The organism is Undibacterium sp. Ji83W (genome assembly GCF_049340385.1).
Lineage (GTDB): Bacteria > Pseudomonadota > Gammaproteobacteria > Burkholderiales > Burkholderiaceae_D > Undibacterium.
On record NZ_JBMPOZ010000001.1, the window covers coordinates 173,015 to 230,685 of the forward strand.

Annotated in this window: 55 protein-coding genes, 2 tRNA genes and 2 pseudogenes (2 of these 59 running past the window's edge); 8 read left to right on the forward strand and 51 right to left on the reverse strand. The window is 50.6% G+C overall.

The window, feature by feature from the left end:
• The 13 genes from ACO0LD_RS00770 to ACO0LD_RS00830 all read right to left on the reverse strand — a co-directional run.
• On the reverse strand, positions 1–30 hold the beginning of the coding sequence (locus ACO0LD_RS00770; protein WP_423002801.1) for an acyltransferase. The gene continues 936 nt to the left of window position 1, outside the view; only the first 30 of its 966 coding nucleotides appear in the window; it begins with the start codon at positions 28–30; the stop codon falls past the left edge of the window.
• Positions 27–785: a glycosyltransferase family 2 protein gene (locus ACO0LD_RS00775; protein ID WP_423002803.1), complete on the reverse strand. Its 759-nt coding sequence runs from the start codon at positions 783–785 to the stop codon at positions 27–29. Before ACO0LD_RS00775 ends, ACO0LD_RS00770 begins: the two co-directional genes overlap by 4 nt.
• 1 nt (position 786) lies before the next feature.
• A complete protein-coding gene (locus ACO0LD_RS00780; protein ID WP_423002805.1) occupies positions 787–1,866 on the reverse strand; it encodes a class I SAM-dependent methyltransferase in 1,080 nt (359 codons plus the stop codon).
• Positions 1,860–3,593, reverse strand: coding sequence for an AMP-binding protein (locus ACO0LD_RS00785; RefSeq protein WP_423002807.1), 1,734 nt, complete (start codon positions 3,591–3,593; stop codon positions 1,860–1,862). Before ACO0LD_RS00785 ends, ACO0LD_RS00780 begins: the two co-directional genes overlap by 7 nt.
• Positions 3,586–4,098, reverse strand: a complete 513-nt coding sequence (locus ACO0LD_RS00790) for a hypothetical protein (RefSeq protein ID WP_423002809.1) — start codon at positions 4,096–4,098, stop codon at positions 3,586–3,588. The genes ACO0LD_RS00785 and ACO0LD_RS00790 overlap by 8 nt, the downstream gene beginning before the upstream one ends.
• Before the next feature lie 38 nt (positions 4,099–4,136).
• The gene (locus ACO0LD_RS00795; protein WP_423002811.1) at positions 4,137–4,391 is read right to left on the reverse strand and encodes an acyl carrier protein; all 255 of its coding nucleotides are present in this window, start codon (positions 4,389–4,391) and stop codon (positions 4,137–4,139) included.
• A 28-nt stretch (positions 4,392–4,419) separates the two neighbouring features.
• Positions 4,420–4,674 carry a phosphopantetheine-binding protein gene (locus ACO0LD_RS00800; protein ID WP_423002813.1) on the reverse strand — a complete coding sequence of 85 codons (255 nt, stop codon included), beginning with the start codon at positions 4,672–4,674 and terminating at the stop codon, positions 4,420–4,422.
• The gene (locus ACO0LD_RS00805; protein WP_423002815.1) at positions 4,667–5,440 is read right to left on the reverse strand and encodes a lysophospholipid acyltransferase family protein; all 774 of its coding nucleotides are present in this window, start codon (positions 5,438–5,440) and stop codon (positions 4,667–4,669) included. Before ACO0LD_RS00805 ends, ACO0LD_RS00800 begins: the two co-directional genes overlap by 8 nt.
• Positions 5,433–6,104, reverse strand: a complete 672-nt coding sequence (locus ACO0LD_RS00810) for a beta-ketoacyl synthase chain length factor (protein ID WP_423002817.1) — start codon at positions 6,102–6,104, stop codon at positions 5,433–5,435. The genes ACO0LD_RS00805 and ACO0LD_RS00810 overlap by 8 nt, the downstream gene beginning before the upstream one ends.
• 409 nt (positions 6,105–6,513) lie before the next feature.
• Complete coding sequence (locus ACO0LD_RS00815; RefSeq protein WP_423002819.1) at positions 6,514–9,672, reverse strand: efflux RND transporter permease subunit; 3,159 nt, start codon at positions 9,670–9,672, stop codon at positions 6,514–6,516.
• Positions 9,673–9,681: 9 nt separating this feature from the next.
• Positions 9,682–10,920, reverse strand: a complete 1,239-nt coding sequence (locus ACO0LD_RS00820; protein WP_423002821.1) for an efflux RND transporter periplasmic adaptor subunit — start codon at positions 10,918–10,920, stop codon at positions 9,682–9,684.
• A gap of 31 nt (positions 10,921–10,951) precedes the next feature.
• A complete protein-coding gene (locus ACO0LD_RS00825) occupies positions 10,952–12,388 on the reverse strand; it encodes an efflux transporter outer membrane subunit (protein ID WP_423002823.1) in 1,437 nt (478 codons plus the stop codon).
• Positions 12,389–12,395: 7 nt separating this feature from the next.
• Positions 12,396–13,133 (reverse strand): CerR family C-terminal domain-containing protein, encoded by a 738-nt coding sequence (locus tag ACO0LD_RS00830; RefSeq protein ID WP_423002825.1) that lies wholly within the window; start codon positions 13,131–13,133, stop codon positions 12,396–12,398.
• A 200-nt stretch (positions 13,134–13,333) separates the two neighbouring features.
• Here ACO0LD_RS00830 and ACO0LD_RS00835 point away from each other — a divergent pair, with 200 nt between their 5' ends.
• On the forward strand, positions 13,334–15,322 hold the full coding sequence (locus ACO0LD_RS00835; protein WP_423002827.1) for a methyl-accepting chemotaxis protein: 1,989 nt from the start codon (positions 13,334–13,336) through the stop codon (positions 15,320–15,322).
• 124 nt (positions 15,323–15,446) lie between these two features.
• On the opposite strand, the gene ACO0LD_RS00840 is transcribed toward ACO0LD_RS00835, so the two are convergent.
• From ACO0LD_RS00840 to ACO0LD_RS00880, 9 genes are all read right to left on the reverse strand, one after another.
• On the reverse strand, positions 15,447–15,821 hold the full coding sequence (locus ACO0LD_RS00840; protein ID WP_423002829.1) for a MerR family transcriptional regulator: 375 nt from the start codon (positions 15,819–15,821) through the stop codon (positions 15,447–15,449).
• Positions 15,822–15,829: 8 nt separating this feature from the next.
• Complete coding sequence (locus ACO0LD_RS00845; RefSeq protein ID WP_110253938.1) at positions 15,830–16,243, reverse strand: integration host factor subunit alpha; 414 nt, start codon at positions 16,241–16,243, stop codon at positions 15,830–15,832.
• Between the two features lie 42 nt (positions 16,244–16,285).
• Complete coding sequence (pheT, locus tag ACO0LD_RS00850; protein WP_423002831.1) at positions 16,286–18,712, reverse strand: phenylalanine--tRNA ligase subunit beta; 2,427 nt, start codon at positions 18,710–18,712, stop codon at positions 16,286–16,288.
• A gap of 74 nt (positions 18,713–18,786) precedes the next feature.
• Complete coding sequence (gene pheS / locus ACO0LD_RS00855) at positions 18,787–19,803, reverse strand: phenylalanine--tRNA ligase subunit alpha (protein ID WP_423002833.1); 1,017 nt, start codon at positions 19,801–19,803, stop codon at positions 18,787–18,789.
• Positions 19,804–19,943: 140 nt separating this feature from the next.
• Positions 19,944–20,303 (reverse strand): 50S ribosomal protein L20, encoded by a 360-nt coding sequence (gene rplT, locus ACO0LD_RS00860; RefSeq protein WP_110253941.1) that lies wholly within the window; start codon positions 20,301–20,303, stop codon positions 19,944–19,946.
• A gap of 28 nt (positions 20,304–20,331) precedes the next feature.
• Positions 20,332–20,529, reverse strand: a complete 198-nt coding sequence (gene rpmI / locus ACO0LD_RS00865) for a 50S ribosomal protein L35 (protein ID WP_110253942.1) — start codon at positions 20,527–20,529, stop codon at positions 20,332–20,334.
• 202 nt (positions 20,530–20,731) lie between these two features.
• Entirely contained in the window at positions 20,732–21,253 is a 522-nt protein-coding gene (infC, locus tag ACO0LD_RS00870; RefSeq protein ID WP_423004046.1) for a translation initiation factor IF-3, read from the reverse strand.
• A 70-nt stretch (positions 21,254–21,323) separates the two neighbouring features.
• Positions 21,324–23,231, reverse strand: coding sequence for a threonine--tRNA ligase (gene thrS / locus ACO0LD_RS00875; RefSeq protein ID WP_423002835.1), 1,908 nt, complete (start codon positions 23,229–23,231; stop codon positions 21,324–21,326).
• A 237-nt stretch (positions 23,232–23,468) separates the two neighbouring features.
• A tRNA-Val gene (locus ACO0LD_RS00880) sits at positions 23,469–23,545 on the reverse strand.
• A gap of 191 nt (positions 23,546–23,736) precedes the next feature.
• Here ACO0LD_RS00880 and ACO0LD_RS00885 point away from each other — a divergent pair.
• Entirely contained in the window at positions 23,737–24,663 is a 927-nt protein-coding gene (locus tag ACO0LD_RS00885) for a cation diffusion facilitator family transporter (RefSeq protein ID WP_423002837.1), read from the forward strand.
• A gap of 20 nt (positions 24,664–24,683) precedes the next feature.
• On the opposite strand, the gene ACO0LD_RS00890 is transcribed toward ACO0LD_RS00885, so the two are convergent.
• Together ACO0LD_RS00890 and ACO0LD_RS00895 are read right to left on the reverse strand one after the other, a co-directional pair.
• Positions 24,684–25,538: an ADP-ribosylglycohydrolase family protein gene (locus ACO0LD_RS00890; protein ID WP_423002839.1), complete on the reverse strand. Its 855-nt coding sequence runs from the start codon at positions 25,536–25,538 to the stop codon at positions 24,684–24,686.
• A gap of 238 nt (positions 25,539–25,776) precedes the next feature.
• Positions 25,777–27,246: an aminotransferase class V-fold PLP-dependent enzyme gene (locus ACO0LD_RS00895; RefSeq protein ID WP_423002841.1), complete on the reverse strand. Its 1,470-nt coding sequence runs from the start codon at positions 27,244–27,246 to the stop codon at positions 25,777–25,779.
• A gap of 330 nt (positions 27,247–27,576) precedes the next feature.
• Here ACO0LD_RS00895 and ACO0LD_RS00900 point away from each other — a divergent pair, with 330 nt between their 5' ends.
• Both ACO0LD_RS00900 and ACO0LD_RS00905 read left to right on the forward strand, forming a co-directional pair.
• Positions 27,577–28,200, forward strand: coding sequence for a response regulator (locus tag ACO0LD_RS00900; protein ID WP_423002843.1), 624 nt, complete (start codon positions 27,577–27,579; stop codon positions 28,198–28,200).
• A 10-nt stretch (positions 28,201–28,210) separates the two neighbouring features.
• Positions 28,211–30,019 (forward strand): hybrid sensor histidine kinase/response regulator, encoded by a 1,809-nt coding sequence (locus ACO0LD_RS00905; RefSeq protein ID WP_423002845.1) that lies wholly within the window; start codon positions 28,211–28,213, stop codon positions 30,017–30,019.
• A gap of 94 nt (positions 30,020–30,113) precedes the next feature.
• On the opposite strand, the gene ACO0LD_RS00910 is transcribed toward ACO0LD_RS00905, so the two are convergent.
• The 3 genes from ACO0LD_RS00910 to ACO0LD_RS00920 are packed head-to-tail and all read right to left on the reverse strand — an operon-like array spanning position 30,114 to position 33,598.
• Positions 30,114–32,351, reverse strand: coding sequence for a RelA/SpoT family protein (locus tag ACO0LD_RS00910; protein ID WP_423002847.1), 2,238 nt, complete (start codon positions 32,349–32,351; stop codon positions 30,114–30,116).
• 5 nt (positions 32,352–32,356) lie between these two features.
• Positions 32,357–32,707, reverse strand: a complete 351-nt coding sequence (locus ACO0LD_RS00915) for a RidA family protein (protein WP_423002849.1) — start codon at positions 32,705–32,707, stop codon at positions 32,357–32,359.
• Between the two features lie 21 nt (positions 32,708–32,728).
• On the reverse strand, positions 32,729–33,598 hold the full coding sequence (locus ACO0LD_RS00920) for an alpha/beta fold hydrolase (RefSeq protein WP_423002851.1): 870 nt from the start codon (positions 33,596–33,598) through the stop codon (positions 32,729–32,731).
• A 173-nt stretch (positions 33,599–33,771) separates the two neighbouring features.
• Between ACO0LD_RS00920 and ACO0LD_RS00925 the strand changes: the two genes are divergently transcribed.
• Both ACO0LD_RS00925 and ACO0LD_RS00930 read left to right on the forward strand, forming a co-directional pair.
• On the forward strand, positions 33,772–34,566 hold the full coding sequence (locus ACO0LD_RS00925) for a 3-hydroxybutyrate dehydrogenase (protein ID WP_423002853.1): 795 nt from the start codon (positions 33,772–33,774) through the stop codon (positions 34,564–34,566).
• 102 nt (positions 34,567–34,668) lie between these two features.
• Positions 34,669–35,193 (forward strand): DUF3617 domain-containing protein, encoded by a 525-nt coding sequence (locus ACO0LD_RS00930; protein WP_423002855.1) that lies wholly within the window; start codon positions 34,669–34,671, stop codon positions 35,191–35,193.
• A gap of 85 nt (positions 35,194–35,278) precedes the next feature.
• Here ACO0LD_RS00930 and ACO0LD_RS00935 read toward each other — a convergent pair whose 3' ends face one another.
• Positions 35,279–35,920, reverse strand: a complete 642-nt coding sequence (locus ACO0LD_RS00935; RefSeq protein ID WP_423002857.1) for a CoA transferase subunit B — start codon at positions 35,918–35,920, stop codon at positions 35,279–35,281.
• Positions 35,921–35,938: 18 nt separating this feature from the next.
• Entirely contained in the window at positions 35,939–36,640 is a 702-nt protein-coding gene (locus ACO0LD_RS00940) for a CoA transferase subunit A (protein ID WP_423002859.1), read from the reverse strand.
• 169 nt (positions 36,641–36,809) lie between these two features.
• Between ACO0LD_RS00940 and ACO0LD_RS00945 the strand changes: the two genes are divergently transcribed.
• Positions 36,810–37,370, forward strand: a complete 561-nt coding sequence (locus ACO0LD_RS00945; protein WP_423002861.1) for a LuxR C-terminal-related transcriptional regulator — start codon at positions 36,810–36,812, stop codon at positions 37,368–37,370.
• Positions 37,371–37,478: 108 nt separating this feature from the next.
• Here ACO0LD_RS00945 and ACO0LD_RS00950 read toward each other — a convergent pair whose 3' ends face one another.
• Both ACO0LD_RS00950 and ACO0LD_RS00955 read right to left on the reverse strand, forming a co-directional pair.
• Positions 37,479–37,940: an acyl-CoA thioesterase gene (locus tag ACO0LD_RS00950; RefSeq protein ID WP_423002863.1), complete on the reverse strand. Its 462-nt coding sequence runs from the start codon at positions 37,938–37,940 to the stop codon at positions 37,479–37,481.
• Positions 37,937–38,713 (reverse strand): SDR family oxidoreductase, encoded by a 777-nt coding sequence (locus ACO0LD_RS00955; protein WP_186949053.1) that lies wholly within the window; start codon positions 38,711–38,713, stop codon positions 37,937–37,939. Before ACO0LD_RS00955 ends, ACO0LD_RS00950 begins: the two co-directional genes overlap by 4 nt.
• 343 nt (positions 38,714–39,056) lie before the next feature.
• On the opposite strand from ACO0LD_RS00955, the gene ACO0LD_RS00960 reads away from it, so the two are divergent.
• Entirely contained in the window at positions 39,057–40,679 is a 1,623-nt protein-coding gene (locus tag ACO0LD_RS00960; protein WP_423004048.1) for an electron transfer flavoprotein-ubiquinone oxidoreductase, read from the forward strand.
• A 213-nt stretch (positions 40,680–40,892) separates the two neighbouring features.
• Here ACO0LD_RS00960 and ACO0LD_RS00965 read toward each other — a convergent pair whose 3' ends face one another.
• The 20 genes and pseudogenes from ACO0LD_RS00965 to tpiA form a co-directional block, all read right to left on the reverse strand.
• The gene (locus ACO0LD_RS00965; RefSeq protein ID WP_423002866.1) at positions 40,893–41,459 is read right to left on the reverse strand and encodes an NUDIX domain-containing protein; all 567 of its coding nucleotides are present in this window, start codon (positions 41,457–41,459) and stop codon (positions 40,893–40,895) included.
• A pseudogene (locus ACO0LD_RS00970) lies at positions 41,452–41,646 on the reverse strand (DUF2818 family protein); the annotation flags it as partial. The gene ACO0LD_RS00965 and the pseudogene ACO0LD_RS00970, both read right to left, overlap by 8 nt.
• Positions 41,647–41,841: 195 nt before the next feature.
• Positions 41,842–41,934: pseudogene (locus tag ACO0LD_RS00975) on the reverse strand (DUF2818 family protein); the annotation flags it as partial.
• 11 nt (positions 41,935–41,945) lie between these two features.
• Positions 41,946–43,421, reverse strand: a complete 1,476-nt coding sequence (gene nuoN / locus ACO0LD_RS00980) for an NADH-quinone oxidoreductase subunit NuoN (RefSeq protein ID WP_423002868.1) — start codon at positions 43,419–43,421, stop codon at positions 41,946–41,948.
• An 83-nt stretch (positions 43,422–43,504) separates the two neighbouring features.
• Positions 43,505–44,998, reverse strand: a complete 1,494-nt coding sequence (locus ACO0LD_RS00985) for an NADH-quinone oxidoreductase subunit M (RefSeq protein WP_423004050.1) — start codon at positions 44,996–44,998, stop codon at positions 43,505–43,507.
• A gap of 26 nt (positions 44,999–45,024) precedes the next feature.
• Positions 45,025–47,100 (reverse strand): NADH-quinone oxidoreductase subunit L, encoded by a 2,076-nt coding sequence (gene nuoL, locus ACO0LD_RS00990; RefSeq protein ID WP_423002870.1) that lies wholly within the window; start codon positions 47,098–47,100, stop codon positions 45,025–45,027.
• A gap of 97 nt (positions 47,101–47,197) precedes the next feature.
• A complete protein-coding gene (gene nuoK, locus ACO0LD_RS00995) occupies positions 47,198–47,512 on the reverse strand; it encodes an NADH-quinone oxidoreductase subunit NuoK (protein ID WP_162041807.1) in 315 nt (104 codons plus the stop codon).
• Positions 47,513–48,160: an NADH-quinone oxidoreductase subunit J gene (locus ACO0LD_RS01000; protein ID WP_422970446.1), complete on the reverse strand. Its 648-nt coding sequence runs from the start codon at positions 48,158–48,160 to the stop codon at positions 47,513–47,515.
• A gap of 16 nt (positions 48,161–48,176) precedes the next feature.
• Entirely contained in the window at positions 48,177–48,665 is a 489-nt protein-coding gene (nuoI, locus tag ACO0LD_RS01005) for an NADH-quinone oxidoreductase subunit NuoI (protein ID WP_186951817.1), read from the reverse strand.
• 12 nt (positions 48,666–48,677) lie between these two features.
• Positions 48,678–49,742: an NADH-quinone oxidoreductase subunit NuoH gene (nuoH, locus tag ACO0LD_RS01010; protein ID WP_423002872.1), complete on the reverse strand. Its 1,065-nt coding sequence runs from the start codon at positions 49,740–49,742 to the stop codon at positions 48,678–48,680.
• Positions 49,742–52,048 carry an NADH-quinone oxidoreductase subunit NuoG gene (gene nuoG / locus ACO0LD_RS01015; protein ID WP_423002874.1) on the reverse strand — a complete coding sequence of 769 codons (2,307 nt, stop codon included), beginning with the start codon at positions 52,046–52,048 and terminating at the stop codon, positions 49,742–49,744. Before nuoG ends, nuoH begins: the two co-directional genes overlap by 1 nt.
• A 32-nt stretch (positions 52,049–52,080) precedes the next feature.
• Positions 52,081–53,376 (reverse strand): NADH-quinone oxidoreductase subunit NuoF, encoded by a 1,296-nt coding sequence (gene nuoF / locus ACO0LD_RS01020; protein WP_423002876.1) that lies wholly within the window; start codon positions 53,374–53,376, stop codon positions 52,081–52,083.
• Positions 53,376–53,861: an NADH-quinone oxidoreductase subunit NuoE gene (nuoE, locus tag ACO0LD_RS01025; protein ID WP_422950386.1), complete on the reverse strand. Its 486-nt coding sequence runs from the start codon at positions 53,859–53,861 to the stop codon at positions 53,376–53,378. Before nuoE ends, nuoF begins: the two co-directional genes overlap by 1 nt.
• 37 nt (positions 53,862–53,898) lie before the next feature.
• Entirely contained in the window at positions 53,899–55,152 is a 1,254-nt protein-coding gene (locus ACO0LD_RS01030; protein ID WP_162059349.1) for an NADH-quinone oxidoreductase subunit D, read from the reverse strand.
• The gene (locus ACO0LD_RS01035; protein ID WP_423002878.1) at positions 55,152–55,748 is read right to left on the reverse strand and encodes an NADH-quinone oxidoreductase subunit C; all 597 of its coding nucleotides are present in this window, start codon (positions 55,746–55,748) and stop codon (positions 55,152–55,154) included. The genes ACO0LD_RS01030 and ACO0LD_RS01035 overlap by 1 nt, the downstream gene beginning before the upstream one ends.
• Positions 55,749–55,777: 29 nt before the next feature.
• Positions 55,778–56,254: a NuoB/complex I 20 kDa subunit family protein gene (locus ACO0LD_RS01040; RefSeq protein WP_110253970.1), complete on the reverse strand. Its 477-nt coding sequence runs from the start codon at positions 56,252–56,254 to the stop codon at positions 55,778–55,780.
• Positions 56,255–56,260: 6 nt separating this feature from the next.
• Complete coding sequence (locus tag ACO0LD_RS01045; protein ID WP_110253971.1) at positions 56,261–56,620, reverse strand: NADH-quinone oxidoreductase subunit A; 360 nt, start codon at positions 56,618–56,620, stop codon at positions 56,261–56,263.
• Positions 56,621–56,734: 114 nt separating this feature from the next.
• A tRNA-Leu gene (locus tag ACO0LD_RS01050) sits at positions 56,735–56,819 on the reverse strand.
• Between the two features lie 85 nt (positions 56,820–56,904).
• Positions 56,905–57,297, reverse strand: a complete 393-nt coding sequence (gene secG, locus ACO0LD_RS01055; RefSeq protein ID WP_423002881.1) for a preprotein translocase subunit SecG — start codon at positions 57,295–57,297, stop codon at positions 56,905–56,907.
• A 41-nt stretch (positions 57,298–57,338) separates the two neighbouring features.
• Positions 57,339–57,671 carry the final stretch of a triose-phosphate isomerase gene (tpiA, locus tag ACO0LD_RS01060; RefSeq protein WP_423002883.1) on the reverse strand. Its footprint extends 411 nt past the window's final position, so the window shows 333 of its 744 coding nt (coding positions 412–744); its start codon lies beyond the right edge, outside the window — the gene reads right to left on this strand; its stop codon occupies positions 57,339–57,341.

The window sequence follows — 57,671 nt, forward strand, 5'->3', positions numbered from 1 at the left end:
AGAGCCTGTATTTTGAGTGCTCTGTTTCATTTTCCCGCCTCAGGCTGGCTGCGCCAGTGACGTGCCAGCAGAGATGGAATGCGTAACAACATGCCAAAGAATAACTTGGTATGCATGACGGTAATCAATACATTGTCACGCCAGACGCGAAAATGAGAAACACTATCCGTGGGATAAGCAACGCGGGTAGGCAGGTTGATGACTGCCGCACCATCCCAATACAACCTGACCAGGATATCGGTATCAAAATTCATGCGCCTGCCTATGTCCTGCCTGGCCATCAGCGCTATCACTGCATCCACAGGATAGACGCGGAAACCGCACATGGAGTCGCGTATGGCCAGCGACAGGGTATTAATCCAGACCCAGACATGGGTCAGATAACGCGCATACAAACGTAAGGCAGGCACAGATTCATCATAGACAGGGTAACCGGCAATCACCGCCTGCGGATGCGCCTTTGCCTGCGCCAGGAATTGCGGCACATCGGCCACACAATGCTGGCCATCTGCATCAATCTGCAAGAGATGGGTGTAAGACGCTTGCGCTGCATAGCGAAAACCCGTCAGTACGGCAGCGCCCTTGCCCTGATTGTTATCGTGACGCAGCAAAGTCACACGATCTGGTGTAGCGGCCTGCAAACCCTGCAACACCTGTGCGCATTCAGCCGAACTGCCATCATCCACCAGCACACAGTCCACCTCATGCGTCAGCACAGCCTGCACTACAGCAGCGATTGCATGTTCATGGTTATAGACGGGAATGAGGACGCAGGGCTTGAACACTTTACTTCTCCACCCTCGCAAAACGCAACAGGGAATGGCAATAGCCGATATCGTCACGGGTAGTGATCAATTGCAAGCCAGCGGCTTCCGCCAGACGCACATAGTCACCGCTCTCATAAATCTTGCTGTTACCACTGGCCATGGCCGTGAAATACGGCGAAGTATTGATCAGGCAAAATGCGGCGATATCATAACGCTGCCTGTCCCAGAAAGTATCCATGATCAGCAATTGCCCGTTAGGGGCCAGTGCTTTGGCGGCGCGTTGCAGGATACTGGCAATAGCAGGCTCTGAAAAACAACTGAGGAACTGGCTCATCCAGATCATGTCCATGCCAGCAGGCAAGGCAGCGTCATTGTCCAGCAAATCGATGGAATGGAAATGGGCGCGCTCATGCACGCCAGCACTTTTTAAATTTTCTTCAGCGACTGACAATTGACGTGGCAAATCCACCAGATGCATTTCTACAGCAGGATTGTAGGCCAACGCAGCACAACTGAATTTGCCGGTATTGGCACCAATATCCATGAGCTTGCGGGGCGCTGTTGCAAATACGTCAGGCAAGATGCTCGGGAAAGAGGTATCAGAATAATGGTGGTCAAAAGCAAACCAGCTGGTTTTTGCTGGCTCTGGCAATTGCGACAAACCTTGGTACAGCGTAGGCCAGTTACCCAAAGCACTCAGGCCCAAGGGCTTTTCGTTATCCAGGGACTCATCAAGCTTGAACAAGCCTTCGTAACAGACATCATGATTGAAATCGAGATTGACCTGGGTGATGGAGTCAGTCAATACGCAATAGCCAGCCTTGTCCAGCACATAAGAACCAGCACTCAGATACACCACGCCAGATGAAAGGCAGGTTTCCAGTACAACCTTCAATGCATATTCAGTCCACTTGCCTGTGGCTGCCATGTCTGCAATCGTCAGTCCTGCGCCACCGGCATCGGCAAGTGTCTGCAACATGCCGCGCTTCCAGGCATAACGTACGCATTGGAAAACGACGGGACCAAAGGCAATTTTTTGCGCCTCAAAACGGGCAGCAAAAGCGGATTGGCGTTCAGGAGAAAATTTCTTATCTAGCATGCGGGCTTTTCATTAGCGAAAATAATACGACCACCGGCATGTTGCCCGGCCTCAGAAAAATAACGGAATTGCAAACTGTCTTTTACTACATCATGTACCAACTCCAGCATGACTGGTACTTCTGGATGGATCACATGCTGGAACTTCAGCGCATGAACAGACTTGAATATGGGCGGCAATACAAAATATTCACGGGCATATTTGATGACCCAATCGAGTTGCACTACCCCAGGCAGTACGGGTGCGACCGAAAAATGTCCATCAAAATAAAACAGTGTTGCCGGCACGATCAGCTCAAACAATACTTTTTCTGGTGCTTGTTCCAGCAGCCGTATTTGTGGCAAACGTGGGCGCGGATCACCCGCTTCATCCAGCAAGGCATGCAATTGTGCAAGCGTAGTCTTGCCCTGCGCATTCACTGGCATTTGATCCAGATAACGCCAGCGACGTGGCAAGGCAATCGTCTCCACCAGCTCGCTCAATATTGCACGCATGCGCAGGTTGAATGCCCTCTTTCCTTCAAGTGCCAGTTGTTGACGGCCTTGTTCAGTTGCCACAATAAAGGCGGACAGTTTTTGTCTTTGCCCTGGCACTTCATGATCAGCGATCACTCTGGCTTCACTGACCAGATCAGAGGCCAACAAAGCCTGTTCAATGGCATCGAGTGAAATACGTTTTTCTTCGATTTTGACGATACGGTCACTACGACCCTGTAACAACAAACGACCATTGTCTGTCAGTTGTGCCTTATCTGCCAGGAGTAGCCAGTCTGTTTGGCCCAGGTGTGGCGAACGCACTTCCAGCAAATCTTCTTCTGCTATGCGCAAATCGACTTTGGGCAAAGCCTCCCAGCTTTCGATTGCACCCGGTTGGCGCTGGCGCCAGGCGATGCCACCGGTTTCAGAACTGCCATAAACTTCAAAGGGGACATGCCCCAGCATATCGCCGACAACATAAGCTGTCTCTGCTGCCAGTGGGCCGCCTGATGAAAAGATGGCGCGCAATCTTTGCTTGCCAGCTTGCCAGTCCAGATGTTCTGGCAGTCGCTTCAGGTGAGCTGGACTGGCAATCAGGGCGCAGTCACGCTGCGCCAATATTTGCGCCAGTTGCTCAGGGAAATTCACACTCAAGGCATGAATGGCACGACCTGCGGACAAAGGCCACAAGACCTTGAACAGCAAGCCATAAATATGCTGATGCGATACGGTGGCGACTATCTCGGCATTACCGAGACACTGGCCAAATACTTGCTCCAGGCTGCCGACTTCGCTCATCAGTTGTGAGAGTTTTTTGGGTATCGCCTGCGGCTGTCCGGTACTGCCTGAAGTGTGCACGACCAGGCCAATAAAATCGGGGTCCAGTGCTTTCAAAGTTATAGGTGCGGCAGTGACTGCCGCTTTTACCGGATGATATTCTTCAGGAAACTCACCCAGAAATGCATCTACAGATTTGGACAACGCAAGGCATGTAGCAGGCAAGGTATCAGCCGTCAGCCATACCGTTTTATTCTCCATCCAGGCAGCCAGCAAGGCGGCGGAAAATTCCAGGCTGTCTTCCACGTACAAGGCCAGTTGTGTTCCTGGCGCATTACGGATTGCAGCGCTCCATGCACCTATACGTTGCAAGAAATCGCTATGCGATACTGCACCGTGCGCATTCCATCCCATGATGGCATGACCAGGACGAGCTGCCAGCGCAAGGCAAGGATCGGGAGAAAAATCAGACATGATGAATTCGTTTAAAGCGCAAGCGCACCAGGTATTCGATGGCGAATAACAGACCCATGAGGATATAGGCGATGACGCCGGTATACAGCGACCAGATAGCTGGCGAAGCCCACATGGCCGTGGCAAAAGCGATGCTCCCGTTGATGACGAAAAACACGCACCATACTTGCGTCACGCGGCGTGTGTAGGCAATCGCGACATCAGGCAACTCAGGCTCGCGCAGGCGTGCAAATCGCTCCACCATGGACGGCGGCACTGCCAGGCTGTAAGAAAAAACAGCCAGCAATACGCCATTCACCAATACCGGATACAATTTAAGGGGTAATAATGCGTTCGCGCATACAGCACAGCCAGCCAGCAGCAAGGCGCAGAACATGGACCAGCGCGCTACCCGGCTGACCTTGAATGTTGGCAATCTGGTTGCCGCTGCCAATAGCAATAAGACTGCCAACCAGCGTGGCTCTACCTGCCCCTGGCCAAACCAGATGACGAGTGGATAAAGCACCGTAAGTATGACCGCAACAACGGTCAGGATTGCGCGAACTATGTTGACTGCTCCGCCTGCAGATTGAGCAGGGCATCAATCACGTCACCAATGGTGCGTATCTTTTTAAATACTTCGGGTTGCAAGCGCATGCCTGTCATTTGTTTGAGTTTGACTGCCAGATCGACCGCATCAATGCTGTCAATATCCAGATCTGCGTACAGGTTGGATTCCATTGTCAACGCCGATTTATCCAGCTCAAACATTTCGGCCAGCAGGTCCACCACCCAAACATAGAGCTCGTCTCTGCTCATTTCACTTACCACTACCATTACAGACTCCTTACTTCTTTCTATTTGCAGCAATTAATGCAGCCAATGCGTTCACCGATGCAAAATGGCGACGCGTATCTTCGGAATCAGCTGACAAAGAAATACCATAGCGCTTTTGCAAGGCCACACCCAGTTCAAGTGCATCGATAGAATCCAGACCCAGGCCTTCAACAAACAAGGGCGCATCGCTATCAATGTCAGCAGCGGTGATATCTTCCAGCTGCAACACTTCAATGATCAGTTCTTTTACTTCTTGCTCAAGCATGACGTTGATTTTCCTCGGTAAAATAATGCTGCAGATGATCCGTCAAATGACGGGCTGCCATGACATCCGACTGACCAGCACCAATAAAATGCTGAATCGGAATATCTTCTTTAACTTCTATTCTGAACTGCGCAAAACGTTCTGGCACATGCCACCACTTTTCACCCTTGCCCAAGGTTGGCGGGTCGCAACGTATTACCACCGGTGTTACTGCGCAGACACCGCGTACAGCAATATTGGCCGCACCGCGCTTCATGCAAATGATGCCATCAGCAGGAGTACGCGTCCCTTCGGGAAACACGATCAAATTATTACCTGCCTGCAAAGAAACGATACAGGCTTCCAGTAATTCTGTGCCCTGCTCATTACTGATATAACCAGCAGCTCTTACCGGGCCACGGGTAAACGGGTTATTCCATAAATGGCTTTTGACTATGCAATCTGCATTTTTAACAAAAGCCATCAAAAAAACGGTATCAATCAAGGTAGGATGATTTGCCAGTATCAGCAAGCCACCACGCTCCAATCTGTCGAGGCCCGTGATCTCATAACGCAATACACCAAGCAATCGCATCAAGCCGACAAAACCACGAAATGTCAGGCGTATGATATGGCGCGCTGCCTTGGTACGTTTTTCCTGTTGCCACACCAGCAGATACAAGGCCGGAAACACCAGCACCCGCAACAGCAAGCCGCCTATGCCAAAAGTCAGAAAACTGATGCCTGTTGCCAAGACTCGCCAGCAACGCTCAAATTTTTCAACCATGACGCGACCACAGCCAGCGCCGCTTACCTACTATACGCTGCATCTGCGCTTGTTCTCCGATTTGAAAACGCAACACTTCCAAGCCGCCAGACATGCCATTGCCGTTTAATTCCTGTTCTTCGACCTCATCCCAATTAAGATGAATGGCATCTTCCCGCGCCGGCACCATCAACCAGGCCCAGGCATAAGGCTGTTCATCACAATCCTGAAATGATGCAAAAACAGATGGTAAGGCGTTATCATAAGCCACCAGCATCACCATGGGTGCACCATCTGCCAATAAGCCACATGCTTCAATAACTGCATGTTCTACCGTGCTTTTTCCACCAGCCAGGGCGATATGATTGGCCTGATCCTTGCGCGCAATAGAGAACAAACCCGCGCTGGCATTGTGTACGGCCAGACCAAAACCAGTCGGTGACACTGATGCATCCTGCATCAATTCTGTCAATAAATCGACAGCACGCGCCACCTCGCCATGGCGTGAGCAAAATACAGTGGGAACATTAGTCTGCCCATTCAGGCACTGATATGCAACTTCCAGTGCCATTTTCCCAAGAAAACCGGCACGTCTGCGCAACATCGCTGGCATTGCGGCAACACCAGGTTCAATATCACCAGTCAGGGGAAATGGCGATAATGCCCATTCCTTCCATGCGTCCATACTTGCGACACCAGGAGCCCAGGCAGCAAAATTATCAATTGAGAAACGAACACCACTAACACGCATTATTATATTTTTTCATCCATTTTTAGCATGTCACGGCTTATATAAGTGTTGCCCTATACAATTTGTAACAAATGAGGGAGGCATTATAGCAAAGCATGAATAGAGTCCACAATCTGATATATCGTCGGATTGATTATTTGTCTTTTTTGATTCAAGCCTTTGTTTCTCAAAGGAAAAGCACTTTCAAGTAAATGATAGGGGTGGCTATCATTTCGGAAAAATAATAGTCGTTGCCAATGTATAAACGATAAAACCCCGCAACACTTTCATGTTGCGGGGTTTTATTCTGAGTTACTTTCTACAAGCTCACTACATCACAAGCAATGCGAATTTCTATAAATTCTTAATGAGCATCTGCTGCGAGCTGGCTGGCAGACTTGCCAGACAATTTGCGCCTGATTTTCACTAGCAAATGTTCAAAGTCATCAATGTAGGTGAACACTGCCGGGACTACCAACAGGCTCAACAAAGTTGAAGTAATCAAACCACCGATGACCGCAATCGCCATTGGCGAACGGAAGCTGGGGTCAGCTCCCCAACCCAACGCCAAAGGCATCATGCCTGCACCCATGGCAATAGTAGTCATGATGATGGGGCGACTGCGTTTGTGACAGGCATCGACCAGAGCATCAAAACGAGTCATACCAGCTTCTCTTGCCAGCACTGCATAATCAACCAGCAAGATAGAGTTCTTGGTGACTATACCCATGAGCATGATCAGACCTATCATGGATGGCATGGACAAGGCGCGGCCAGTCACCAGCAAGGCCACGAAAGCACCACCGATACTCAAAGGCAAAGCAGCCAGAATAGTCACCGGTTGCAAGAAATCCTTGAACAGCAAAACCAGCACACCGTAAATACACAGCACACCAATCATGATGGCGATACCAAAGCTGGCGAACAGGGCTTGCATCTCTTGCGCATCACCAAGTTCAGCAATGCTGACTGATGGCGGCAGATTTTTCATACTCGGCAAAGCGCGGGCTTCTTCATTGACTTCACCCAACTGACGGTTACCCAATTCCACATCCAGCGTCACGTTACGTTTGCGGTTCAAGCGATCTATCTGCGCCGGGCCGGACTCCATGGTGACACTGGCAACGCTGCCCAACATGACGGGCCCATTCTTGCCAGGCACCGTCAGGCGTTCTATCTCGGCCAGGTCGGCCCTGAAGCTATCTGGAAGTTTGACGCGGATAGGCACCTGACGTTGGGAAAGATTCAGCTTGGGCAAAGCCTGGTCATAGTCACCCGCCGTTGCCACCCGCACTGTTTCACCGATGGCAGATGCAGTCACGCCGAGGTCAGCAGCCCTCGCTGAATCGGGACGTACAATGATTTCTGGACGTACCAGCGAAGCACTGGAACTGACGTTGCCCACGCCTTTGAGTGTGCGCAATTCCCTCTCGACTTTTTGTGCAGCTTCCAGCAAAGCCAGTGGGTCTTCACTTTGCAAAACCAACTGCATTTTGACACCGGTATCCGGCGGGCCCACGTTGAACCTGGCACCGGAAATATCTGCTACCTCGGCACGGATCTTGGCATCAATATCGGCAATCGAATCTTTACGCTTATTCCTGTGTACTGCTGTCACGGTCAACACTGCACGCCTGGCTTCTGCTGCTGCACCTGGAGCAAAAGCATCACCACTGGAACCACCACCGATAGAACTGAAGACATTGATAATCTCTTTGTTCTTCATGATGGCGACCCTGGCCTGTTCGGCCACTACACGGGTTTCTGCCAGTGTACTGCCTGGTGGCAGCTCTATATTGACCTGTGTTTGCGCACGGTCAGCAGAAGGCACAAAACCCGTTGGCAATAAAAACACCAAGCCAATTGAGGAAAAGAAAAATATCGTCGCAGCTATCATGGTGATCAGACGATGATGCAGACACCACTGCATGGTTTTCATATAATGCGTCATGATCCAGCCATCTTTCTGGCCATGCACACCATCAAGCTCACCAGATTTGCCCGGCTTGGGTGACTTCATGATATAAGCCGCCATCATCGGCGTCAGCAAACGCGCCACCACCAGCGAAGCCAGAATCGCAATCACTGCCGTCCAGCCAAACTGCTTGAAGAACAGACCCGGCACACCGCCCATGAAGGCCGTCGGCAAAAACACCGCAACCAGGGCAAAAGTGGTGGCGATAACGGCCATGCCGATTTCATCCGCTGCTTCCATGGCTGCCTGCATAGGTGTTTTACCCATGTGCAAATGGCGGGCGATGTTTTCAATTTCAACAATCGCATCATCAACCAGCACACCTACCACGAGGGCAAGTGACAGCAAGGTCACGGTGTTGAGGGTATAACCAAAATATTTGAGACCAAGGAAAGTAGGTATCACGGACAAAGGCAAAGCTGCCGCTGCAACCAAGGTCGCACGCCAGTCGCGCAGGAACCACCATACCACCAGGATGGCCAGCAAGGCTCCTTCGTACAACAAATCCATGGAGCCATCGAAATTCTCCTCTACCGGCTGGGCATTATCAATGGCCTGGTGAAACTTCATGTTTGGATGCGCTGCCTGCAATTCATCTACCGCAGCATGCGAACCTTTGGCGACATCAACTTCACTGGCACCCTTGGTACGGAACACTTCAAAGCCGACCACTGCTTTGCCGTCCAGCGTTGCCATCGAGCGTGGTTCGCTGACGGTATCAAGCACGCGGGCCACCTGATCAAGGCGTATATGCCTGCCATCTGGCAAAGGAATATCCAGTACAGCCAGTTCAGCCGCCGTCTTGACGGTGGCAATGGTACGGACAGATTGCTCGGCACCACTGACATCACCACGACCACCCGGCGCTTCTTGCTGCACCAGCTTCAGGCGACGTGATACATCAACAGCAGCGACATTCAAAGCCGCCATCTTGATGGTATCAAGTTCAACCCGCACTTCACGGCTGACACCACCCATGCGCCGGACTGCACCGACACCAGGTACGGCACGCAAGCGTTTTGCCACGGTGTTATCGACGAACCAGCTAAGCTCTTGCGCATCTGGCTTGCCGCTTTCGCCAGCGACGACTTTGCTGTCCTTGCCATCTTCTGCAGCCTCTACCGTGTACGTCATGATGACGCGGCCCGCAGTCGATGCCTTGGTCACGGTAGGGTCACGCATTTCGCTAGGCAAATCAGCACGTACGGTTGCGACAGCATCGCGTACCTCATTGACTGCATCCGAGATCACTTTTTCCAGGACGAATTCGACCGTGACTTCAACATCACCATCCAGCACCTTGGTGTAGACATTTTTTACACCTTGCAGTGAAGCGACGGCATCCTCTATCTTGCGGGCGACTTCAGTTTCCAGCTGTGCCGGTGCAGCGCCAGACAAAGGTGCACTGACGGTGACGATGGGCAATTCAATATCTGGAAAATCCTGGACTATGGTAGAGCGAAACGACAATATCCCCGCTAGCGTCAGCAAGATAAACAGCATGATCGCCGGTATGGGATTTTTAATGGAGAGGGAAGAGAAATTCACATGAACCCCTTAATTTTTTACAGCAGCTACTGTGGCTGCGCCGGCTGCAGCAGCATTGGCAGGCTTGGTTGCGGCCACAACTTTTACCGTATCGCCATCATTGAGGAAGCCTGCGCCGCTGGAAACGATAGTACTGTCTGCATTCAGGCCAGAGACCACCTCCACCAGGTCGCCTTGCGCATTGGATACGCGGCGGCCAGTCTGCACTTTGATTTGCGTCACACGGCCATCAGCGTTAAGACGGAAGGCATAGCTGAAGCCATCCCTGACCACCACAGCCTGCTGCGGTATGGTCAAGGCTTGTGAGCTGCCCATCACGAATTCACCTTTGGCATACATGCCAGGCTTGAATGCAAGTGAGGCTGTGGCTGCTTGTGGCTTGGCTGTACTGTTTGCATCTGGCACCAGATCAACATACACCAGACCCATTCTGGTTTGCGCATCTACTGTCGGCGATACCACCCTGACCTTGCCCTTCCATTGCGTGCCACCAGGAGCGGTAACGATGGCTTCAGTGCCCGGCACTATTTTTGCCATTTCACTGGCCGTTACTTCAGCACGCCATTCCAGGCGGCCCTGACGTATCATGCGGAACAATTCTGCCCCATTGCCGACGACCGAACCTAAAGTGGCTGCACGTGCCGTGATAATGCCACTGTCAGGCGCAAGAACGCGGGTATGGCGCATACGTAATTGCTGAGCTTCAACGCTGGCCTTGGCCGACTCCACCCTGGCTTTGGCGGTTTGTTCTGCCGTCAGGTATTGGCCGACTTGCTGGGCACTCAGTGCGCCGCTGGTTTGCAAGGCACGGGTACGTTCTGCATTAGCGGCAGCATCAGCCAGATTGGCCTGCGCTTCTGCCAGGCTGGCTTGTGCCAGGGCCAGATCAGCTTTGACGGTTTCGCTGGCAAAGCTGACCAGCAACTGGCCGCGCTGCACCACATCGCCTATATTGGCATGCAACTCCTGTATACGCAGGCCTGTTGCCTCAGAGCCTATCAAAGCTTCCTGCCAGGCAGCGACACTGCCATTGGCGGCCAGTTTAATGACGAGATTGCCGCTGCTGGCTTTGGTCGTTGTCACTGTCAAAGCAGGCTTTACCTTGGCAGCAGATGCAGATGCGCTGGCTGTCTTGGCCGGTTCATCAGCCGCATTGGATGTCGCAGACAGCCAGATACCGCCTGCGCCAACAGCGATCATGCCAGCAAGACTCAGGGATAGTGGTTTGCGTGAAATGAGTTTCATCATGTCTGATACGCTTTCTGTTTAATTTTTAAATTCAGGAATTTGTTTGGCGCTGGGGCCAGGATTGCGGCTGGGTAGCTGCTTGTGCATTCAAGTCCCAGCCACCGCCCAAGGCGCGGTATAGCGCGATCCAGGCACGATTTCTTTCTAGCTGCAGGGCGATGAGGGCAGACTGGGAAGCGAAGGCCGTACGCCGCGTATCTTCCAGTTCCAGCAAGCTGGCCATGCCCTTGTTGTAACGTTGGGCAGTTGCCTGCAAAGACTGGTCATAGCCCTTCGCAGAAATTTCAGAATCAAAGCGACGGGCATCCGCGCTATTCAGATTGACCAGTGCTTCTTCAACTTCGCGTACTGCCTGCCTGACCTTGCCGTGATAATTGCTGCTGGCATTCAGGTAGCGTGCTTTGGCAGCTTCGATATTGGCTGTGGTCTGGCCGCCATTAAATATGGGCAACGTCAAAGCCAGTGGGCCAACTGACCAGGTATCCATCCTGCTCGTACTACCGGCAACGTCATAGCGCATGGTGCCGATGGAACCACTGAGTGTCAGGCGCGGATAACGTCGCGCCTCTGCGGCACCGACCTGGGCACTGGCGGTCGCCACCTCTTTCTCAGCCGCATACACGTCCGGTCTTTGCGCCAGCAATTGTGCAGGCAAGGTGGTGACAGCCAAAGGCAGCAGGTTTTTGAAACTGGCCTGGGCATTTGCCAATAATTGCCTGAGGTCTGGTTCTGGCTTGGCTGTCAGCGCGACCAGGGCTTTGACATCCAGATCACATAATGCGGCCTGTTGTATCGCGCGACTATTACCCTCAGCTGCGCTGGCGCGTGCCAGCGCTGATGTAGCACCGGAGGACATGCCTGCCTGGGCGCTGAGTTCAGTCAACCTGGCAGTTTCTGCGCGTGACTTGGCATCTTGCCAGGTCAGGTCTGCCGTTTGCTGGCAACTGATGACAGAGAAATACAGCTGCGCCACTTCCGCTGCCACCGATATCCGGGCATCATGCCAAAGTGCCTGCGTACCTTCCAGCTCTGCCTGGGCAGCCTGATTCGCGGCGCGGTTGGCGCCAAACACATCAATTTCCCATGCGGTCTGCAGACCTGCCTGCGATGTAGTGGCGACAGGCATACCCGGCTGGTTTTTTGCCCGGGTCGCATTGGCAACAGCATCCAGCGAAGGCAAGAGTGCAGCGCCACTCGCCACCCTTGCGGCCCTGGCAGTTTCTATGCGTGACCAGGCTTGGGAAATGGAAGGGCTGACCTTTTGTGCAGACTCAATCAACTCCAGCAAACTGGCATCGCCATTGGTTTGCCACCAGTTGCGCAATTCGGTATTTTTTTCCACGGAGGGCAATGCTGCCTGCCATTGTGCGGGCACGCTACCGGTACTGGATGTCATTGGAGCAGTTGTCGAGCATGCTGCCAGCAAGACGGCAATGGCCGGCATAAGAATGAAATGTCGTATAGTCATATCGCTGTCAAAGATTTGGTTTATCAGAACTTGTTAGAAGCCGGCGTCTTTTTTCGTCTTCACACATGGCGATGGCATAGTCCACCAGGCGTGAAGCATAAATATCAATTGCCTTGGGTTTGGCGATCAATGCTGGCCTGGTCGCCTGTATCACATCACCGCTGAGCAGCAGTGAAATCGCCAGGCCAGTAATTGAAATCGCCAGCCTGTGCACATCATCATCTGCCTTGGTGATGCCAAGATAACGGCACAAAAGCCTGACAAAACCCTGGTGCGAAGGTTTGATGACGGTGTCGATTTCTTCCATCCACAGGCCGGTAGGTTCCAGCATTTCGCGGAAATGCAGCTTCATGCAGGTCTCGATGATTTCACCCTGTTTCAGCGAATCGGTAAAAGTGCAGATCAGTTTCAGCAAAACAGCGCGCATGTCTGCAACATCCGCCTCAAATATCTCAGGATCTACATTTGGATTGGTGCGCGGGTCATTGAACACCGCACGGTACAAACCGGCTTTATCAGAAAAATAATAGCTGATGGCAGAAACATTGACATTGGCGGCTTTGGCAATTTCACGTATCGAGGTTTTGGCAAAACCTTTTTCGGCGAACAGTATCAAGGCAGTGTCCAACAGACGCGTACGCGCCTCTATCCCATCGACACGCAATATTTTTCCATCGGGTGTAGCTACCTGTTTGTCTGGCTGAGTTTGCCGTACTACGGCTTTTTTCTGGCTGGATGTTTTCATGCGATGCATACTAGCACATAAATCAAACGTTTGATTTAACTATTCCATATCAGAGCAAAGAGCATTAGCAAATTAGAATCCAGGACCAAATGGAAAAACCCCTTCCATTCACAAGGATGTTGCCTGCTGTCACTGCATAGTCACATTGACCGTTTAGGCTTCGCCCTATCTGCTTTCACAAACTCATTTGGTATCTCAAAATGACCCTGCTGACCTCCCCCGCCATCCGTCTGCTACGCAATTTTAAAATTGCCCACAAGCTCAGTTTTGTCGCTCTTGCTTTTACAATTCCCTTGCTTGTAGTGCTGGCCTTGCTATTTCAAAACTTGCGTGAAGATGTATTGCAAACCCAGGCAAAGCAAGTTGCCGTCAAAAGTATCGCTGCAAAAAATGATCTGCGTCTGTCGATACAAAAACAGCGTGCCTTGCAGCACATGCGACTGCTGGGCAACAAACAACTGGTAGCCAGCATTGCCGAAAATCAGGACAAGATAGAAAAATTGTTAAAGCAGACTGATCAAACCAGCCCTGTCAAAAATCTGTGGCCTGCCCTACTGGCGAAACAGACGGTGCTCAAGGCAACCGAAAGTTTTATTGAACACAGCAAGCTACTGGATGCCATCGAACTTGAGATTACAGAAATTGCCAATAGTTCAAAACTGGCCCTGGATAGCGACTTAAAGACCCATCAACTGGTCACTATCTACATCAACACCCTGCCGCACATGGAAGAGAAGTTATCCATCATTGCTGGCCGTGGTGCGGCTTATATTGATACTGGTTTATTTGAAGCCGGTGAAGATGTGATGCTGAATTCTCTGCACATGCTGGCAAAGCTGAATTTATCCGAGCTGGCGTCAAGCATGCAAAACCTGGGAGCATATGGGAAAGAATATGCTGCAGCAAACACTACCATGCAGGCCAGCATCACCGATGCAAAAAAATTCCTGGAGCGTTCACAAGATGAAGTGCTGGCATCAGTCAATCAAAGTAACGGTGATGCATTCCTGCAAGCTGGTACAGATAATTTGAATAAACTCGCCGCGACAAAAACGGCAATCGCCAGCCTTATCGCAGATAATCTTGCGCATGAAATTGACAAGGCAAATCAATATGCATGGCAAATGTCTGCAGGCATTATCCTGCTCTTGCTGATCGCCAGCTACCTTCTGGTAGCGATCTATCAGGCATTGAGCATGGATCTCAACACATTGACAAAAGCGATAGCCGAAACTGCAGCAGGTAATTTACAAAACCGTGTCAGCAGCCTTGGTAAAGATGAACTGGCGCAGCTGATTAATGCTGTCGGCAGGATGAACGTGGAATTAAGTAATCTGGTCGCCAATATTCGCCATAGTGCGCAGACCGTCGATGTCATCGCCAGAGAAATTCATGATGAAAATACAGACCTGGCCAGTCGTACAGAAAGCCAGGCTACATCCCTGCAGCAGACCGCCACGGCAATTGATGAACTGACCGCCACCATTACCGAGAACGCTGGCAACCTGGCACAGGCAAACAGTCTCATGCATAGCTCGGCTGAGCGCGTGCAACAGGGTCTGGAAGTGATGGAGAGCAGCATCCTGTCCATGCAAACCGTTAGCGCAAGCTCCAAAAAAATTACCGAGATCATAGGTGTCATGGATGGCATCGCCTTCCAGACCAATATCCTGGCCTTGAATGCTGCAGTAGAGGCGGCCAGAGCCGGACAGGAAGGCCGTGGCTTTGCCGTAGTGGCAGCAGAAGTACGTAACCTGGCACAACGCAGTGCGAATGCGGCAAAAGAGATTAAAGGCCTGATCGCCTCTTCAGGCCAGGCAGTAGAAGCTGGCAGCAAAATGATTAACACGGCTGGCCAGACCATGCGCAATATTGCCGACAACGTGGAAGTGGTTACCGAACTCATCAAGCAAATCGCCAAGGCCAGCCAGGAACAAAGCATAGGAATTTCTGACGTGAACCAGGCGATAGGCGATATCGATCAGATTACGCAGGACAATACCCGTCTGGTTGAAATGGCGAGTGCATCCACTGCCAAACTGGAAGAACAGGCCGCCTCGCTGGGTGCTGCAGTCAGCGTCTTTAAAACCCAGACGGTCATTACAGAAGCGCAGCGCCTGCATCTGGCCAGCAGTTCAAACGACAGCTTTACTCTGACTGCACCAGAGAAGAAAAAACTGGCGGCATAAATTGATCTGTCAAGGATCAGTCGGCAACTCGCAAGCATGAAAAAAGCCACCGGTTAAACACGCTGGTGGCTTTATCTTGGCACTGCAGTTGTTTTCGCAGTTGATTGATGTATCGGATTTTATTTCAAACCTTCAACAAACCCAGTATGGATTGCAATTCATCCCTGATCTGATGCAAATTCACAGGTTCATCGACCGGTTCATGGGATGCCGACTCCACAGGGTGACCATTGACGTTGAGTTTGTTTCTCGCGCCATTAATGGTAAAGCCCTGCTCATATAATAATTCGCGGATACGTCGTATCAGCAAAACTTCATGATGCTGATAATAACGACGGTTGCCGCGACGCTTGACTGGCTTGAGCTGTGTAAATTCCTGCTCCCAATAACGCAGAACATGCGGTTTGACGCCACACAATTCACCAACTTCGCCTATCGTAAAATACCGCTTGGCCGGAATAGGCGGCAGTACAAAAGACTCAATCTTGATTTCAGTCATGGAAAATATCAGGCAGCATGGGCAAGAGGTTGATTACCGACATCGTCGACCATGCCTTTGAGTTTCTGGCTGGCATGGAAAGTGACGACACGACGTGCAGTAATAGGAATTTCTTCACCGGTTTTAGGATTGCGACCAGGGCGTTGCGGTTTGTCACGCAACTGGAAATTGCCAAAGCCGGACAACTTGACGGCCTCGCCTCTTTCCAGTGCATCACGGATTTCATCAAAAAAAGTTTCTACCATGTCCTTGGCTTCGCGCTTGTTCAAACCTACATGTTCAAACAAAAGCTCGGCCAATTCTGCCTTGGTCAAGGTAGGCAATTCTTTTTCCGCCTGTGACCGCGCCCTGGCTTCTTGCATTGCGCGATTCAAATCAGCATCCAGCACCGACTGGAACTCAGCGGAAATTACATCATTCATTTCGAAACTCTTCTCAATTAATACTAACAATTACAGACAAGATCAACGCAGTTTGGCAGCAAATTGCTGACTTGCGGCTTGCACCAGGGCTTGCATCGCTGCCTCCACTTTATCGTCTTGCAGAGTACTTTGAGTATCTTGCAAGCTAAAGCGGAAAGCAAGACTTTTCTCATCTGCTTCCAGACCTTTTCCACGATATTCATCAAACAAAACAAAGCCTTGCACGATTTTACAGGCTTCATTTTGTTGCGTTTCCTGCTTGAAAACGTCCAGCAGATTTTGCACTACAACTGTCTGTTTGACAACTAGCGCCAGATCGCGGGTGACTGCCTGGAACTTGGATATTTCCTGATATGAGGGCACTTGCACTTGTTGCAAGGCTGTCACATCAACTTCAAATACCACGGGTGCCAAAGGCAGGTCATATTTTTGCTGCAGGCGTGGATGCAATTCGCCAATAAAGCCGATGACTTTACCATCAAATTCTATGCTCGCACTACGGCCAGGATGCAGGGCGACATGCTCATTTTTCACGAACCGCAGTGAGCCAGGTGCGAACAGGGCTTCCAGATCAGCCTTGATATCAAAGAAATCGACATTGCGGGTATCTTGTCCCCACTGCTCTTCTGCTACAGGGCCATAGGCCAATGCCGCCAGACGCTTGGGCTGATTATAACCAGCCACTTCCAGCGGACCATCTTGCACGCTGGCATCTTGCAAGTACACAGCACCGATTTCAAAAATGCGTACGCGGTTCAGTTTGCGGTTCAGGTTATAACGGGTATTCGCCACCAGACTACCTATCATGCCGGTACGCATGACACTCATCTGGCTGGCAATAGGATTGAGTAATTTGACTGGCGTATCATTGCCAGCAAAATCTTTTTCCCAGGCTTCTTCAACGAAGCTGTAATTCACGACTTCCTGATAATCCTGATCAGCCACGAGGCGACGCACGGCAAACAGCGAACGCTGGTTTTCCGGGGCAATCAGCATGGCATTTGCAGCTACAGGCGGCAATGCAGGGATATTCTCAAAGCCATACACGCGCGCCACCTCTTCGATCAGATCTTCTTCGATTTCTATATCGAAACGATAGGACGGCGGCGTCACCATGAATTCGCCTGGCAGTTGGGTAAACTGCAAACCAAGGCGGGTGAAAATGTCGGCAATCTTTGCATCATCCAGTGCAACACCAATCACCTTGACGGCACGTGCCGTGCGCAGCTTGACAGGCGGACGCTGTGGCAGATTGATGATCTGGTCATCGACAGGACCCAGTTTAACCTGGCTGGCACCACCACAGATTTCAACGATCAGGGCACTGATGCGCTCTATGTGTTCGACGATGGATGCAAAGTCGACACCACGTTCAAAACGATGCGCCGCATCAGTAGAAAAATTGAAGCGACGGGCGCGGCCCTGTATCGCCTGTGGCCACCAGAATGCGGCTTCCAGATAAATATTTTGTGTGTCCAGGCTCACAGCGGTGGAATCACCACCCATGATACCGGCCAGAGATTCAATTTCTTTTTCGTCAGAAATCACACCAACCCAGTCATCTACCTCTACCGTATTACCGTTCAACAGTTTCAGCGATTCACCAGCCTTACCCCAGCGTACATCCAGGCTGCCGTGGATCTTGTCCAGATCAAACACGTGCGATGGCCGACCGAGTTCCAGCATGACATAGTTAGAGATATCCACCAGCGCAGAGATAGGACGCTGGCCACTGCGTTCCAGCCTTTGCTTCATCCATTCTGGTGTCGCGGCACGGGCATTGACGCCACGGATAACACGACCAGCAAAACGACCACACAGGTCAGGTGCACTGACTTTAACAGGCAAAGTTTCATGCAAAGTCACTGGCAGCACGACTGCTTCCGGCAATTGCATGGCGGTGCCAGTCAGGGCAGATACTTCACGCGCCACGCCGAGCAGCGACAGACAATCTGCCTTGTTAGGTGTCAGCTTGATGGTGAATTTCAGGTCATTCAGTTGATAGTAATCGCGGAAGTTCTGGCCGACTGGCGCATCGGATGGCAAGTCCATCAAACCACCGTGGTCTTCCGACAATTTCAATTCGCGGGCTGAGCACAGCATGCCGTAGGATTCTACGCCACGCAGCTTGCCTATCTTGATTTCAAATGGCTTGCCATCTGCACCAGGCGGCAGGATGGCACCAACCATTGCGCAAGGTACTTTCATGCCTACGCGTACATTCGGTGCACCGCAGACGATGTTAAGCAAGCTACCTGTGCCTACATCGACCTGACAGACATTGAGCTTGTCAGCATCTGGATGCTTGGCGATTTCGCGGATTTCCGCGACGACGACATTATTAAATGGAGGAGCAACCGGCTCCACCTCTTCGACTTCCAATCCCGACATGGTGAGCAGATGGGACAATTCATCCGAAGTCATCTTCGGATCGACCATGGTACGTAGCCAGTTTTCAGAAAATTGCATAATTCAGCCGTCTAATGTTGGATGCAGGGCGCGATGCGCCACTCAAAAATTCAGGGATGCGCTGTGTAATTCTTTTAGTTGAATTGCTTCAGGAAGCGCAAATCGCCTTCGTAGAACAGACGCAAATCGTTGACGCCATAACGCAGCATGGCCAGGCGTTCAAGGCCAGAACCAAAGGCGAAGCCTATGTATTTTTCCGGGTCCAAACCCATATTGCGTACCACGTTAGGATGTACCTGACCAGAGCCGGATACTTCCAGCCAGCGGCCTTTCAAAGGGCCACTACCAAAGGCGATATCGATCTCGGCAGATGGTTCTGTGAATGGGAAATAAGATGGGCGAAAACGCACTTGCAAATCGTCAGTTTCAAAAAAGGCTTTGACGAAATTCAGGTACACGCCTTTGAGATCAGCAAAGCTGATGTCTTCAGCAATCCACAAGCCCTCAACCTGATGGAACATCGGGGAGTGCGTGGCATCGCTATCAACGCGATAAGTACGACCAGGTGCAATGACCTTGATCGGTGGTTTGTTCATCCGCGCATAACGCACCTGCATGGGGCTGGTATGAGTACGCAGCAATAATTGTTTGCCCTGGCTATCTTTGCCATCGACATAGAAGGTATCCTGCATGGAGCGTGCAGGATGGTTTTCCGGGCTGTTCAGGGCGGTAAAATTGGTCCAGTCCGTTTCGATTTCGGGGCCATCTGCCACATCAAAACCGATAGAACGGAAAATTTCTTCAACACGTTGCCAGGTGCGCATGACAGGGTGGATACCACCAATGCCACGGCCACGGCCTGGCAAGCTGACATCGATCGCTTCTGCATTCAGGCGTGCCTGCATTTGCGCATTCGCCAGGGCGTCACGTCTTTCAGTCAGGGCTTCCTCTATCTGTACTTTGGCGGCATTGATCACTGCGCCCTGTACTTTTTTTTCCTCTGGTGGCAATTTACCCAGACTTTTCATCTGTTCAGTAATCTGACCACTCTTACCAAGGTAAAGCGCTTTCGCGTTCTCTAATGCTGCAGCATCGCTTGCTGCCAGAAAATCAGCACGTGCCTGGCTGACGATTTGATCTAAAGGGTTCATGCCTTGTTCCCGCTTACTGTGAAGCTGAAATAATGATCTGAAAACAAAACGGGGCATAGGATTCAACCTCTGCCCCGCTTGATATTTGCAACTGGCTTGCGCCAGTCACTACGACTCACTGATTGCGATCACTAACGTGATTAAGCAGCCAGGTTAGCTTTGACTTGATTAACAATCGCAGCGAATGCTGGTTTGTCAGTCACAGCCATGTCAGCCAGTACTTTACGGTCGAGTTCAATTGCGGCTTTTTTCAGGCCGTTCATAAACACGCTGTAAGTCAGGCCATGCTGGCGAGCCGCTGCATTGATACGTGTGATCCACAAAGCGCGGAATACACGTTTCTTGTTGCGGCGATCACGGTATGCATATTGACCAGCGCGCATAACTGCTTGCTTGGCAATACGGAATACCTTACTACGACGACCACGGTAACCTTTGGCAAGGTTGAGAACTTTCTTATGACGGGCACGAGCTGTAACCCCACGTTTTACTCTAGGCATAATAACTCCTTAAATAATGAGTATGAGGTTAAGCTGTTGGCATCATGCGCATGACGGATACCATGTTGGTGTCATGAACACCTACAGAACCGCGCAATTGACGTTTGTTCTTGGTAGTTTTCTTGGTCAGAATGTGACGTTTGAAAGCTTGACCGCGTTTAACGGTTCCACCTGGACGGACGCGGAAGCGCTTCTTGGCGCTGCTTTTCGTCTTCATTTTTGGCATAGTACTATCTGTCTTTTAAGACAGCTCCACTTTTATATGATGGTAGGTGGCAGCAACAATCGCTACTCTTGGATGCCTACTTCTCACTTATTGTGACTCATCCTGAGGATGAGTCTTTCGTAATGCGCGCAATGCGTGCCTCACAAACCTGCTCAAGAAACACACAGAAAACAAGCAAAAACTTATTTCCTGTTATTTCTCATTATTTCTTTTTCTTAGGTGCCAGAATCATGATCATCTGACGACCTTCCATCTTTGGAAACTGTTCAACCTGGCCATACGGTTCCAGATCAAGCTTCAAACGCTCCAACATGCGCATGCCGATTTCCTGATGCGCCATTTCACGACCACGGAAACGCAATGTGATCTTGGTCTTGTCGCCATCATCCAGGAACTTGGTCAGATTACGCAATTTGATATTGTAATCACCATCATCTGTACCCGGACGGAATTTGACTTCCTTGACCAGAATGACTTTTTGCTTCAGCTTGGCTTCGTGAGCTTTCTTCTGCTCCTGGTACTTGAACTTGCCGTAATCCATCAAACGGCAAACTGGCGGCTGCGCCGTCGGCGCTATTTCCACCAAATCAACATTGGCCTCTTCCGCTAAACGGAAGGCTTCACCCAGTTTTACGATGCCCAGAGGCTCGTTCTCAACGCCGGATAAGCGCACTTCTGGCGCTGTAATTTCACCGTTGATGCGATGTGACTTGTCAGTAGCTATTGCAGTTTCCTTCGAAAATAATAATAAAAGGCTATGCAGCCCTGTTTAAAACAGGGTCGCTGCTAATCTGTTAAACCTTGGTTTCAACTTCGTTTTTTAAACGAGCTATAAAGGCGTCCAGAGGCATTACCCCCAGATCCAGATTGCCACGCGTACGCACAGCCACTGTATTGGCATCCCTCTCTTTATCGCCTATCACGAGGATATATGGCAGTTTTTGAATGGAATGCTCGCGTATTTTAAAGGTAATCTTCTCATTACGCAAATCAGTTTTCACTCTAAACCCTTGTTTCTTCAGGATTTCTGCAACAGATTGTGAATACTCCGCCTGCGATTCCGAGATATTCAGGACTGAAACCTGCACTGGTGCCAGCCACAAAGGCAAGGCAGCAGCATGATTTTCTATCAAGATACCGATGAAACGCTCCATCGAGCCAACAATCGCACGGTGCAACATGATAGGCACTTTGCGGCTGTTGTCATCTGCAACATATTCTGCACCCAGGCGGCCAGGCATGAAGAAATCGACCTGCATGGTACCAACCTGCCATGGGCGACCCAGGCTGTCTTTCAGGTGATATTCAATTTTAGGGCCGTAGAAAGCGCCCTCACCCGGCAATTCTTCCCATTCAACGCCGCAAGAACTCAAGGCTGTACGCAGGGTGGCTTCTGCCTTATCCCAGATTTCATCGCTGCCGATGCGGTTTTCAGGACGTAAAGCCAGTTTGATGAAGATCTTGTCAAAGCCAAAATCTTCATACACTTTCATCGCTTGTGGATGGAAAGCCATGACCTCATCCTGGATTTGCTCTTCAGTACAGAAAATATGACCATCATCCTGAGTAAAGCCACGCACACGCATGATGCCGTGCAAGGCACCAGACGGTTCGTTGCGGTGACATTGACCAAACTCGCCAAAACGCAAAGGCAGATCACGATAACTCTTCATGCCAGAGTTGAAAATCTGCACATGACCAGGACAATTCATAGGCTTCAAGGCATATTCACGGTTCTCGGACTCAGTGACAAACATATTGTCTTTATAGTTCTCCCAGTGACCAGTCTTGCCCCACAGACTTTTATCCAGAATCTGTGGACCTTTAACCTCTTGATAGCCACAGTCCTGATAGACCTTGCGCATGTATTGCTCAACCTGCTGCCAGATAGTCCAGCCTTTGGCATGCCAGAATACCAAACCTGGCGCTTCATCCTGGAAGTGAAACAGGTCCAGCGCCTTGCCAAGTTTACGGTGATCGCGCTTTTCTGCCTCTTCCAGCATATGCAGATAAGCTTCCTGATCTTCTTTCTTGGCAAAAGCAGTACCGTAGACACGTTGCAGCATCTCGTTTTTGGAGTCGCCGCGCCAGTAAGCACCAGCCAGCTTCATGAGCTTGAATACTTTCAGCTTGCCAGTTGATGGCACGTGCGGCCCACGACACAGGTCAGTAAAATTACCTTCTGTGTACAGCGACACATCCTGGTCAGCAGGAATCGATTCTATGATCTCGGCCTTATAGGCTTCGCCTATGGATTTGAAGTAGGCAACAGCCTCGTCACGCGGCAAGACCTTGCGCGTTACTGGCTCGTCTTTTTTTGCCAGTTCAGCCATTTTCTTTTCTATCGCCACCAGATCATCTGGCGTAAATGGGCGCTTGTAGGAAAAGTCATAGTAAAAGCCATTCTCGATGACTGGGCCGATAGTGACTTGCGCATCTGGATACAATTCCTTGACAGCGTATGCCAGCAAGTGAGCAGTAGAGTGACGTATCACTTCCAGGCCATCAGCATCCTTGTCCGTGACGATAGCCAGATCCGCGTCAGAATCAATCAGATGCGAGGTATCGACCAGCTTGCCATTGACGCGCCCAGCCAGAGCAGCTTTTGCCAGGCCAGCACCGATGCTGGCAGCAACTTGCGCCACCGTTACCGGCGCATCGAATTGTCGTTGCGAACCATCAGGAAGTTTTACTGAAACCATGTCACTCTCCAAAGCGGAAAAAATACAAAAATAATTGAGATTATTGAGATAAAGGATGAGTCTAAAAAACGCAGACGAAAAAAAAGCACGGCTAGCCGTGCTTTTTCAGTTTGTTTCAAACGAAAAGTATCCTCGACTAGAGTCGCTCCCAAACCAGTTTAGTGGTAGTTCGCGGTGTCATAACCAGGGATGCCTTTCTCGCTCTTAACTATAATGTTTTAATAATTTTAAAATCTTTGGTAGGCACGATTGGACTCGAACCAACGACCCCTACCATGTCAAGGTAGTGCTCTAACCAGCTGAGCTACGCGCCTAAGAAACAAGAGTATAGCAGAGACTTGCAGAAAATTGCTAGCCCCTTCAGGCAAATTATTTCCATACGCTCTATGAACCTGCAATTTCCCTGTCCCTGCAACGCAATTTTAATGGGGGGATTTCCATTCGTATATATATGGGAGCGCCTTCGGCTACACTAATGCCATGTTTATCACGCAGCATACTCTCCATGACCTACCATACCCCTCACCAGAACAGCGATCATCTGCACGACCACCGGCGCGGCGATGCGGAGCACAGGCATTATTTTGAAAACCGCAGCCAGAAAATCCTCGCCTGGGCTCTGGGCCTGACCCTGGGCTTTGCTGGCGTCGAAGTCGCATTTGGTTTTATTTCAAATTCCCTGGCACTGATCTCCGATGCGGGGCATATGGTGACTGATGCCGCCGCACTTGGTCTCGCCCTGCTGGCGCAAATCATCGCCAAGCGCCCACCCACGGCAAAAAATTCTTTTGGCTTTGGCCGCGCCGAAGCACTCGCAGCCTTTGTCAATGGCCTGGTGATGCTGGGCGTCATCGTCTGGATATGCAAGGAAGCGATACAACGTTTCTCTGCCCCAGAAACGGTGCAAGGCGGCACTGTCATGCTGGTCGCTGGCATAGGCCTGGCAATCAATATCGTGGTTGCCTGGGTGCTGTCACATGATAAGGAAAGCGTGAACACCAAGGCAGCGCTGGTGCATGTCATGGGGGATTTACTGGGCTCTGTCGCCGCGATTGTTTCTGGTGCCGTGATTTACAAAACTGGCTGGATGCAAATCGATCCGCTACTATCGATTTTTGTATCCCTGCTGATTTTGAAATCCACATTCTCGGTTTTAAAGGAGTCGTACCACTTCCTGATGGAAGGTGTGCCACATAACATAGACTACGTACAAATCGGCACCGATCTCGAAGACATCAATGGCGTACTGTCAGTACATGACTTGCATGTATGGGAAATGTCACCCGGCTACCCTGCCCTGATCGGCCATCTCGAAATCGAAGACCTCAGCGCCTGGCCTCGCATACTGGAGAGCGTGAAGGCCATGCTGCTCAGCAAACACAAGATCGATCATATTACCTTGCAGGCGGAAGTGAGTGAGGAAGACGACTGACGCAGTCTTGCCAACTACTGCTAAAGATGAGCAAGCAAAACCGGATAGCGCCTGGCCAGCGCAGTGTCAAGCTGACGCAAATAATTCTGCCCAAATTCACCTGACTCAAGACCATTCACCAAAGATGCAGGAATATCGACCACATATTCTGGCGTCAACGAAGCAAGTCCCATCGCAATTGCCGCAACACTATCGACATCACCACCGAAATTGACGCATGCCAGCAATAACGTTGACATGCTGCGATTCCCTTGCAAGGCGGTATTGACGGCATGCAGGGTCTGCAATGCATCACATTCAACCTCGTTACACCAGTCATCTCTCAATGCAAATCCTGTCGCCGTGAATATAATTTCAGGCAAATCTGAGAGACTGGCTTTGTCATATAAAAGCACATGTGACATCAGCGCAATAACGTGAGAAGACAACATACCTTCAGCAGTATTGTGTGTCACCATGGCCTGTTGACGTGCGGCTTCTGCCAGTAAAGCCTTGTCTGCAATCAAGCCCAAGGGGACTGAACGCATTGCCGCCCCATTCCGGCGGCTTTCCGGTGCAATGCGCCGCCGAAGCTCGGCACCAGACTCACATATATCCAGCAAGCCTTGCAAGCCCCTGGCATATCCAGAGCGCATGTCTCGCCGATACGATTTGACAAAAGCCTCTGCAAATACATCCGCAGATAGACCAGCATTGGAAAGCAATACTTCTGCAATCGCAATACTCATTTGCGTATCATCCGTATACTGGCCTGCAAGAATTCCCAGCTCATGCGGCAGGTATTTTTCAAGTGTATTGCCCGATACGATTTTTTCACGACTGCAAAACTCGAAGCCGGCTCCGTAGGCATCACCTACTGCTATGTGTAACAGCAAATTGCTTCTCCATAAATTCACACCCAATGCACGACACTAGCACATATCCAGCAATCATCACGAGCTCGCTTTAAAAAAAGGCACCCACCTGAATTAGTCTCCAGTCAAAATTCAAAGTCAGGCGGAGTAGCAAATTTAGCAAACCAGCACAGGCAAGACGCAAGCACCTTCACAATACTGGTTTGCTTGACTCACAAATATCTCAAAGCGTATGGCGCTGATGCTCACCGCTTGCGAGTCACTCGCTTTGGCTACCGGAATACGGAACAGGTCCGCGCCATTGATTCATGATATCAACAGCATGATGAATGTCCGCAAAAGTGTTATAGATATGCGGACAAAACCGGATACGGGTTTCATCGGTCCGGTTCGTGGTCGGAGAAAATGAAGCGGCAATACCATTTGCATAGAGCTCATCGCTGAGTTTTATGGTTTGCGTGCCTCTCGGCACTTTGACCCACACTACTCCCAGGCTCATGGCAGCATTGGCAGGCGTTTCGACGTCCCATTTGCACTCTTTCAGATCGATCATCAGTTTACGCGTCAACTCTGTCACCCGGCTATAGGCGCGGCTATATCCTATGTTGTGCCACATTAATTCTGTCCAGAGCAAAGTGATGATGTTGACGTCATCACGCTGCCCCAGCAATTCAAAGCGCTCGGCAGTCTTTGGCAGGTCGTTCCAGTTGAGGATGTCTATTTTGTAGTCGTAAGCAAAAATGTTCGGCTCAAAGTTTATTGCCTTGGCCGGATCGATATACAGAATGCCGGTTTCTTTCGGCCCCAAAAACCATTTATGGCAGCTAGACACAAAGCTGTGGCAGAAGGGCCTGGAAAAATCGAGTTGACGTGCACCAAACGCCATAGTGCCATCAATGTGTATGTGGCAATTGCTATATCGAGGATCACTGGACACGTGGTTCCAGATCGCCTGTATCGCAACTTCAGGAATACGTACACCATTGCCGTTCGACGTCTCAGAGAAAGAGATGAAGCGGGTACTTTCATTGATATGCCGGATGAAATGTTGTGCAACCTGGTCCGGCGTGACATTGGCAGGTAGCACGACCATATGGATATCGAACACATGGCCAACCGGGTCTGGGGCTGGCTGGCCAGGTATTATTTTTCTGCCACCACGCAATTCCCATGCAGCAAGATTGGTTGGATGATTCTGATCCCACAGGATGACATTATCCCTTCTGCTGCCAGGTGCGCTCCATTTACGGTAACCACCATTGATGGCATTGTTTGCTTCACTGGCATTGCGCACGATGGCGAGATTCTTTGGTACAGCAATTTTCACACTTCTAGCCAGTGCGGCACGGGCCTCGTCAAACTGCCTTGCCCGCAAGCCACCCCTCATCCTCGTTTGCTGGGCGACATTGCGGTTAAGCTCAAACCTCAGCTCATTCGCGGCCCTCAGCAATGGGCGTGGCTCCGGGCAAAGATTAGCCGCATTCATCGGCACTTTGATTGGGTCCTGTCCTGGATGAATGAAATCAAATTCCTTTTGAAACGCGACCCAGTAATCTTCCGGATTGGCTGGCGTTTCGCGCAACAGCGCATAAAACCGCTCAAGGTCCGAGTAAATTTTTGTATAGCAATCTCTGGATATAAAACCTGCATCCAGCAGCGGCTCAAGTGTAGATTGTAGTTGCAACTGGCAATCAGCCTTTGTCAACGTGTCGTTTGCATACGTACTCATAACGTGCTCCCATAAAGGATTTTTAATAATCAGGCATCAATTAAAATTATAAATTCAACAACAAATAAACTATAATATTCCCGGTGTACTTCAGATGATGCGTCACGAGATCTTGTCAAACACCACTACGGCAAAGAAGATCAGGCACTGAAAGACGCAGGATGAATACTAGGGCGTAGCAAGCACCTTGCAGACTGGCCGGGACCTAAGTCCCGGTTTATTGAGCATCCGGCAGTCTTTGCATAAGATGGCAATGACCTGTCCTTGGAGATAAATATGTGTTTTTGCCTGCAAGCCAGGCAGTGTTATCGCCGCGATTGAAAGCCTGTCATGCCATATAAAATCCTGATCGTCGATGACCATGCTCTGGTGCGCGAAGGCTTGGCCACACTGGTCTCAAGCTTGCCTGGCGGCGCCACTGTATTTACAGCAGGTACCGCCACTGAAGCACTTGAACAGGCCGAGTACCATACGCCGCTGGATGCAGTCCTGCTCGATTGTGGCTTGCCCGACGCAGATGGTGCCAGCCTGATCCACGCTCTCTCGCTACGTGCGGGCCGGGCACCTGTGGTCGTGGTCTCGGCAGATGAAACGCCAGCGACCATACAACGCATCGCGCAGCTTGGTGCAACGGCTTTCGTGCCCAAAAGCAGGGCCTCATCTGAAGTGATCAATGCGATCAAACTGGCTTTGGCAGGCGGCGCACCGACCACTCCTTGCATTCCCTGCGCTAGCAGCACAAACTCGCCAGCAGCATTGAACTTGCTGACAGCAAGGCAGCTAGATGTACTGCTGATGCTGGATAAAGGGATGACGAATCGTGACATCGCTCTGCAACTGGGCCTGTCAGAAAAAACTGTGAAGAATCATGTCACCGCCTTGCTCAATGGCCTGGGCGTGATCAACCGTCTGCAAGCCATAAGGCGGGCGCGTGATCTTGGTTTGTTAAAGTGAGTGCCAGTGCATGAGCACCGCCATCAACACTGTCGTCAGCGTCAGCCCAAGGCTACCGCCGGGCAGCGTGCGTCAAGCCTTGCATGCACATGTCGCGCCAAGCATCAGTTGGATCATGGGCTGCAACTGGGTCACGATGATGCTGATGAGCCTGACCATCAGCCTGCTGCTGCCTGCACAGCAAAGCCTGGCCTGGCAATGGCTGGCGGCAGGTTCGGCTTATTCACTGGCATTCATGCAGTTTCGCTGCCGATATGCGGCTGCCGAGTATGCTGTACGAGAACGTTTTTACACTCTTTCCATCTGCGGTTTCAGCCTGTTGTGGGTGGCAGTGCCGGTGCTGTTTTTTGACCCGCAGAATTTTGCTTTTTCCATGTTCATGCTCACCATCTTTGGTGGCCTGGCTGCAGCAGCGGTACCGATACTGTCAGCCTCATTGCTTCTGTACTGGATCTGGGTGATCCCACCTTTTCTGGCCCAGATCAGTACTTACTGGCTACGCGGCGGCGGCTCTTATTATTGGGGTATAGGTTTTGGCATGCTGATTTTATTGATCAGCCAACTGATATTTGCACGCCATCATCATAAAACCATCATCGCCTCGATACGCCTGGGCCTGCAAAATACCCTGCTGGTGCAGCAACTGGAAGAAAAAACTGCGCTGGCCGTTTCTGCCAATAGAGCCAATACCCGCTTTTTGGCGGCGGCCAGCCATGACTTGCGCCAGCCTGTCTATGCGCTGAGCCTGTTCCTGGATGCACTGGGAAGTTCTGGCCTCAATACCAGGCAGGCTACCATGGTGCAGCACGCCACTGCGGCCAATCTTGCCGCCAGTGAAATGCTGCAAACCTTGCTCGATTTTTCTCGTATAGAAGCTGGCGTCCTGAATCCCCAGCAAAGACGCATGGACTTAATGAGCATACTGAACCAGCTAGGTGAAGAATTTGGCCCCCAAGCCTACAAGAAAAACCTGCTGTACCGCACCCGACCCAGCGATATCTGGATAGACAGCGACCCGCAGCTGATTGCGCTGGTTTTGCGCAATCTGGTCAGCAATGCCTTGCGCTATACCCAAAGTGGCGGCGTACTGGTCGCTGCGCGACGCAGGCAGCAATATGTCATGTTGCAGGTATGGGATACCGGCATAGGCATACCTGCCGACAAGCACGAAGAAATCTTTCGTGAATTTCATCAACTGGGTAATGTGGAAAGAGACCACCGCAAGGGTCTGGGCATGGGCCTGGCAATAGCAGAAGGCCTGGCCCGCAGCTTGGGGGCCAGTATAGAAGTTGCGTCCCGGCCAGGCAAGGGTTCAGTGTTTTCACTGGTACTGCCACTGCAAGCTATGCGCAAGATGGAGCGTCATGTCGATGAACAGCAACTGGTCTATGCCGAGACCAGTGAAAACAGCTTGCCTCTGTTAGGAGTTCATGTACTGGTAGTGGATGATGATGAAGCCGTGCGGGCCGGGCTGCATGCGGTATTGCAAAGCTGGGGTTGTCAGGTCAAGCTTGCAGAAGGAATGGAAGAAGCCCTGGCAAGAACTGCTGAGGATTTGCCTGACGTACTAGTCACAGATTATCGCCTGCGGGGCGGCGTTACCGGCGGTGACATTATCCGTGCCGTGCGCCACGCAATCACTATTAATATGCCTGATGAAAAACTGGTCTTGCCAGCCATCATCGTCACTGGCGACACCCATCCTGAACGCCTGCGCGAAGCCCAGGGACATGCTGCCCTGTTATTGCACAAACCACTTGCTGCCAGTACATTGAAAGTCGCCCTGTTGCAAGCACTGGCGAGTGATTCGTCTGCCTGATTTCAAAACTCTCAAAGAAATTTAGTTTATCATTTCTTGAGAGCCGGGCTCCTGCAACGGCCCTCAAAAGACCGTCAGTTCAAATTCCTGTTATTCAATTCCGTCGTACTTCGAGTACACCACTGACCTCATGCAAAACGTGCAGGGCTTTTTGCAATTGCGTAGTGCCACCGATTTCCACAGTAAATGACATGCGCGCCTGCGATTTTGCGCTCTGTGTATTGACGCCGATGACATTGATTTTCTCGCGGGAAAATACTTCGGAGATATCACGCAACAAACCCTGACGATCTTGCGCCAGCACGAAGATATCGACAGGGTAAACCGTGTCCCTGCCGTGATCACCCCAGGTAGTTTGTATGACACGCTCAGGCGCCTTGTTGCGCATCTCAGCAAAATTCTTGCAACTCAGACGGTGTATGGAAACACCCTTACCACGCGTGACAAAACCGACAATATCATCTGGCGGGGCCGGTTTGCAGCAGCGCGCCAGCTGCGTCATCAAGCCTTCAGTACCGACCACCAGCACACCGGATTTGGCACCTTGCGTAACACTGGAAGCACGGCTCTTGTTGGTGAAACTGAGTTCATCCGGCTCTGCTTCGGGTACATTTTCCCGCAAGACTGTTTCAATTTGCCTGAGACTGAATTCATCTTTGCCAACGGACAGGAAAAGATCATTCACATCGGCAAAACCCAGCTTGTGCGCAAGCTCTTCAAGATTAACTGCGGTCTTGCCTTCGCGCTGCAAAGTCTTTTCAACGAGGGCGCGGCCATTCGACAGGGTTTCTTCCTGATCGATGGCGTTGAACCAGGCGCGGATTTTGGTACGCGTGCGGGTACTGGCAGAATAATCTGGTGATAGCCAGTCACGTGATGGGCCCGCCTGGGAAGAACCCACCTTGAGGGTGATGATTTCTACTGTCTGGCCATTTTGCAGGGGCGTATTCAAAGGCACCATGACATTGTCGACCCGCGCACCACGGCAGCGATGTCCAACATCAGTATGCAGATGATAGGCAAAATCCACGGGAGTGGAATTGCAGGGTAATTCTATGACACGGGCTTGCGGGGTCAATACATAAATTCTGTCGTCCAGGCTGGCGGCCTTGAGTTTTTCTACCCACTCGCGTTGCAACTCCTCCTGCTCGACGACGACATCGGTGACATCAGTTTTCCAGGCCAGCAATTGTCTGAGCCAGGCGATTTTTTCGTCGTATTCTTGTGCTGAAAAATTCGAGCCGCCCGACTCTTTATAACGCCAGTGCGCCGCTACGCCATACTCTGCAAACTGGTGCATTTCACGGGTGCGTATCTGCACTTCCAGCGGCCTGCCATCTTCTACCACCACGACCGTATGCAATGATTTATAGCCGTTCGGTTTGGGGCGGGAAATGTAATCGTCAAACTCTTTGGGTATCGGCGTCCAGGCATTGTGGACCATGCCCAGGACTGTATAGCAATCCTTGATGTCATCAACAATGACGCGGAAGGCACGCACGTCATACAACTCATCAAAGTTGACGGACTTGCCCTTCATTTTTTTCCAGATACTGTAGATATGCTTGGGGCGCCCAGACACTTCTGCCTTGACACCAGCTATCTGCAATTCCTTGTTCAATCTTTCTATCGCATTGACAACAAAGCTCTCGCGCTCGAGACGCTTTTCTTCCAGCATCTTGGCAATGCGCTTGTATTGTTGCGGCTCCAGGAAACGGAAAGACAGGTCTTCCAGTTCCCATTTGAGTTGCCATACGCCCAGGCGGTTTGCCAGCGGCGCGTACAAGTCCATGGTTTCGCTGGCATATTGCTGGGCCGCGCCATCTTCGCGCTTGCATTCAGCAAAATAACGCAAGGTAGTCACCCGGGATGCCAGGCGCACCAGCACCACGCGCATATCGGTCGCCATGGCCAGCACCATCTTGCGCAGGGTTTCCATCTGGCTGGCGGCTTTTTCAGCGGCGTCTTTGCCACGGCCAACATCATGCTGTGTCAAAGCAGCTTCACGCAACTTCATCAGACGGCGTATGCCTGTGACCAAATCGGCGATTTCCTTGCCAAAGCGGATTTCTATCTGCTCTGCTGCGATCGGGTTCAGTTCTGGCAATTCAAACAGGATGGCAGCGATACGGGTATCAACATCGGTACGCAACATGGCCAGCGTTGCCACGACACCATTGACAAACTGCAGAGTATTTTGCTCTGTGATGACGCACTTGTTGGCATACAAGGGGGTGACATATTCCAGCGCCGCAATGACGCGCTCGGCGTCGGCTTCGGACAAGCCTTCCAGCAAAGCCGCTTCTGTTGCTGTGGTCGAGATTGATACCATATGATTTATATCTGTGCAGCTGTTACAACGACCTCTATGAGCCAGGCCGGATTAGCCAGTTTAGCTTCTACCGTGGCACGTGGCGGCGTATTACCCTGGGCAACCCAGGCATCCCATACCTGGTTCATACCGCTGATCAAACTGATGTCAGACAAGAATATCTGGCAACTGAGGATGCGTGATTTGTCGCTGCCTGCTTCGGCCAGCAAACGGTCGATATGGGCCAGTACTTGCGCTGTTTGTCCTGCTATATCCTGGCTGGCATCATCAGGAATTTGCCCCGCCAGATAGACGACTTTATTAAAAATCGCGGTTTCAGACAAACGCGGACCTACGTGAAATCTTTGGATACTCATTTTTTGACTCTATTTTTCAACTTATTCTTGGTTCAATAAAAAATCAACAGCTACAGCTATCTGATCAGGCTGCACAAACGTTGGCGCGTGTCCCACGCCGGCAAATTCCACCAGCCGGGCGCGCGGGCCACGCTGCGTCATCGCCTGCGCTGATTCAGCCGTCAGTAAATCTGACTCTGCGCCACGTACCAGCAAGGTCGGGCAGCTTATTGCATCATACGCTGCCCACAGCATGGTCTGGGCAATTGCTGCCAATTCTGGCGTGCTGGCCTTGATAGGCTGCGCCAGCCCCAAGTCGTAGTGTCGCACCCATTGTCCTTGTTCGTTTTGACGCAAAACATCCCGCGCCAGTTTTTCCCACTGAGCCTCACTATGCGGCCCAAAGGAAATCGAGATCGCCTTGATATAGGCCTGCGCTTCATCAAAACTGTCAAAGCGCACATCCTGGCCTATATAGTCACCGATTCTGGCCAGAGCATCCGGATTGAGCACAGGCCCCACATCATTCAACACCAGCTTCTTGATAGGATTATCAGGCAAACTCGCAAGACTCATGCCTATCAGGCCACCCATGGAAGTACCAAACCAGTGCACGGTTTCTGCATCCAGCCGCGCCAGCAGGCTGACCATGTCACTGACATATTGCGGTATCTGGTAATGCATGGGATTGCGCAAGCGACCTGAATAGCCACGCCCTACCACGTCAGGACACACCACGCGATATTCCTGACATAAGGCGACAGCCAGGGAATCAAAGTCCTCAGCCACGCGCGTTACTCCGTGAACACAGATCAAAACTTTGGAATTGAGTGGATCACCCCACTCTTTGTATGACATGGCGTGCAAGCCGGTAGGCGAGATACATTGCACTGATTTGCGTCTGGCCTGCATGGATTATCCTCGTGAACAGTATTTTTACTAGCGTATATGACCGACATTTTACCGTTCGTTGCGCTTAAAATCATTGTTAACTGTTGGCATGCATGTTTTTTAGACAAAAAGAGCTTGCACCAACCGCTATCCGCACTTATCCCCTTGCTAAAAACCACACTACAGGAGACAGCATGTCAGTATCTTCGCTTAAAAGTAAAACCGCACTGGTTACAGGCTCAACTTCTGGCATAGGATTGGGCATAGCCCGCTCCCTGGCGGCTGAAGGCGCAAATATCGTGTTCAATGGCTTTGGCGACAGACAAGAGATACAGGCTATGCAAACTGCGGTGGAAAGCGAATTTGGCGTGAAGACTGCTTATCACAATGCCGACATGAGCAAAGCTGCCGAAATCGAAGCCATGATGACATTCGCCTGTGACAATTTTGGTGGTGTTGATATCCTGGTCAATAATGCAGGCATACAGCATGTTGCCAATATTGAAGACTTCCCGGTGGAGAAATGGGATGCCATCATTGCCATCAACCTGACTTCCAGCTTCCACACTACCCGCCTGGCCTTGCCGTATATGAAACAAAAAAACTGGGGCCGCATCATCAACCTGGCATCCGTCCATGGCCTGGTTGCCTCGGCACAAAAGTCTGCCTATGTGGCAGCCAAGCATGGCCTGGTTGGATTTACCAAGACCACAGCACTGGAAACCGCCCAGACCGGCATTACCTGCAATGCCATCTGCCCTGGTTGGGTATTGACACCACTGGTGCAAAAACAGGTAGATGCACGCGCAGAAAAAGACAAGGTTGACAATGAAACGGCAAAAAAAAGCTTGCTGGCCGAAAAACAACCTTCAGGTGAGTTTGTCACACCTGAGCAACTGGGTGCGCTTGCCGTATTTTTCTGCAGCGTAGCAGCCGATCAGATCCGTGGCGTAGCCTGGAATATGGATGGTGGCTGGGTAGCCCAATAAACTACAAATCAGGGTCGTGATGCGTCAAAGTATTTGGTTTCGCTGGTAGCTTTCCTGGGTTCAGATGTATAGTTTCATCACACATTTGAATAGGGAGCACCCATGCAAACTGCTATACGCATCGTCCTGGTTTCTGCAATCTTACTGAATGCCGCCACTTGCGCTGCGGCTGACAAGATGAAGCCGGGCCTGTGGGAAATGACGACCAAGTCAGATGCCATGAAGGCCATGCCCAAGATCCCGCCTGAGCAATTAGAAAAAATGAAGCAGATGGGCATCAAAATGCCTGATATGCAAAATGGCGCTATGGTGAGCAAGGTTTGCCTTACCAAGGAAATGGTTGACCAGGATAAACCACCAGCCAGTAGCCGTGAACAGCACTGTCAGAACAAGAGCTTCAACCGCTCTGGCAATAACTACACTGCCGAAATGGTCTGCGACAGCCCGGACATGAAAGGCACAGGTATCGTCAAGGGCAGCATGACCCCGGATAGCGTGAATTCGGTCTATGATTTTAACGGCACCTCACGTGGCAAGCCGATTAACCATCATATGGAAACCACAGGCAAATGGCTGGCTAGTGACTGCGGTGATACCAAGCCCTTCCCTATGCCTCAGAAGAAATAAATCCAGCAAAACTTCAATTGCCTTCAATAGCAAAAAGGCCAGCGCATACGCACTGGCCTTTGCTTTCTTAAGCCTCATCCAGATATCAGACTACAGCACTGACATCCAGCGTTGCTTCCGTCTTGGCAATGATTTCTTCCTTGCTGACGCCAGTAGCCAATTCCACCAATTTCAAACCAGCCGGAGTAACGTCAATTACACCCAGGTCGGTGATGATGCGGTTCACCACGGCCACGCCAGTCAAAGGCAAATTGCAAGCTTTCAGGATTTTGTGCGCATCGCCCTTGGCGACATGTTCCATCAAAACCACGACGCGGCCTACACCTGCCACCAGATCCATGGCGCCGCCCATACCCTTGACCATCTTGCCAGGGATCATCCAGTTAGCCAGATCACCTTGTTCACTGACCTGCATCGCGCCCAGAATAGCCAGGTTGATCTTGCCGCCACGTATCATGGCGAAAGAGTCAGCCGAGCTGAATATGGATGAGCCAGGCAAGGTAGTTACTGTTTGCTTGCCTGCATTGATCATGTCGGGATCAACTTCCTCTTCAGTTGGGAAAGGGCCTATGCCCAACAAGCCGTTTTCTGATTGCAACCAGACTTCCATGCCTTGCGGCACATGGTTGGCGACCATGGTCGGCAAGCCTATACCCAGATTGACGTAAAAGCCGTCTTGCAATTCTTGTGCTGCACGCGCAGCCATTTCATCACGATTCCATGCCATGTCTTGTCTCCTGCTGTCTTATTTCGATGGGCGTACGGTACGCTGTTCTATACGTTTTTCTGGATTGGCATTGACGACGATGCGTTGTACGAAAATACCTGGTGTGTGGACTTCATCCGGATCCAGCTCACCAATTTCCACCAACACCTCAACCTCTGCCACGGTAAATTTACCGGCCATCGCCACATTGGGATTGAAGTTGCGCGCAGTTTTGCGATAGACCAGATTACCGGCCTTGTCGGCCTTCCAGGCTTTGACCAGGGATACGTCAGATACCAGCGAACGTTCCATTACATATTTTTGGCCATCGAATTCGCGAATTTCCTTGCCGTCTGCAACAATGGTACCTACGCCAGTCTTGGTGAAAAAGGCTGGGATACCAGCACCGCCAGCACGCAGTTTTTCTGCCAGCGTACCTTGTGGCGTGAATTCCAGTTCCAGTTCACCAGCCAGGTATTGACGCTCAAATTCCTTGTTTTCACCAACATAGGATGAAATCATTTTCTTGATCTGGCGGGTCGTCAGCAACTGGCCCAGACCAAAACCATCAACACCGGCATTGTTTGAAATGGCAGTCAGTTCCTTGACGCCAGAATCACGCAAGGCAGCAATCAATGCCTCAGGTATGCCACACAGACCAAAACCGCCTACAGCAATGGTCTGACCATCCTTGATAATGCCAGCCAGCGCACTGGCTGCGTCAGGATAAACTTTGTCCATAATGTCCCCTCTCCAGGTTTTAAATCGATATTTCTTTTGTCAAATGGCTGCTTACAAAATACAACAAAGAGCCACGCAAATGATTAGTCTTACAGGATATGATGCTGCGTTATACTGCGCAATACCGTAAAAATACGCCTTTACTACAAATGTTAGCGGATCATTGGAAATGAATGTCGTACAGCCCATCGATTTTGAATCCATATTTCAACATGCACCTGTTGGTATGTGCGTATCGCAGAACCGCATTATCCATGCCTGCAATGATGATCTGGCTAACATGTTTGGCTATCAAAAAGATGAATTGCTGGGTAAGTCTTTTTTGGTACTTTACCCTAGTCCTGACGAGTTCGAACGTACCGGTGCACGCATCACGCCCATCATGAATGCCAAGGGCTATTATTCTGATGAACGTATCATGAAACGGGCGAACCAGGAACTGTTCTGGTGTCACGTATCAGGCCGTGGCTTGAACAAGGACAACCCACATGCCGCCGGTATCTGGACTTTTGAAGACCTGAGTGCGAAACGCCCGGTCACCGCGGAATTGACACCCCGTGAACGCGAAATCGCCGCGCTGCTGGTAGAAGGCAAGACCAGCAAGCTGATCGCCCGCCAAATTAACCTCAGCCCACGAACCGTAGAAATGCACAGGGCAAAACTGATGCGCAAATTCAATTCAGCAACATCCAGCGAACTGGTGCACAAGCTGCTGGGTATCATGCGCTGAACTGCCAACTTCATCAGAATGCCAGAGATGGCATCTGGCTTGCGCTTCATTAACGCAAATTCAGACTCAAATTCAGACTCAAATTCAGACTCAAATTCAAACTCATATTCAAATTTTCACAGCTTTACTTTTACGTTTTGCGACTTTGATTTCACTGAGCTTTTGCTTGATTGCTTCAGGCAAGGCCTCGGATTTACCTGTCTCAGCCGATACCCAGACTACCTTGGCACCACCTTCTGCATACAGGGCATAACCATCACCGACTGACCGCATTTCCTGTATTGTTTCAAAGCTGCTGCGGCCTGCTGCACCGATATAGGTACACACTTCAACCTGCCCAGGATACTTCAGAGGCTTCTTGAAGGTGCAGTAGGCATTGACGATGACCGGGCCATTACCCGCCTCATCCGGCAGGCAACCCATCATGCTCAGCCACTCAATACGCGCCTGTTCCATATAACGAAAATACACGGTATTGTTGACATGGCCCATGGCATCCATATCGCCCCACCGGATAGGAATGGTGACGGTATAGACCAGCTTCTTTTCCGTAACCTTATTCTCTATCATTGCACGCTCATACCGTCATCGGCTGTAACAATGGCGCCATTGAGAAAACGTGATTCTTCTGCTGCCAGCAAGAGCAGCAAGCCATCCAGATCTTCTGGCGTGCCCACACGCTTTCTTGGCAACATGTCGACCAGTTTCTGGCCGGCTTCAGTGGCAAAATAGTCTGAATTGATTTCAGTCGAAATATAACCCGGGCAAATCGCATTCACATTGATGCCATACTTGCCCCACTCCACTGCCATCGCCTTGGTCATATGCACCACCGCTGCCTTGCTCATGCAGTAAATGCCTATCTGCGGCAATACGCGCAAGCCAGCGACCGAAGCGATATTGATGATGCGGTGTTGCTTTTTAGGATCACCCTTATGGCGGGCAATCATGCGCTTGGCTGCTTCCTGCGCTACAAAAAAGGCACCGCGCTGATTGGTGTCCATCACATAGGCATAATCATCCGGTGTTACGTCGACCAGGCGTTGCGTCGTTGATACACCAGAATTATTGATCAGGATGTCGATAGGGCCGGCCTCGGTCTCGGCATGCGCAATGGCAGACTTGATACTGCCGTAATCCGTGACGTCGAGAGCAACCACGTGAGCAGCACCACCTTCGGATTCGATTTCGGCGCGTAATTCTTTGAGCCTGTCTATACGGCGCGACGCCAGCACGACTTGTGCACCTGCCTGCGCCAGAATTTTGGCAAATCGTGCGCCAAGACCACTGGAAGCACCGGTTACCAGTGCAATCTTGCCTTCGAAATTGACTTCTATGCCCATCTGATTCTCCACAAATAATTTGAATAAGCTTACTACTCTATCTACCGCTATGATGACATACTGATTATGCTTGTGTTGTATGGATTTGAATTAGTTGAAGATTTTTACAGAATTTCTTCCCCTATTTCGCATGATCTTGATGCATACCAAAGTTGGCTCTGCGATAATTCTGTGTATTTTGCGCACCTACAACAATAATAATTCGAGCATACCCTCGCTTGCGAAATACACACACAGCAGATAACATGCTGACAGCAAATAAGCACGCTCGTTCTAAAATCTCCAGAAAGTGAAAATAGCCATGACACAAAGCATACTTGAACAGTACGGTCCCCGCGACGCAATGGAATATGACGTCGTTGTCGTCGGTGGCGGACCAGCTGGCTTGTCGGCAGCCATCAAGCTGAAGCAACTGGCCGCAGAAAAAGGCACGGAAGTATCGGTCTGTGTACTGGAAAAAGGTGGCGAACCTGGTGCGCATATCCTGTCTGGTGCTGTCATGGATCCCAAGGCCCTGACCGAACTCTTTCCCAACTGGAAGGAAATGGGCGCGCCTCTGAATACTGAAGTTACTGAAGACCGCGTCCTGGTGCTGACAGAGAAAAGCGCATACCGCACCCCTAACTGGATGCTGCCAGCCTGTTTCGAGAATCATGGCAACTACATCGTTTCACTCGCCAATGTCACCCGTTGGCTGGGTCAACAGGCAGAGGCCCTGGGTGTGGAAGTATTCCCCGGCTTTGCCGCAGCAGAAGTCTTGTATAACGAAGATGGCTCAGTCAAAGGCGTTGCCACCGGCAATATGGGTGTAGACCGCCATGGTCAGCCAACCTCCTCTTTCCAGCTCGGCATGGAGTTGCATGCGAAGTACACCCTGTTTGCCGAGGGCGCACGCGGCCATCTGGGTAAACAAGTCATCGCCAAATACGATTTGAGCAAAGGCAAAGACCCGCAATCCTATGGCATAGGCATCAAGGAATTGTGGGAAATTGATCCCAAGCAGCATAAGCCTGGCCTGGTGGTGCACACGACAGGCTGGCCCTTGATGGACCAGTACAGTGGTTCTTTCCTGTACCACCTGGAAGATAATCTGGTGGCAGTTGGTTACGTAGTTGGCCTGGCTTATGAAAATCCTTACCTGTCGCCTTACGAAGAATTCCAGCGCTTCAAGACCCACCCTTCTATTCGTACTTTCTTTGAAGGCGGCAAACGTATTTCTTATGGCGCGCGGGCAATCACTGCCGGCGGCTTGCAATCCCTGCCCAAGCTGGTGTTCCCTGGTGGTGCACTGATAGGTTGTGACGCTGGCTTCCTCAACATGAGTCGCATCAAAGGTAGCCACGCTGCAATCAAGACTGGCATGCTGGCTGCAACAGCAGCCTTTGAAGCGGTATCAGCCAACCGTCAGCATGATGAATTGAGCAGCTATTCAACTGCGTTTGAACAATCCTGGCTGCATGAAGAGTTGTACACTGCCCGCAACGTCAAACCCCTGCTCAAGCGTGGCACTTATGGTTCACCGCTGGTATGGCTTGATCAGGTGGTATTGCGTGGCAAGGCACCATGGACGCTGCATCATAGCAAGGCTGACCATGAATGCCTGCGCCCTGCTTCTGAATGCAAGCCTATCGTTTATCCAAAACCGGATGGCAAGCTGACCTTTGATCGTTTATCCTCAGTGTTTATCTCGAATACCAACCATGCTGAAGACCAGCCCATACATCTGACCTTAAAAAATGCCGATGTACCGGTCGCAGTCAACCTGGCCAAATTCGCAGGCCCCGAAGCACGTTATTGCCCGGCTGGTGTGTATGAATTCGTGAAGACCGAGGAAGGTGCAGACCGCCTGCAAATCAATGCGCAAAACTGCGTGCATTGCAAGACTTGCGATATCAAGGACCCGACCCAGAATATCGTCTGGGTGACGCCTGAAGGTGGGGGTGGACCTAATTATCCAAACATGTAGCATGAGACGCTGATTAAGCTACTGCGCAGCCTTACTTTTAGCCTGCGATGCTCGTCGTACGCTTGTACGACTGCGCTTCTTAACTAAAATTAAGGCCGCTCGCTACGCTTACTCAACGCCTCCTGCGACGGGAATTGGACAATAGAACAAACGAAAAAGCCGCTGATCAGCGGCTTTTTCGTTTATGAGACTTTTTAAAAATTCAGCCTGCGATCACCACTTACCAGCCAGGATTTTCTCCAGCCAGAATGTACCTATGACGGTTTTTACGTCGGTGATATGGCCGGATTTAATCCAGTCCAGCATCTCTGGCAGGGTGGCGGTGAATACTTCGAGGAATTCTTCTTCATCCAGGGCGGCCTGCCCTGCCGTCAGGCCTTTGGCCAGGTAGATGTCCAGGTGTTCGTCTGAATAAGCGATGGCGTTGTGTATGGTGCAGACGAAAGACCAGTCGCTGGCGGTATAGCCGGTTTCTTCGCGCAACTCGCGCTGGGCACAGAGCAAAGGGTCTTCACCTTCATCTATTTTACCTGCCGGAAATTCAATGAAGACTTGGTGCAAGGGATAGCGGAACTGTTTTTCCAGCAGGATGCGACCATCATCAAACAAGGGAATGATAACGACGGCTCCCGGGTGGCGTATGTACTCGCGCGTGGCAGTCTGCCCATCAGGCAAGGACACTACATCTTTATCAACCTTCAAGAAACTGCCTTCGTACACCAGCTCGCTGCTGATCTTGTTTTCTTGCAGATTCAGCTTGCTGGTGACTTTTTCAGCCATGATTGCGCTTCAGGTAGCGATATACAAAACCGGGGAAAGCCAGCACCAAAAACAGACAGGCATTGATGGCATAGAATTCCCATCCTTGTGGGAAGCGGTTGCCTGCTGAGGACTCAAGAGCGAAGGCAATGCCACCGACACAGAAATACAGGATGATAAGTTCAAGAAGGCGCAACCACAACGACTTGACCTGAACCGTTTTCAATTCTGGCACCTCAGAATATGCAGGCATAGTGCGCACAGGCACATCATTCGTGGTGATGGGTGTCGCATTCACATCGTCATCTTCATCAACAGGAGTAGCAACAGCCAAATCGACTACAGATGAAGAAACTGATTTCCAAAAGAAAATAGATTTAAAAAATGCGAAGCGCTGCAAGCCTATGATAGCAAAGCAACGCTCATTCAAGAAAGGCAGGTTGGCAGCAAGAACTGCCAACACGATGATCAGCCAGGTAGATGCAGAATTACCCACTGCTGGCCGTATCAGTATTTAAGTGTATTGGAGATGGCATTCACGCAGGCTGTCATCAGCGAGCCTGGCATGATACCCAGGACCAGGACGATCAGGCCATTCACGCTCAAGACCATGCGCACGTCGGCGCTGGCAACGATAGGACTATGATCCAGCGGATCATCAAAGTACATGAGTTTGACGATGCGCAGGTAATAGAAAGTACCAATCAGCGAGAATGCGACGGCAACCAGAGCCAGCCACAATTTGCCAGTGGACAGAACAGCCTGCAAGACTGAAAGCTTTGCATAGAAGCCCATCATAGGTGGGATACCAGCCAGCGAGAACATCAGCAGCAGCATGACCAGGGCAAACCATGGATTGCGCTTGTTCAGGCCTTTCAGGTCTTCCAGGTTTTCTGCTTCAAAACCTGAGCGTGCCAGCAACATGATGACGCCAAAGGTACCCAGCGTCGTCAATACATAGGTGATACTGTAGAACATGGAAGAGCTGTAGGCATCCACGGCCAGATCAGAATTACCATTTGCTACGCCAGACAACATGCCCAGCAGCATGAAACCCATTTGTGAAATGGTGGAATAAGCCAGCATACGCTTCAGATTCGTTTGCGCAATCGCAGTCAGATTACCTATCGCCATTGACAAGACTGCCAGCACCACCAGCATTTGCTGCCAGTCGACTGCCAGCGGGAACAGGCCCTCGACCAGCAAACGGAAGGTAATTGCAAACGCGGCCAGCTTAGGTGCGCCCCCCAGTAACAAAGTCACTGCAGTCGGTGCCCCTTGATAGACGTCAGGCACCCACATATGGAAAGGAACCACACCCAGTTTGAATGCAAGACCGGCAACCAGGAAAACAATACCGAATACCAAAATAGTTTTATTCGCCGTTGCAGTCGCAGTGACTTTAACGACTTCATTCAACTGCAAGGAACCAGTAGCACCGTACAACATGGAAATACCGTACAACATGAAACCGGAAGCCAGCGCACCAAGGATGAAATACTTCATCGCCGCTTCAGTAGAAACCGTATGGTCACGACGCAAGGCCACCAGGGCATACAGCGACAGTGACATCAATTCCAGGCCAAGGTAAATCACCAGGAAGTTATTACCGGAAATCATCACCATCTGGCCCAGCAAGGCAAACAGCGCCAGCACATAGTACTCACCGCCAAGGTGAGTATTGGTCATCGCGCGGTCGCTGACGTATTGGCGTGAATAAATCAGGGTGACGCCTACTGCGATATAAGAAAAAAGTTTCAGCAGCACGGCCATGGGGTCAGAAACAAACATATTGTTACTGACGTATTCCGACTTCACCGGATCAGCGAATGCCACAGTCAGGACACCACAGATCGTCAATGCCAGTATGCTGAGCGCATACGTCACATTGCGTTTGCTGTCAGGCAAAAACATATCGATCAGCAAGATGGCGCAAATCGCCAGCAGCAAAAAGATTTCAGGATAAAGTGGTATCAGGTTCATATTATTCAATTTTTTACTAGCATTGATCTGCTGCCACGACTGCCTGATGCAGGTTGCCGTGGCTTGCGTATCCAAATTCCCGGTCAGGGTGTCAGCTTAGGAACTGCCACGTGTTGCAACAGATCAGTTACCGAGACCTGCATTGCATCTGTAAATGGCGCTGGATACAAACCCATCACCAATACTGCTATCGCCAACACACCCAGCATGAAGAATTCACGTTTGTTCAAGTCGCTCAGGTGGGCTACATGTTCATTCGTGATATTGCCAAACACAACGCGCTTGACCATCCACAAAGAGTAGGCTGCACCAAAAATCAGGGCTGTTGCTGCCAGCATACCTATCCAGAAATTGAACTGTACCGCGCCCAGGATCACCATGAATTCGCCAACAAAACCAGAAGTTGCCGGCAAGCCGCAATTGGCCATGGAGAACAACACGAACAAGGCAGCAAACTTTGGCATGGTGTTGACTACACCACCGTAGTCAGCGATTTCGCGGGAATGTACTCGGTCATACAGGACACCGATACACAGGAACATCGCGCCAGAGATAAAGCCGTGAGAAATCATTTGTACGATAGCACCCTGCACTGACATGTCGTTGAACATGAAAAAGCCCAGAGTCACGAAGCCCATATGCGCAATTGAGGAATACGCGACCAGCTTTTTCATATCCTTTTGCACCAGTGCCACCAGACCAATGTAAATCACGGCAATCAGCGACAGCGTGATCATGAAACCTGCCATGTAATGGCTGGCGTCAGGTGCGATAGGCAAAGAGAAACGCAGGAAGCCATAGGCACCCAGTTTCAACATGATGGCGGCCAACACAACAGAACCACCAGTAGGCGCCTCAACGTGGGCATCCGGCAACCAGGTATGTACTGGCCACATTGGTACCTTGACTGCAAACGCCATCAGGAAGGCGCAGAAAATCATGATCTGGGTAGTCAGCGGCAAAGGCAGTTTATGCCATACCAGAATATCAAAAGAATGACCGGCTTTCAGGTACAGGTAAATAATCGCAAGCAGAGTCAGCAAAGAACCCATCAATGTGTACAGGAAAAACTTGAATGCTGCGTACACGCGGTTCGGACCACCCCAGACACCGACGATGATGTACATAGGGATCAGCGTCGCTTCAAAGAAGACATAGAACAACATGCCATCAGTCGCGCAGAACACACCTATCATCAAGCCTGACAAAATCAGGAAGGCACCCATGTATTGAGAAACCTGTTTTTCTATGACTTCCCAGGCGGCGATCACCACAATCACAGTGATGAAGGCTGTCAAAGGTATCAGCCACAAAGAGATGCCGTCTATACCCAATGCATAGAACACATTGAAGCGTTCTATCCAGCTGTATTTTTCAACAAACTGCATGCCATGCGCAGTATTGTCAAAAAGCTTGATCAAAGGCAGCGTGACGATAAAGCTGCAGACAGAACCGATCAGCGCAACACCGCGCACCAGCGCAGGATTGTTATCGCGCCCGAATGCCAGTATGAAGATACCGAAGGCTATCGGTAACCAGATCGAAAGGCTAAGTAGAGTAGAAGTTGACTGCATAATAATTATCTTTTTATAGCCGTGGTCACTTATTTAGCAAAGGGAAACAGCACTGTATAAGCCAGGAAACCCATCACGCCGAGTATCATCACAAATGCATAGTGATAGATATAACCACTCTGCAAATGACGTATCAGTTTGGAGACCCAGCCGACCAGTTTTGCGCTGCCGTTAACTACCAGGCCATCGATGAGGCCTTTGTCACCAATATTCCACAAGCCACCACCGAGTACACGTGCGCCACCGGCGAATACGATTTCGTTAAAGCGGTCCATGTAGTATTTATTTTCAAGCAAGGTGTACAGCGGGTTGACTGCCTTCTTGATCGCCGCTGGAATTTCCGGCTTGACCATGTAGAACACATAAGCAGTCACCACGCCTGCCAACGCCAGCCAGAACGGTGGTGTCATGAAAGAATGCAGGCCCATCGCAGCAGCACCGTGGAATTCGTGGTGCAGTTCTTCCATCGCATGATGTGCTTCATTGACAAAAATCACGTTCTTGAAGAAACCACCAAACAGCATAGGTTCAATGGCAATCGCACCGATAAACAGCGAAGGAATCGCCAACAGAACCAAAGGCAACCAGACAACCAACGGTGACTCATGTGGTTTTTGGCCAGGAGCCAGGCCATGGTGATGCTCGTCATGATGATCAGCAGCAGCATGGTGGTCGTCTTTGTGTGCATCTTTGTGATCATCGTGATGATCATGTGCATGCGCCTTGCCAAAGTTTTCCTTGCCGTGGAAGACCAGGAAATACATACGGAAAGAATAGAAAGCTGTTACGAACACACCTGCCAGCACAGCAAACTGGGCAAAACCGGCACCAGGCAAATGGCTGGCCTGCACTGCTTCGATAATGCTGTCCTTGGAGTAGAAACCGGACAGGAAAGGCGTACCGATCAATGCCAGAGAACCAGCCAGAGATGTCAGCCAGGTAATTGGCATGTATTTCCTCAAGCCACCCATGTTGCGGATATCCTGATCATGGTGCATACCGATAATCACGGAACCGGCGCCCAGGAACAACAGGGCTTTAAAGAAGGCATGTGTCATCAGATGGAATACCGCAACCGAGTAAGCAGAAGCACCCAGTGCCACTGTCATATAACCCAGTTGTGACAATGTGGAGTAAGCCACGACGCGTTTGATATCGTTCTGGATGATGCCCATGAAACCCATGAACAGTGCAGTAATCGCACCTATCACCAGGATGAAGGACAAGGCAGTATCAGACAATTCAAACAATGGTGACATGCGTGACACCATAAAGATACCGGCGGTAACCATGGTCGCCGCGTGGATCAATGCAGAAATCGGGGTTGGGCCTTCCATGGAATCTGGCAACCAGACATGCAGAGGGAATTGTGCAGACTTACCCATCGCGCCGATGAACAGGCAGATACAGGCAACAGTAATCAACATCCAGTCGGTATGTGGCAACAACATGGCTGCCAGTTCATTTTTCTTGGCGAATACTTCAACATAGCTCATGGAACCGGTATTTGCGACCAGCAAGCCTATGCCCAGGATGAAACCAAAGTCACCAACACGGTTGACCAGAAAGGCTTTCATGTTGGCGTAAATGGCCGTTGGTTTGGTATACCAGAAACCAATCAGCAGGTAAGACACCAGGCCCACAGCTTCCCAGCCAAAGAATAATTGCAGGAAGTTGTTACTCATCACCAGCATCAGCATGGCGAAGGTAAACAAGGAGATATACGAGAAGAAGCGGTTATAGCCTTCGTCTTCTGCCATATAACCAATTGTGTAGATATGCACCATCAGCGACACAAAGGTCACGACGCACATCATCATGGCTGTCAGGCTGTCTACCATGAAGCCGACTTCCAGCTTCATGTTGCCGACCTTCATCCATTGATACAAGGTCTCGTTATAAGTTGCACCATCCATCACGGCAGACAAGGTCATGCAGGAGATGATCAATGCAATCAGTACACCAAGTATGGTGACTGTATGCGATACCTTGCGGCCAACCACATTGCCGAAAAACTTCGTTCCTAGCAGACCTGCAATAGCAGACCCGACCAGGGGCGCCAGTGGTACTGCCAATAATAATTGTGGGTTAAGTTGCCCCGCCATGATGACCCTTTGTTAGCTTTATTACTTTTCTAAATCGCCAGCCTATACCGGACTACCCGCCTGCCGCAGCAGGCGACAATCCGCACCATTAACCTGATTAACCTTTTAATGCATCCAGATCTTCGACATTGATGGTGTCCAGATTACGGAACAAGACCACCAAGATCGCCAGACCTATCGCTGACTCAGCAGCAGCAACGGTAAGTATGAAGAACACGAATACCTGCCCTGCTGCATCACCCAGATAATGGGAGAATGCGATGAAATTGATATTCACCGCCAGCAACATCAATTCAATTGCCATCAGCAAGACAATGATGTTTTTACGGTTGAGGAAAATACCGACGATGGAAATCGCAAACAGGATTGCGCCCAAAATCAGGTAGTGCGTCAAACTCAAAGTCAAAGCCATTTAAGCCTCCGGATTCACAGTAGCTGCCGCAGCAGTGGCATTATTCTCAGCGCGCTCGGATTCAGCTTTCATGCTGACGATACGGATACGGTCCTTGGCTTTCACTTTGACCGCCGCAGCAGGATCAAAATACTTGCTGTCTTTACGACGGCGCAAAGTCAGCGCAACCGCAGCAACGATAGCCAGCAACAGAATGGCTGCTGCAACTTCAAAAGCGAACTGGTAATGCGTGAAAATCTCTATACCCAGGTACTTGGTATTACCTATCTTGTCGGATGCTGCCGGGGTATGGTTATCAGGTCGCAAAAAGCCGCGCAACAACACTGCCGACATTTCCAGTACGATGATGACGCCAACTGCTGCAGCCAACGGGAAGTGACTCCAGAAACCTTCCCTGAGTTTGTCGAGATTAATGTCCAGCATCATCACCACAAACAGGAACAGCACCATGACCGCGCCGACATACACCAGCACCAGCACGATGGCCAGGAACTCTGCCTTCAGCAACATCCAGATACCTGCGGCATTGAAGAAAGTCAGGACCAGAAACAAGGCGGCATGCACAGGGTTGCGTGCAGAAATCACCTGGATCGCAGCGACTATCATGATCGCTGCGAAAACATAAAATAAAACGGTAGTAAATTCCATATCGAACCAGGTCCAGTTAGCGGTATGTGGCATCAGCGGCGCGCGCTGCTGCAATTTGTGTCTCGTAACGATCACCTACAGCCAGTAACATCTCTTTGGTGAAATACAGGTCGCCGCGTTTTTCACCGTGATATTCCAGTACATGAGTCTCAACGATGGAATCGACCGGGCAGGATTCTTCGCAGAAACCGCAGAAAATACACTTGGTCAGATCGATGTCATAACGGGTAGTACGGCGAGTACCGTCAGCACGCTGATCAGATTCGATCGTGATGGCCATTGCCGGGCACACTGCTTCACACAATTTACAGGCGATGCAACGCTCTTCCCCATTCGGGTAGCGGCGCAAGGCGTGCAGGCCACGAAAACGTGGAGATTGCGGAGTTTTTTCCTCAGGAAATTGCACCGTGATCTTGCGGGCGAACATATAGCGACCTGTCAGGGCCAGGCCCTTGATCAGCTCGCGCAGCATCAGGCTGCCAAAAAAATCCTTGATTGCTTCCATTTTTTTAGCCTCTTACTTCCAAATATTCCATGGAGTTTGCATCCATGCTGCGACGATGACCAGATACACCAGAGTCAGCGGGATAAATACTTTCCAGCCCAGACGCATGATCTGGTCATAGCGATAGCGTGGGAAAGATGCGCGTGCCCAGATGAACATGGAAACCACAACAAAAGTCTTGATACCGAGCCAGATCCAGCCAGGGACGAAATCCAGGAAGCTGAACGGTGCAGACCAGCCGCCGAGGAACATCAAAGATGCCATGGCAGAGATCAAAATCATGTTGGCGTATTCAGCCAGGAAGAACATGGCAAAAGACATACCAGAGTATTCAACCATGTGACCGGCAACGATTTCGGACTCACCCTCAACCACGTCAAACGGATGACGGTTGGTTTCCGCAATACCGGAAATCACATACACCACGAACATGGGCAACAGCGGCAACCAGTTCCATGAGAACAGGTTGAAACCATGGTCGGCAGCAAAACCTTTGGTCTGCGCATTGACGATATCGGTCATGTTCAAACTGCCGGATACCATCAGTACGATGACCAGTACGAAGCCCATGGCGATTTCATACGATACCATCTGTGCAGAAGCACGCATGGCACCTAGGAAAGCATACTTGGAGTTGGATGCCCAACCGGCGATGATGATGCCGTAGACTTCCATCGAGGTGATAGCCATGATCAGCAACAAGCCTGCATTGACGTTTGCCAGCACAGTTTCAGGACCGAAAGGAATCACCGACCAGGCTGCCAGCGCTGGCATGATGGTCATGATGGGTGCCAGCACGAACAGGATTTTGTTTGCTTTTGCCGGGATAATGATTTCTTTGAGCAGCAGTTTCAGCGCATCAGCGATAGGCTGCAACAAACCTGCTGGGCCTACGCGATTCGGGCCAAGACGGATGTGCATCCAACCTATCATCTTGCGTTCCCACAAGGTCAGGTAGGCTACGCAACCCATCACTGGCAGAGTAATGCACGCAATCTTGATCAGTGTCCACAAAGGCAGCCAGAAGGCACCAAGATATTGCTGGCCAAATCCATGAATAGAGAGCAGCAAATTCATTATGCACGCTCCAGTTTGATAGCACCGAACATGCCGTCCAGATTACTTGTCAGGCTATGACCTGCAGCAATCCTGACTACATTATCAGGCAGGGATTGATCGATTCCCACAGGGATCAGGGTAGAACCTGTTTTGCTCAGTCTCACCATGTCACCTTCGGCTATGCCCAGTTTGCTGGCATCAGCAGAGCTGATCCATGCTTGTGGTGCACGCGCATCGGCTGTCAGTTGCAGGGATTCTGCACGGCGTACGATAGCATCTGTGCTGTAGATGCCGACGTCAGCAATGCGCTCCATGCCAGCAGCCGCGTTAGCAGGAACTGCCGGAGCCAGTTTGGCCAGGTTATTCAATTGCGTCGTCAGGTCAGCTTGCGTCAATACTGTTGCGCGCACTGCTTCTGCTGTCTCGAAATCAAAGTTGTCCAGACCCAGCAAATTGCCAAGTACGCGCAAGACTTTCCATGCAGGGCGGGTATCGCCCAGAGGCTTGACTACACCATGGAAACTTTGTGCACGGCCTTCGCAGTTCACGAAAGTACCGGATGTTTCTGTGTAAGGAGAAACTGGCAGCAAGACGTCTGCATATTCTGCACCGTGCTTGAATGGCGACATGACGACGACCATTTCAGCATTATCCAAAGCTGTCTTGGCTTGTACCGGATGCGCGCTGTCAAGCAAAGGCTCGGCGTGCAATACGATGTAAGCTTTTTTGGCTTCGGTAAATACAGGCTTGGCATTGTTGGCAGGAATGGCATTTGCCAGGTAGCCGCCAACTGTATTTGCTGCTTCTGTCAGGTAACCAAATTCTGTACCTGCATTTTCAGCTATCCATTGTGCCAGCGCATGCAATTGCGATGCTTCTGGATGATAAGAAGCTGTGTTGCCAAGGAATACGCCTGCGTTGCCAGCCAACAGGCTAGCCGCAATCGCTTCTGCTTTGGCAGATGCCTGCACAGCTTCGAAACCAGCTGGTTTGACGATTTCTTTTTTAGCTGCGATAGCAACTGCAACTTCAGCCAGGAAGGCTGTCCACTGCGATGGTGCAACTACCGCATTATTTGCCAGTTTGATGAGCAACTCATCATTTGTTGCATGCAGGATGCTGAGCTTGGCACCCATTTTTACTGATTGACGCAGACGAGCTGCCAGCAAAGGATGATCCTTACGCAGGAAGGAACCGATCACGAAAACGTTTTTCAACTGACCAAATCTGGCGATACTGGTACCCAACCAAGGCTTGACAGAAGAATTCAGCGCAAAGTCAGACTGGCGCAGACGGAAATCGACATTGTCAGAACCCAGGCCACGCACAACGCGTTGTAGCAGCGTCAGTTCTTCCAGAGTAGAACTTGGTGCAGCAACCGCAGCAATGGCATCAGCGCCATGCTCATGCTTGACGTTACGCAAGCCGTGCGCAACATATTCCAGTGCTGTTTGCCAGTCAGTTTCCTGCCATTGACCGCCCTGCTTGATCATGGGCCTGGTCAGGCGTTCTGTGCTGTTCAGGGCTTCGTAAGAGAAACGGTCTTTGTCAGAAATCCAGCATTCATTGATTTCTTCGTTTTCCAGCGGAACCACACGCATGACCTTATTGTTCTTGACCTGAACGATCAGGTTGGAACCCAGACCATCATGGCCACTCACTGATTTACGGCGTGACAATTCCCAGGTACGGGCAGAATAACGGAAAGGCTTGGATGTCAGTGCGCCTACCGGGCACAGATCGATCATGTTGCCTGACAATTCGGAATCAACAGTTTTGCCGACGAAGGAAGTGATTTCAGAATGTTCGCCACGGTTGAGCATGCCCAACTCCATGACGCCAGCGATTTCCTGACCGAAACGAACGCAGCGCGTACAGTGTATGCAACGGCTCATTTCTTCCATGGAAACCAGAGGACCTACGTCCTTGTGGAATACCACGCGTTTTTCTTCATCGTAACGGGATGCAGTGCCGCCGTAACCAACAGCCAGATCCTGCAGTTGGCATTCACCACCCTGATCGCAGATAGGGCAATCCAGCGGGTGATTGATGAGCAGGAATTCCATCACTGCTTTTTGTGCTTTTACTGCCTTGTCGCTGGAAGAGCGGACGATCATGCCCGGCGTGACAGGTGTCGCGCAGGCAGGCAAAGGCTTCGGTGCTTTTTCAACCTCGACCAGACACATGCGGCAGTTAGCCGCAATAGATAATTTTTTGTGATAGCAAAAGTGCGGGATGTAGGTGCCAAGCTTATTGGCAGCGTCCATCACCATACTGCCCTCTTGGACTTCGACTTTTTTGCCGTCTATTTCGATTTCAACCATGGTCTACTCTAAGTGTGCTAACCGAAGCTGGCTTACATGTAAGTGGGCACCAAGCAATGCTTATGCTCGATGTGATATTCAAATTCTTCGCGGAAATTCTTGATCATTGCGCGTACTGGCATCGCCGCTGCATCACCGAGAGCGCAAATTGTTTTGCCCTGGATATTGTCAGCGATGGAGTTCAGCATATCCAGATCATCCGGACGGCCATGACCATGCTCTATCCTGTGCACCATGCGATACAACCAACCCGTACCTTCACGGCATGGTGTGCACTGACCGCAGGATTCTTCAAAATAGAAGTAAGACAGGCGCAACAGTGATTTCACCATGCAGCGTGTTTCATCCATGACGATGACGGCACCAGAACCCAACATGGAGCCAGCCTTGGCGATGGAGTCATAGTCCATGTCAGTCGCCATCATCACATCACCAGTCAATACCGGCATGGATGAACCACCAGGGATAACTGCCTTGATCTTTTTACCGTCGCGCATGCCACCAGCCAGTTCCAGCAAGGTGGCAAACGGTGTACCCATAGGCACTTCATAATTGCCTGGCTTTGCTACGTCGCCAGACATGGAGAAAATCTTGGTGCCGCCATTATTTGGCTTGCCGAGCGCAGCGTATTTCTCACTACCCATGGCAAACACGAAAGGCACAGCCGCAAATGTCTCTGTATTATTGATCGTGGTTGGCTTGCCATACAGACCAAAGCTGGCAGGGAAAGGCGGCTTGAAGCGTGGCTGCCCTTTCTTGCCTTCCAGCGATTCCAGCAAGGCTGTTTCTTCGCCGCAGATATACGCGCCGTAGCCGTGGAAAGCATGCAACTGGAAGTTGAAGTCTGAACCAGCAATCTTGTCGCCCAGCATGTTGGCGGCACGAGCTTCTTCCAGCGCTTCTTCGAAACGGTCGTAGTCAGCAAAAATTTCGCCGTGGATGTAGTTGTAACCTACCGTGATGCCCATGGCGTAAGCACCAATGGCCATGCCTTCAATCAGCGCATGCGGGTTATAACGAATGATGTCACGGTCCTTGAATGTACCAGGCTCGCCTTCATCTGTATTACAGACCAGGTATTTTTGACCAGGGAACTGACGTGGCATGAAACTCCACTTCAAGCCGGTAGGAAAACCCGCGCCACCGCGACCACGCAAAGAAGAAGCCTTCAACTCAGCAATGACTTGCTCAGGTGGGATTTTTTCATTGAGGATACGCTTCAAGGATTCATAGCCACCACGTGCTACGTAATCTTGCAGATGCCAGTTTTTACCATCCAGGCCAGCCAGTATCAAAGGCTTAATATGGCGATTATGCAGACTCGTCATTATTTAACCTCTTTCAATTCATTGACCAGACCGTCAATTTTTTCATTCGACATGAAACTGCACATGCGTTTGTTATTGACCAGCATGACAGGTGCATCACCGCAGGCCCCCATGCACTCGCCTTCAACCAGGGTGAACTGGCCATCTGCCGTGGTTTCCCTGTAATCGATACCGAGTCTTTGCTTCAGATGATGTGCGGCACGCTCGCCACCAGACAAGGCGCAAGGCAGATTGGTACAGACCGAAATCTTGAACTTGCCCACCGGCTTGGTGTTGTACATATTGTAGAAAGTCGCGACTTCCTGCACTGCTACTGCGGGCATGCCGATGTAGTCAGCCAGAGTCTGCATGACTTCCGGGGATACCCAGCCAGTTTCATCCTGGGCAATAGCCAATGCGGCCATCACAGCGGACTGGCGCTGGTCAGCCGGGAACTTTGCAAGTTCACGATCAATTTTTTTAAATGCCTGCTCTGATAACACCATAGCTAATGCCTCGATTCGACGTCCTCAGGACGCCGCTTTATCTGTCAATCTCACCAAACACAATATCCTGAGTACCGATGATCGTTACCGCATCAGCAATCATGTGACCTTTTGCCATTTCATCCAAACCCTGCAAATGCGCGAAACCTGGCGCACGGATTTTCAGACGATAAGGCTTGTTAGCACCATCGGACATCAAGTAAATACCAAACTCGCCTTTTGGATGCTCAACTGCGGCATATGCTTCGCCAGCGGGAACATGGAAACCTTCGGTGAACAGCTTGAAGTGATGGATGAGTTCTTCCATATTCGACTTCATGTTCACGCGATGTGGTGGCGCAACCTTGTGGTTATCAGTAATCACCGGACCCTGGTTATTTCTCAGCCACTCAACGCATTGTTTGATGATGCGGTTGGACTGGCGCATTTCTTCTACGCGCACCAGGTAGCGATCATAACTGTCGCCATTCACGCCGACTGGAATATCAAAGTCCAGCAAGTCGTAAACTTCATACGGCTGCTTCTTGCGCAAATCCCATTCGATACCGGAGCCACGCAACATAGGGCCACTAAAGCCCATGGCCATGGCACGCTCAGGCGACACCACACCAATACCGACCAGACGCTGTTTCCAGATACGGTTATCGGTCAACAGTGTTTCGTATTCGTCGACATATTTTGGGAAACGGTTGGTGAAGTCTTCAATGAAATCCAGCAGGGAACCCTGACGATTTTCATTCAGCAACTTCATCGCTTTTTCATTCTTCAAGGCCGATACAGTGAATTGCGGCATTTGATCCGGCAAGTCACGGTACACACCACCTGGGCGATAGTAAGCAGCATGCAAACGTGCGCCTGAGACTGCTTCATAGCAATCCATCAGATCTTCACGCTCACGGAATGCGTACAGGAACACCGCCATTGCGCCCACGTCCAGCGCATGCGCGCCTATCCACAGCAAGTGGTTCAACAGGCGTGTAATTTCATCAAACATGACGCGGATGTACTGCGCACGCAAAGGCACTTCCAGACCCAGCATCTTCTCTATAGCCATGACATAGGCATGCTCATTGGCCATCATGGAGACATAGTCCAGGCGATCCATGTAAGGCACGGATTGCAGGAAAGTTTTTTGCTCAGCCAATTTTTCAGTCGCACGATGCAAGAGACCAATGTGCGGATCGGCACGTTGTATCACTTCACCGTCAAGCTCCAGCACCAGACGCAACACACCATGCGCGGCAGGATGCTGAGGACCAAAGTTCAGGGTGTAATTCTTAATCTCAGCCATTATTTCATCCCGTAATTTTCTTCACGAATCACACGCGGCACATTTTCGCGTGGTTCTATCGTGACAGGCTGGTAAACGACGCGCTTTTGATCTGCGTCATAACGCATTTCAACATAGCCGGAAACTGGAAAGTCTTTACGGAAAGGATGACCGATAAAACCATAGTCGGTCAAAATACGACGCAAGTCATTGTGACCATCAAACAGGATACCGTACAGATCAAACGCTTCGCGCTCATACCAGTTGGCTGCATTCCAGATATCGATCAGCGAGGGTACGACTGGCATTTCATCATCCGGCGCAAACACGCGCACACGCAAACGCCAGTTATGCTTAATCGACAGCAAATGCGAAATGGCAGCAAAACGCGCACCTTCCCACAAGCCATCGCCATAAGCAGAGTAATCGACACCGCAAAGGTCGATCAGTTCTTCAAAACTGGTTTCTGCATGGTCGCGCAAAGTGCGCATTACATCCAGATAAGCAGTTACAGAAACCACGATGGTGATTTCACCTAGCGCATTCTTCAAGTCCAGAATACGCTCACCCAGGACATTTTTTACTGCTGCCTCAAGGTTTTCCAGTTTGGTAGTCATAATTTAATATTGCCCCAGCGATCGCACGATTAACGAGCAATGGTATTGGTACGTTTGATCTTGTTTTGCAACTGTATGATGCCGTACATCAGTGCTTCTGCGGTTGGCGGGCAACCTGGCACATAAATATCAACTGGCACAATACGGTCGCAACCACGTACTACTGAATACGAATAATGGTAGTAACCACCACCATTGGCGCAAGAACCCATGGAAATAACCCAGCGAGGCTCGGCCATCTGGTCATATACCTTACGCAAAGCAGGTGCCATCTTGTTGCACAGCGTACCGGCAACGATCATGACGTCGGACTGACGCGGAGAAGGACGAAACACCACACCAAAGCGATCCAGATCATAGCGGGAAGCACCGGCATGCATCATCTCTACCGCACAGCAGGCCAGACCAAAAGTCATGGGCCACATGGAGCCGGTACGCGTCCAGTTGATCAGTTTGTCGGCTGTTGTCGTAACAAAGCCTTCGTTCAATACACCTTCAATTGACATAATCCATCACTCCCAATCCAGAGCGCCTTTTTTCCAGATGTACCAAAATCCAACGCCGAACTCCAGCACGAAGCCGAGCATAATCAGAAAACCTGTCCAACCCAGGTCACGCATTGCCACGCCCCAAGGGAAGAAGAATGCCGTTTCCAGATCGAACAAAATAAACAGAATCGCCACCAGGTAGTAGCGCACATCAAATTTCATGCGCGCGTCTTCGAATGCTTCAAAACCGCATTCGTAAGCAGAATTTTTTTGTGAATCCGGTTTATATGGAGCAAGAACACGCCCCAGGATTTGCGGCACCACACCTACAGCGATACCAACCAGAATAAAGAGAAGAACTGGGAAATAATTTTCGAGGTTCACGTTAGGCTACCTGTAATTGAATGCCAGATTGAAGCAAGTCATTTCTTAAAATCAAACCACAAGAAATGACTGCTTCCTCGACCGGGCCAGCAAAGAAAACTGGCCTTATTTTTTTGGTGCCGACGACGAGACTCGAACTCGTACAGCTTTCGCCACTACCCCCTCAAGATAGCGTGTCTACCAATTTCACCACGTCGGCTTAAGCCCAGCATTCTACTATGTATAGCCTCATTGTTCAACGCGCAATTGCAGCAATTCAATGTTTTTTGCTGAGCAAAATCAATTTATTTTGGAATCTGACCAGCTTGACCAGCAGAGGAAGCTGGCGCGGATGTTGCAGTTGCACCAGAAGCTGCTGCCGGGGCGCTTGCAGGCGCAGCATTAGCCGCAGGCTGAACCACGGTTACACCTTCCATCACACCACCGGAAGGCTTGCGCGCGCCAGTACTGAATACTGCCAGACCCAGGGTCGCCGCAAAAAATATTGCAGCAGCCACACCCGTCGCCTTGGACAAGAAATTGGACGAGCCAGTCGCACCAAACAGACTACCAGAAGCGCCAGAGCCGAAAGAGGCCCCCATGTCCGCACCTTTACCGTGCTGCAATAAAACCAGACCAATAATTGTCAATGCAGACAGAATCTGAATAACGATGACCAACGTATGTAAAGTTTGCATTCAAAACATCCAAGAAAAAATTAAGTACTACAATAAATCAATTAACTGGCAGCGATAATCGCAAGAAAATCCTGGGATTTCAGTGCAGCTCCGCCAATCAAACCACCATCAATATCGGGCATTGCCAATAACTCCTTGGCATTTTCCGGCTTCATGCTACCACCATATAAAATCTGTACTTTTTCTGCCGCACCAGCATCACGAACAGCTACTTGCTGACGCAGGAAATGATGCACTTCTTGCGCCATTTCCGGCGTTGCTGTTTTACCGGTACCGATGGCCCATACAGGCTCATAGGCAATCACAACACCATCCAGCACACCCAACACATCCAGCACCGCATTCAACTGCGCAGCCACGACTGCATTAGTCTG

Bases quoted from the DNA above. Each gene is read 5' to 3' on its own strand.
- ACO0LD_RS00945 (WP_423002861.1), top strand. From the start codon at position 36,810: ATGAATGTCGTACAGCCCATCGATTTTGAATCCATATTTCAACATGCA.
- nuoG (WP_423002874.1), bottom strand. From the start codon at position 52,048: ATGGTTGAAATCGAAATAGACGGCAAAAAAGTCGAAGTCCAAGAGGGC.
- ACO0LD_RS00940 (WP_423002859.1), bottom strand. From the start codon at position 36,640: ATGGACAAAGTTTATCCTGACGCAGCCAGTGCGCTGGCTGGCATTATC.
- ACO0LD_RS00910 (WP_423002847.1), bottom strand. From the start codon at position 32,351: ATGGTATCAATCTCGACCACAGCAACAGAAGCGGCTTTGCTGGAAGGC.
- nuoF (WP_423002876.1), bottom strand. From the start codon at position 53,376: ATGACGAGTCTGCATAATCGCCATATTAAGCCTTTGATACTGGCTGGC.
- ACO0LD_RS01035 (WP_423002878.1), bottom strand. From the start codon at position 55,748: ATGACTACCAAACTGGAAAACCTTGAGGCAGCAGTAAAAAATGTCCTG.
- ACO0LD_RS00795 (WP_423002811.1), bottom strand. From the start codon at position 4,391: ATGAGCAGAGACGAGCTCTATGTTTGGGTGGTGGACCTGCTGGCCGAA.
- ACO0LD_RS00905 (WP_423002845.1), top strand. From the start codon at position 28,211: ATGAGCACCGCCATCAACACTGTCGTCAGCGTCAGCCCAAGGCTACCG.
- ACO0LD_RS00825 (WP_423002823.1), bottom strand. From the start codon at position 12,388: ATGACTATACGACATTTCATTCTTATGCCGGCCATTGCCGTCTTGCTG.
- nuoL (WP_423002870.1), bottom strand. From the start codon at position 47,100: ATGGCGGGGCAACTTAACCCACAATTATTATTGGCAGTACCACTGGCG.
- ACO0LD_RS00820 (WP_423002821.1), bottom strand. From the start codon at position 10,920: ATGATGAAACTCATTTCACGCAAACCACTATCCCTGAGTCTTGCTGGC.
- pheS (WP_423002833.1), bottom strand. From the start codon at position 19,803: ATGAACCCTTTAGATCAAATCGTCAGCCAGGCACGTGCTGATTTTCTG.
- ACO0LD_RS01040 (WP_110253970.1), bottom strand. From the start codon at position 56,254: ATGTCAATTGAAGGTGTATTGAACGAAGGCTTTGTTACGACAACAGCC.
- ACO0LD_RS00780 (WP_423002805.1), bottom strand. From the start codon at position 1,866: ATGCTAGATAAGAAATTTTCTCCTGAACGCCAATCCGCTTTTGCTGCC.
- ACO0LD_RS00930 (WP_423002855.1), top strand. From the start codon at position 34,669: ATGCAAACTGCTATACGCATCGTCCTGGTTTCTGCAATCTTACTGAAT.
- ACO0LD_RS00785 (WP_423002807.1), bottom strand. From the start codon at position 3,593: ATGTCTGATTTTTCTCCCGATCCTTGCCTTGCGCTGGCAGCTCGTCCT.
- ACO0LD_RS00840 (WP_423002829.1), bottom strand. From the start codon at position 15,821: ATGACTGAAATCAAGATTGAGTCTTTTGTACTGCCGCCTATTCCGGCC.
- ACO0LD_RS00935 (WP_423002857.1), bottom strand. From the start codon at position 35,920: ATGGCATGGAATCGTGATGAAATGGCTGCGCGTGCAGCACAAGAATTG.
- ACO0LD_RS00920 (WP_423002851.1), bottom strand. From the start codon at position 33,598: ATGCAGGCCAGACGCAAATCAGTGCAATGTATCTCGCCTACCGGCTTG.
- nuoI (WP_186951817.1), bottom strand. From the start codon at position 48,665: ATGGAAGCAATCAAGGATTTTTTTGGCAGCCTGATGCTGCGCGAGCTG.
- ACO0LD_RS00965 (WP_423002866.1), bottom strand. From the start codon at position 41,459: ATGGCTGAAAAAGTCACCAGCAAGCTGAATCTGCAAGAAAACAAGATC.
- rplT (WP_110253941.1), bottom strand. From the start codon at position 20,303: ATGCCTAGAGTAAAACGTGGGGTTACAGCTCGTGCCCGTCATAAGAAA.
- ACO0LD_RS00960 (WP_423004048.1), top strand. From the start codon at position 39,057: ATGGAATATGACGTCGTTGTCGTCGGTGGCGGACCAGCTGGCTTGTCG.
- ACO0LD_RS00835 (WP_423002827.1), top strand. From the start codon at position 13,334: ATGACCCTGCTGACCTCCCCCGCCATCCGTCTGCTACGCAATTTTAAA.
- ACO0LD_RS01000 (WP_422970446.1), bottom strand. From the start codon at position 48,160: ATGGAATTTACTACCGTTTTATTTTATGTTTTCGCAGCGATCATGATA.
- nuoN (WP_423002868.1), bottom strand. From the start codon at position 43,421: ATGAACCTGATACCACTTTATCCTGAAATCTTTTTGCTGCTGGCGATT.
- ACO0LD_RS00830 (WP_423002825.1), bottom strand. From the start codon at position 13,133: ATGAAAACATCCAGCCAGAAAAAAGCCGTAGTACGGCAAACTCAGCCA.
- secG (WP_423002881.1), bottom strand. From the start codon at position 57,297: ATGCAAACTTTACATACGTTGGTCATCGTTATTCAGATTCTGTCTGCA.
- pheT (WP_423002831.1), bottom strand. From the start codon at position 18,712: ATGCAATTTTCTGAAAACTGGCTACGTACCATGGTCGATCCGAAGATG.
- ACO0LD_RS00950 (WP_423002863.1), bottom strand. From the start codon at position 37,940: ATGATAGAGAATAAGGTTACGGAAAAGAAGCTGGTCTATACCGTCACC.
- rpmI (WP_110253942.1), bottom strand. From the start codon at position 20,529: ATGCCAAAAATGAAGACGAAAAGCAGCGCCAAGAAGCGCTTCCGCGTC.
- ACO0LD_RS00895 (WP_423002841.1), bottom strand. From the start codon at position 27,246: ATGAGTACGTATGCAAACGACACGTTGACAAAGGCTGATTGCCAGTTG.
- ACO0LD_RS00955 (WP_186949053.1), bottom strand. From the start codon at position 38,713: ATGGGCATAGAAGTCAATTTCGAAGGCAAGATTGCACTGGTAACCGGT.
- ACO0LD_RS00925 (WP_423002853.1), top strand. From the start codon at position 33,772: ATGTCAGTATCTTCGCTTAAAAGTAAAACCGCACTGGTTACAGGCTCA.
- ACO0LD_RS00805 (WP_423002815.1), bottom strand. From the start codon at position 5,440: ATGGTTGAAAAATTTGAGCGTTGCTGGCGAGTCTTGGCAACAGGCATC.
- thrS (WP_423002835.1), bottom strand. From the start codon at position 23,231: ATGGTTTCAGTAAAACTTCCTGATGGTTCGCAACGACAATTCGATGCG.
- nuoH (WP_423002872.1), bottom strand. From the start codon at position 49,742: ATGAATTTGCTGCTCTCTATTCATGGATTTGGCCAGCAATATCTTGGT.
- nuoK (WP_162041807.1), bottom strand. From the start codon at position 47,512: ATGGCTTTGACTTTGAGTTTGACGCACTACCTGATTTTGGGCGCAATC.
- ACO0LD_RS00900 (WP_423002843.1), top strand. From the start codon at position 27,577: ATGCCATATAAAATCCTGATCGTCGATGACCATGCTCTGGTGCGCGAA.
- ACO0LD_RS00885 (WP_423002837.1), top strand. From the start codon at position 23,737: ATGACCTACCATACCCCTCACCAGAACAGCGATCATCTGCACGACCAC.
- ACO0LD_RS00915 (WP_423002849.1), bottom strand. From the start codon at position 32,707: ATGAGTATCCAAAGATTTCACGTAGGTCCGCGTTTGTCTGAAACCGCG.
- ACO0LD_RS00800 (WP_423002813.1), bottom strand. From the start codon at position 4,674: ATGCTTGAGCAAGAAGTAAAAGAACTGATCATTGAAGTGTTGCAGCTG.
- nuoE (WP_422950386.1), bottom strand. From the start codon at position 53,861: ATGGTGTTATCAGAGCAGGCATTTAAAAAAATTGATCGTGAACTTGCA.
- ACO0LD_RS01030 (WP_162059349.1), bottom strand. From the start codon at position 55,152: ATGGCTGAGATTAAGAATTACACCCTGAACTTTGGTCCTCAGCATCCT.
- ACO0LD_RS00845 (WP_110253938.1), bottom strand. From the start codon at position 16,243: ATGAATGATGTAATTTCCGCTGAGTTCCAGTCGGTGCTGGATGCTGAT.
- ACO0LD_RS00810 (WP_423002817.1), bottom strand. From the start codon at position 6,104: ATGGACGCATGGAAGGAATGGGCATTATCGCCATTTCCCCTGACTGGT.